This is a genomic window from Pseudoalteromonas sp. Of11M-6 (assembly GCF_022347905.1).
Taxonomy (GTDB): Bacteria; Pseudomonadota; Gammaproteobacteria; order Enterobacterales; family Alteromonadaceae; genus Pseudoalteromonas.
This window is the reverse complement of sequence record NZ_JAKRFW010000004.1, coordinates 57,672-115,342: the sequence shown is the minus strand read 5'-3', so window position 1 is coordinate 115,342 and position 57,671 is coordinate 57,672. Positions and strand designations below refer to the sequence as shown.

The 57,671-nt window shown below is 42.8% G+C and carries 60 protein-coding genes (2 of these 60 cut by a window edge); 3 read left to right on the top strand and 57 right to left on the bottom strand.

Annotated features, from left to right (window positions below; all coding sequences use genetic code 11):
• The 10 genes in view from MHN32_RS03740 to ccmA are tightly spaced (at most 2 nt apart) and all read right to left on the bottom strand, a layout consistent with a single transcriptional unit that may run on beyond the window.
• Window positions 1-223, bottom strand: partial view of a VacJ family lipoprotein gene (locus MHN32_RS03740; protein ID WP_239420915.1) — the 5' portion only. 509 nt of this gene lie to the left of the window's left edge; the window shows 223 of its 732 coding nt (coding positions 1-223); the start codon lies at window positions 221-223; the stop codon falls past the left edge of the window.
• Window positions 224-1,507, bottom strand: coding sequence for a c-type cytochrome biogenesis protein CcmI (ccmI, locus tag MHN32_RS03735; RefSeq protein ID WP_102056498.1), 1,284 nt, complete (start codon window positions 1,505-1,507; stop codon window positions 224-226). It lies immediately after the preceding gene.
• Window positions 1,504-1,968, bottom strand: a complete 465-nt coding sequence (locus MHN32_RS03730) for a cytochrome c-type biogenesis protein (protein WP_102056497.1) — start codon at window positions 1,966-1,968, stop codon at window positions 1,504-1,506. The genes ccmI and MHN32_RS03730 overlap by 4 nt, the downstream gene beginning before the upstream one ends.
• Entirely contained in the window at window positions 1,965-2,537 is a 573-nt protein-coding gene (locus MHN32_RS03725) for a redoxin family protein (protein ID WP_010606381.1), read from the bottom strand. Before MHN32_RS03725 ends, MHN32_RS03730 begins: the two co-directional genes overlap by 4 nt.
• A 1-nt stretch (window position 2,538) precedes the next feature.
• Window positions 2,539-4,497, bottom strand: coding sequence for a heme lyase CcmF/NrfE family subunit (locus MHN32_RS03720; protein ID WP_010606380.1), 1,959 nt, complete (start codon window positions 4,495-4,497; stop codon window positions 2,539-2,541).
• Between the two features lies 1 nt (window position 4,498).
• Window positions 4,499-4,978 carry a cytochrome c maturation protein CcmE gene (gene ccmE, locus MHN32_RS03715; protein WP_010606379.1) on the bottom strand — a complete coding sequence of 160 codons (480 nt, stop codon included), beginning with the start codon at window positions 4,976-4,978 and terminating at the stop codon, window positions 4,499-4,501.
• Window positions 4,975-5,178: a heme exporter protein CcmD gene (gene ccmD, locus MHN32_RS03710; protein ID WP_010606378.1), complete on the bottom strand. Its 204-nt coding sequence runs from the start codon at window positions 5,176-5,178 to the stop codon at window positions 4,975-4,977. The genes ccmE and ccmD overlap by 4 nt, the downstream gene beginning before the upstream one ends.
• Before the next feature lie 2 nt (window positions 5,179-5,180).
• Window positions 5,181-5,918, bottom strand: a complete 738-nt coding sequence (locus tag MHN32_RS03705) for a heme ABC transporter permease (RefSeq protein ID WP_010369087.1) — start codon at window positions 5,916-5,918, stop codon at window positions 5,181-5,183.
• A 1-nt stretch (window position 5,919) separates the two neighbouring features.
• Window positions 5,920-6,606 (bottom strand): heme exporter protein CcmB, encoded by a 687-nt coding sequence (ccmB, locus tag MHN32_RS03700; RefSeq protein WP_010606377.1) that lies wholly within the window; start codon window positions 6,604-6,606, stop codon window positions 5,920-5,922.
• Window positions 6,606-7,229 carry a cytochrome c biogenesis heme-transporting ATPase CcmA gene (gene ccmA / locus MHN32_RS03695; protein ID WP_081489968.1) on the bottom strand — a complete coding sequence of 208 codons (624 nt, stop codon included), beginning with the start codon at window positions 7,227-7,229 and terminating at the stop codon, window positions 6,606-6,608. The genes ccmB and ccmA overlap by 1 nt, the downstream gene beginning before the upstream one ends.
• Window positions 7,230-7,332: 103 nt before the next feature.
• Between ccmA and MHN32_RS03690 the strand changes: the two genes are divergently transcribed.
• The gene (locus tag MHN32_RS03690; RefSeq protein WP_239420913.1) at window positions 7,333-9,786 is read left to right on the top strand and encodes a flagellar hook-length control protein FliK; all 2,454 of its coding nucleotides are present in this window, start codon (window positions 7,333-7,335) and stop codon (window positions 9,784-9,786) included.
• 4 nt (window positions 9,787-9,790) lie between these two features.
• A complete protein-coding gene (locus MHN32_RS03685) occupies window positions 9,791-10,087 on the top strand; it encodes an EscU/YscU/HrcU family type III secretion system export apparatus switch protein (RefSeq protein WP_235368048.1) in 297 nt (98 codons plus the stop codon).
• Between the two features lie 290 nt (window positions 10,088-10,377).
• Here the strand turns inward: MHN32_RS03685 and MHN32_RS03680 are convergent, their stop codons facing one another.
• From MHN32_RS03680 to MHN32_RS03540, 29 genes are all read right to left on the bottom strand, one after another.
• Window positions 10,378-10,809 (bottom strand): DUF2802 domain-containing protein, encoded by a 432-nt coding sequence (locus MHN32_RS03680; RefSeq protein ID WP_102056493.1) that lies wholly within the window; start codon window positions 10,807-10,809, stop codon window positions 10,378-10,380.
• Window positions 10,810-11,307, bottom strand: coding sequence for a chemotaxis protein CheW (locus tag MHN32_RS03675; protein WP_102056492.1), 498 nt, complete (start codon window positions 11,305-11,307; stop codon window positions 10,810-10,812).
• Window positions 11,308-11,331: 24 nt separating this feature from the next.
• On the bottom strand, window positions 11,332-12,093 hold the full coding sequence (locus MHN32_RS03670) for a chemotaxis protein CheW (RefSeq protein ID WP_239420911.1): 762 nt from the start codon (window positions 12,091-12,093) through the stop codon (window positions 11,332-11,334).
• 8 nt (window positions 12,094-12,101) lie between these two features.
• Entirely contained in the window at window positions 12,102-12,872 is a 771-nt protein-coding gene (locus MHN32_RS03665; protein ID WP_010606373.1) for a ParA family protein, read from the bottom strand.
• Between the two features lie 130 nt (window positions 12,873-13,002).
• A complete protein-coding gene (locus MHN32_RS03660; protein WP_239420909.1) occupies window positions 13,003-14,145 on the bottom strand; it encodes a chemotaxis response regulator protein-glutamate methylesterase in 1,143 nt (380 codons plus the stop codon).
• A gap of 74 nt (window positions 14,146-14,219) precedes the next feature.
• The gene (locus MHN32_RS03655) at window positions 14,220-16,445 is read right to left on the bottom strand and encodes a chemotaxis protein CheA (protein WP_239420908.1); all 2,226 of its coding nucleotides are present in this window, start codon (window positions 16,443-16,445) and stop codon (window positions 14,220-14,222) included.
• A gap of 13 nt (window positions 16,446-16,458) precedes the next feature.
• Complete coding sequence (locus MHN32_RS03650) at window positions 16,459-17,235, bottom strand: protein phosphatase CheZ (protein ID WP_010606370.1); 777 nt, start codon at window positions 17,233-17,235, stop codon at window positions 16,459-16,461.
• A 20-nt stretch (window positions 17,236-17,255) separates the two neighbouring features.
• The gene (cheY, locus tag MHN32_RS03645; RefSeq protein ID WP_010369104.1) at window positions 17,256-17,639 is read right to left on the bottom strand and encodes a chemotaxis response regulator CheY; all 384 of its coding nucleotides are present in this window, start codon (window positions 17,637-17,639) and stop codon (window positions 17,256-17,258) included.
• Between the two features lie 42 nt (window positions 17,640-17,681).
• On the bottom strand, window positions 17,682-18,416 hold the full coding sequence (locus MHN32_RS03640; protein ID WP_010369105.1) for an RNA polymerase sigma factor FliA: 735 nt from the start codon (window positions 18,414-18,416) through the stop codon (window positions 17,682-17,684).
• Between the two features lie 2 nt (window positions 18,417-18,418).
• Window positions 18,419-19,279: a MinD/ParA family protein gene (locus MHN32_RS03635; RefSeq protein ID WP_010606369.1), complete on the bottom strand. Its 861-nt coding sequence runs from the start codon at window positions 19,277-19,279 to the stop codon at window positions 18,419-18,421.
• Entirely contained in the window at window positions 19,272-20,747 is a 1,476-nt protein-coding gene (flhF, locus tag MHN32_RS03630; RefSeq protein WP_235368049.1) for a flagellar biosynthesis protein FlhF, read from the bottom strand. The genes MHN32_RS03635 and flhF overlap by 8 nt, the downstream gene beginning before the upstream one ends.
• A gap of 19 nt (window positions 20,748-20,766) precedes the next feature.
• A complete protein-coding gene (gene flhA, locus MHN32_RS03625; RefSeq protein ID WP_039492505.1) occupies window positions 20,767-22,869 on the bottom strand; it encodes a flagellar biosynthesis protein FlhA in 2,103 nt (700 codons plus the stop codon).
• A gap of 83 nt (window positions 22,870-22,952) precedes the next feature.
• A complete protein-coding gene (gene flhB, locus MHN32_RS03620; protein WP_239420907.1) occupies window positions 22,953-24,083 on the bottom strand; it encodes a flagellar biosynthesis protein FlhB in 1,131 nt (376 codons plus the stop codon).
• A gap of 9 nt (window positions 24,084-24,092) precedes the next feature.
• Window positions 24,093-24,872, bottom strand: a complete 780-nt coding sequence (fliR, locus tag MHN32_RS03615; protein WP_239420903.1) for a flagellar biosynthetic protein FliR — start codon at window positions 24,870-24,872, stop codon at window positions 24,093-24,095.
• A gap of 2 nt (window positions 24,873-24,874) precedes the next feature.
• Entirely contained in the window at window positions 24,875-25,144 is a 270-nt protein-coding gene (fliQ, locus tag MHN32_RS03610) for a flagellar biosynthesis protein FliQ (protein WP_039492511.1), read from the bottom strand.
• A 1-nt stretch (window position 25,145) separates the two neighbouring features.
• Window positions 25,146-25,883 (bottom strand): flagellar type III secretion system pore protein FliP, encoded by a 738-nt coding sequence (gene fliP, locus MHN32_RS03605; protein WP_010606364.1) that lies wholly within the window; start codon window positions 25,881-25,883, stop codon window positions 25,146-25,148.
• Window positions 25,876-26,334: a flagellar biosynthetic protein FliO gene (gene fliO / locus MHN32_RS03600; RefSeq protein WP_239420902.1), complete on the bottom strand. Its 459-nt coding sequence runs from the start codon at window positions 26,332-26,334 to the stop codon at window positions 25,876-25,878. The genes fliP and fliO overlap by 8 nt, the downstream gene beginning before the upstream one ends.
• Entirely contained in the window at window positions 26,334-26,732 is a 399-nt protein-coding gene (gene fliN / locus MHN32_RS03595; protein WP_010369124.1) for a flagellar motor switch protein FliN, read from the bottom strand. The genes fliO and fliN overlap by 1 nt, the downstream gene beginning before the upstream one ends.
• 72 nt (window positions 26,733-26,804) lie before the next feature.
• A complete protein-coding gene (gene fliM / locus MHN32_RS03590) occupies window positions 26,805-27,899 on the bottom strand; it encodes a flagellar motor switch protein FliM (RefSeq protein WP_010606361.1) in 1,095 nt (364 codons plus the stop codon).
• Between the two features lie 10 nt (window positions 27,900-27,909).
• Window positions 27,910-28,434, bottom strand: a complete 525-nt coding sequence (gene fliL, locus MHN32_RS03585) for a flagellar basal body-associated protein FliL (RefSeq protein WP_010606360.1) — start codon at window positions 28,432-28,434, stop codon at window positions 27,910-27,912.
• Window positions 28,435-28,477: 43 nt separating this feature from the next.
• Window positions 28,478-30,565 carry a flagellar hook-length control protein FliK gene (locus tag MHN32_RS03580; protein ID WP_239420900.1) on the bottom strand — a complete coding sequence of 696 codons (2,088 nt, stop codon included), beginning with the start codon at window positions 30,563-30,565 and terminating at the stop codon, window positions 28,478-28,480.
• A gap of 142 nt (window positions 30,566-30,707) precedes the next feature.
• A complete protein-coding gene (fliJ, locus tag MHN32_RS03575; RefSeq protein WP_239420899.1) occupies window positions 30,708-31,154 on the bottom strand; it encodes a flagellar export protein FliJ in 447 nt (148 codons plus the stop codon).
• Entirely contained in the window at window positions 31,154-32,485 is a 1,332-nt protein-coding gene (fliI, locus tag MHN32_RS03570; protein WP_239420895.1) for a flagellar protein export ATPase FliI, read from the bottom strand. Before fliI ends, fliJ begins: the two co-directional genes overlap by 1 nt.
• 72 nt (window positions 32,486-32,557) lie before the next feature.
• Window positions 32,558-33,373, bottom strand: a complete 816-nt coding sequence (gene fliH, locus MHN32_RS03565) for a flagellar assembly protein FliH (protein ID WP_239420894.1) — start codon at window positions 33,371-33,373, stop codon at window positions 32,558-32,560.
• Between the two features lie 3 nt (window positions 33,374-33,376).
• On the bottom strand, window positions 33,377-34,417 hold the full coding sequence (gene fliG / locus MHN32_RS03560; RefSeq protein WP_095728224.1) for a flagellar motor switch protein FliG: 1,041 nt from the start codon (window positions 34,415-34,417) through the stop codon (window positions 33,377-33,379).
• Window positions 34,410-36,128 (bottom strand): flagellar basal-body MS-ring/collar protein FliF, encoded by a 1,719-nt coding sequence (gene fliF, locus MHN32_RS03555; RefSeq protein ID WP_086003757.1) that lies wholly within the window; start codon window positions 36,126-36,128, stop codon window positions 34,410-34,412. Before fliF ends, fliG begins: the two co-directional genes overlap by 8 nt.
• Window positions 36,129-36,148: 20 nt before the next feature.
• The gene (gene fliE, locus MHN32_RS03550; RefSeq protein ID WP_239420891.1) at window positions 36,149-36,481 is read right to left on the bottom strand and encodes a flagellar hook-basal body complex protein FliE; all 333 of its coding nucleotides are present in this window, start codon (window positions 36,479-36,481) and stop codon (window positions 36,149-36,151) included.
• 258 nt (window positions 36,482-36,739) lie between these two features.
• Window positions 36,740-38,119, bottom strand: coding sequence for a sigma-54 dependent transcriptional regulator (locus MHN32_RS03545; protein ID WP_010606354.1), 1,380 nt, complete (start codon window positions 38,117-38,119; stop codon window positions 36,740-36,742).
• A complete protein-coding gene (locus tag MHN32_RS03540) occupies window positions 38,116-39,216 on the bottom strand; it encodes an ATP-binding protein (protein ID WP_174168552.1) in 1,101 nt (366 codons plus the stop codon). The genes MHN32_RS03545 and MHN32_RS03540 overlap by 4 nt, the downstream gene beginning before the upstream one ends.
• A 235-nt stretch (window positions 39,217-39,451) precedes the next feature.
• Between MHN32_RS03540 and MHN32_RS03535 the strand changes: the two genes are divergently transcribed.
• On the top strand, window positions 39,452-40,051 hold the full coding sequence (locus MHN32_RS03535) for a DNA-3-methyladenine glycosylase I (RefSeq protein ID WP_239420882.1): 600 nt from the start codon (window positions 39,452-39,454) through the stop codon (window positions 40,049-40,051).
• Window positions 40,052-40,319: 268 nt separating this feature from the next.
• On the opposite strand, the gene MHN32_RS03530 is transcribed toward MHN32_RS03535, so the two are convergent.
• From MHN32_RS03530 to MHN32_RS03445, 18 genes are all read right to left on the bottom strand, one after another.
• Window positions 40,320-41,759: a sigma-54 dependent transcriptional regulator gene (locus MHN32_RS03530; RefSeq protein WP_069018753.1), complete on the bottom strand. Its 1,440-nt coding sequence runs from the start codon at window positions 41,757-41,759 to the stop codon at window positions 40,320-40,322.
• 148 nt (window positions 41,760-41,907) lie between these two features.
• Window positions 41,908-42,693 (bottom strand): flagellin, encoded by a 786-nt coding sequence (locus MHN32_RS03525; protein WP_239420881.1) that lies wholly within the window; start codon window positions 42,691-42,693, stop codon window positions 41,908-41,910.
• A 59-nt stretch (window positions 42,694-42,752) separates the two neighbouring features.
• Complete coding sequence (locus tag MHN32_RS03520; RefSeq protein WP_174168549.1) at window positions 42,753-43,562, bottom strand: SDR family oxidoreductase; 810 nt, start codon at window positions 43,560-43,562, stop codon at window positions 42,753-42,755.
• 16 nt (window positions 43,563-43,578) lie between these two features.
• Window positions 43,579-44,268 carry an acylneuraminate cytidylyltransferase family protein gene (locus tag MHN32_RS03515; protein ID WP_174168548.1) on the bottom strand — a complete coding sequence of 230 codons (690 nt, stop codon included), beginning with the start codon at window positions 44,266-44,268 and terminating at the stop codon, window positions 43,579-43,581.
• A complete protein-coding gene (locus MHN32_RS03510) occupies window positions 44,261-45,289 on the bottom strand; it encodes a Gfo/Idh/MocA family oxidoreductase (protein WP_174168547.1) in 1,029 nt (342 codons plus the stop codon). Before MHN32_RS03510 ends, MHN32_RS03515 begins: the two co-directional genes overlap by 8 nt.
• Window positions 45,290-45,291: 2 nt before the next feature.
• On the bottom strand, window positions 45,292-46,335 hold the full coding sequence (locus MHN32_RS03505) for a nucleotidyltransferase family protein (protein ID WP_174168546.1): 1,044 nt from the start codon (window positions 46,333-46,335) through the stop codon (window positions 45,292-45,294).
• Between the two features lie 14 nt (window positions 46,336-46,349).
• On the bottom strand, window positions 46,350-47,015 hold the full coding sequence (locus MHN32_RS03500; protein WP_174168545.1) for a class I SAM-dependent methyltransferase: 666 nt from the start codon (window positions 47,013-47,015) through the stop codon (window positions 46,350-46,352).
• A gap of 1 nt (window position 47,016) precedes the next feature.
• Window positions 47,017-47,685 (bottom strand): class I SAM-dependent methyltransferase, encoded by a 669-nt coding sequence (locus tag MHN32_RS03495; RefSeq protein ID WP_174168544.1) that lies wholly within the window; start codon window positions 47,683-47,685, stop codon window positions 47,017-47,019.
• A 37-nt stretch (window positions 47,686-47,722) separates the two neighbouring features.
• Window positions 47,723-48,724: a GNAT family N-acetyltransferase gene (locus tag MHN32_RS03490; RefSeq protein ID WP_174168543.1), complete on the bottom strand. Its 1,002-nt coding sequence runs from the start codon at window positions 48,722-48,724 to the stop codon at window positions 47,723-47,725.
• A complete protein-coding gene (gene neuB / locus MHN32_RS03485; RefSeq protein WP_174168542.1) occupies window positions 48,721-49,740 on the bottom strand; it encodes an N-acetylneuraminate synthase in 1,020 nt (339 codons plus the stop codon). The genes MHN32_RS03490 and neuB overlap by 4 nt, the downstream gene beginning before the upstream one ends.
• The gene (gene neuC / locus MHN32_RS03480; RefSeq protein ID WP_174168541.1) at window positions 49,727-50,881 is read right to left on the bottom strand and encodes a UDP-N-acetylglucosamine 2-epimerase; all 1,155 of its coding nucleotides are present in this window, start codon (window positions 50,879-50,881) and stop codon (window positions 49,727-49,729) included. The genes neuB and neuC overlap by 14 nt, the downstream gene beginning before the upstream one ends.
• Window positions 50,882-50,883: 2 nt before the next feature.
• Window positions 50,884-52,044, bottom strand: coding sequence for a LegC family aminotransferase (locus MHN32_RS03475; protein WP_174168540.1), 1,161 nt, complete (start codon window positions 52,042-52,044; stop codon window positions 50,884-50,886).
• Window positions 52,044-53,243, bottom strand: a complete 1,200-nt coding sequence (locus MHN32_RS03470) for a UDP-N-acetylglucosamine 4,6-dehydratase (protein WP_227387250.1) — start codon at window positions 53,241-53,243, stop codon at window positions 52,044-52,046. The genes MHN32_RS03475 and MHN32_RS03470 overlap by 1 nt, the downstream gene beginning before the upstream one ends.
• Complete coding sequence (locus MHN32_RS03465) at window positions 53,236-55,326, bottom strand: 6-hydroxymethylpterin diphosphokinase MptE-like protein (protein WP_239420879.1); 2,091 nt, start codon at window positions 55,324-55,326, stop codon at window positions 53,236-53,238. The genes MHN32_RS03470 and MHN32_RS03465 overlap by 8 nt, the downstream gene beginning before the upstream one ends.
• Window positions 55,327-55,422: 96 nt before the next feature.
• Window positions 55,423-55,701 (bottom strand): hypothetical protein, encoded by a 279-nt coding sequence (locus MHN32_RS03460; protein WP_174168537.1) that lies wholly within the window; start codon window positions 55,699-55,701, stop codon window positions 55,423-55,425.
• A 10-nt stretch (window positions 55,702-55,711) separates the two neighbouring features.
• Window positions 55,712-56,140: a flagellar export chaperone FliS gene (fliS, locus tag MHN32_RS03455; protein WP_206471562.1), complete on the bottom strand. Its 429-nt coding sequence runs from the start codon at window positions 56,138-56,140 to the stop codon at window positions 55,712-55,714.
• A 22-nt stretch (window positions 56,141-56,162) separates the two neighbouring features.
• Entirely contained in the window at window positions 56,163-57,590 is a 1,428-nt protein-coding gene (gene fliD / locus MHN32_RS03450; protein ID WP_174168535.1) for a flagellar filament capping protein FliD, read from the bottom strand.
• 31 nt (window positions 57,591-57,621) lie between these two features.
• Window positions 57,622-57,671: the 3' end of a flagellar protein FlaG gene (locus MHN32_RS03445; RefSeq protein ID WP_174168534.1), read on the bottom strand. The gene runs 364 nt beyond the window's last position; only the last 50 of its 414 coding nucleotides appear in the window; its start codon lies beyond the right edge, outside the window — the gene reads right to left on this strand; its stop codon occupies window positions 57,622-57,624.

The window sequence follows — 57,671 nt, the reverse complement described above, 5'->3', positions numbered from 1 at the left end:
TGGTGAAATTAACCACACTACTGCGCACAGGAGCGGGAGTCACCGCAACATATCCTTTAGCAACAGGCCGTAAGATATAGGCGTCCAACACATCCATATTGAAGTCATAAAGTGGACGGTTAAGTGATTGAAATGGATCTCGTGGATCCTTTTTCTCTTCGGGTACTTGCGCACAACCGACAACGGTCAGCACAAGTAAACCTGTGAGCACAGCTTTAAGCATTTATTTCCCTGTATTTGTTAAGACACGACTAATCTCGACAGTGAGCTGATTTTCGCCTTGTTGAAGTTCAATTACGCTTGAAGCACCCTCTAGTTCTCCATCTGAAGGCATTACTGAACCATCATTAGAAATACGTGCGGTGACCGTAACTTGAGAAAATTTCGACAAGGTTAATTCAGGCATCATTGCCATACTATCATCTAGGTTTACCGTCATTGGCAAGTTAAAGTTTGTAATTTTGGCGACCGCCAATGGCATGGCTGGGCCTTCAGCCGCTTTTGCAAAAACGAACAACGTGCTGTCCTTTGGAATCTTGTTCTGTAACTCAGCTGAAATGGTTACAGTAGCGACAATACCAGCTTTTACAGCTACTGGTTCATCTGTTTGTTGACCCAACTTTTGCTCGATTTCAGCAATCCGCCCTGCGATCATCTCATAACGCGGATCATCTTTGGTTAATTGTGACAACAAGACTTCAAAAGCGGCTTTTGACTCTTTCCAATCTTGACGTTCATAGGCAATTAACGCCAGCAAGCTAATCGCATCAATATTCGTTGGATCATTCTTGAGCACTTTTGACAACATTCTGGCCGCGCGATTCATACTTGGCTCTGAGCCCTCTATCAATAATGCTTGGCTATAATTCACCAAAACATTATTGTTATTAGGTTGCATCACGAGTGCTTTATCAAATGCCTGCATCGCCATCTCAAAGTCACTAAGTGACATTGCAACACGACCAAGTAACATCCATGCAACTGCATCGTCGCCAGCGGTTGCTAGTTTAGTTCTTAGTCCCAGCGCAAATGCTTGTAGCTCGTTGGCATTTAGCGGCTCTCCAGATTGCATTACTGCACGCTCACCATACTCAGGTAACTTTTCAACGGCTTCATGCCAGCTAGCTATTTGCCTGTGGCTACCCGTATAGTAATAAAAGACACCTGTCACCAGCACCATAAAAGCAATACCTGTCAGCGCTAATACACGGTTGTCACCACGACTCGTCAATGATTGTTCAGGCGATAACTCGTTCAATAAGCGACGCTTGAGTTCAACCACAGATTCATTATAACTGTCTTTTTCGATACGCTGATTAGCAAGCTCTTCTTTTAACTCTTCCAAACGCTGATGAAAAATATCGATACGCTCGGCGTTCGCATCGTGATCAACCGTGACGCGCTTTTCCTTTTTAATAAACGGAAAAACCACAAACAGACCGGCAAATATGCCTAGCAGAAGAAACAAAAACCACATTTGAGTTAAATCTGTCGAGAATTCGCTCACTGCTCACGCTCCTGACGTTGATATTGATTAATGAGCTCAGCTAGCTTTTGTTCGTCTGCGGCATTCCAATCTTGTTTTTTCGCAGCGCGTTTTTGACGAAATATAATAAAGCCGAAACCTAAAATAATGATTGCCACTGGCAGTACCCAAAGTACGATTGTTGCAGGCGTAACAGGTGGTTGATAATGAACGAAATAGCCATAGCGGTCGATCATATAATCAATGACCTCTTGCTTAGACTGACCTTCATTAACCAATGCGATGACTTTGTCACGCAGGTCTTTGGCAACGACGGCATCTGAATCTGCAATGTTTTGGTTCTGGCATTTAGGGCAACGTAGCTCATGAGTCAGCTCTCGGAAAGTTTGCTCACGTTCCGCCGTGGCAAAGTTATACTTATCTTCCGTTGCTTGCGCCGCTGCAGTAATCATCATTAAAAGCAAAACAATTACATATTTCATTGCGTTAACTCCTGATAGATTGCCGCAAACTTAGTGCGCCACACGCGTTCATTGATGTCGCCAGTATGATGCAACAAAATCTTACCTTGCTTATCTACCAAAAAAGTCTCTGGCGCGCCTGAAACTCCTAGATCCAGTGCTAGTGTACGCTCCAAATCAAGAATGTTAAATTGGTATGGGTTACCAGCACGACTCAGCATGTTATTGACATCTTGTCTTAGTGCATTGATATCAAACTGGTCGCCAAAATCAGGGTCATAAGCCTGCTCGTAATACAGGCCTATTATTTTCACGCCACGCTCTCTAAGCTCAGTTAAATAACCTAGCTCAGCGATACACGTTGGGCACCAAGTGCCCCATACGTTCATCAAGTAGACTTCACCCTTAAGCGAGTCGGCGGTCCAAGTTTTATCACTATCCATTAGATCGGGTAAAGAAAACTCAGGCATAGTGTGTCCTAAACGGCCTGTCTGAAGTTCTCTTGGATTACCAAATAGTCCTTGGTACAAAAACACACAAAGGAAAATAAATATCAAAAAAGGCACTAAACCTAATAACTTGCGGTTCATGTTAAGCCTCCACTTGGGATGATTTTTTAACGCGGTTGCGGTAGCGTTTATCCGCAAGCACAATGAAGCCGGCAAAAGAGATAAGTAGCCCACCTAGCCACATCCAGCGTACGTATGGTTTGTGATAGATCCTAAGCGACCACGCGCCTGCAGAAAGCGGCTCGCCGAGTGCTAAATATAAATCACGGAAGAAACCATCATCAATAGCGGCTTCGGTCATAAACTGCATCCCTACATCATAACGGCGTTTTTCTGCATGCAGCTCGGTGACTTTTTTACCATTTTTGAATACCGTCACTACGCCAGCATGACCACCGTAGTTCGGGCCTCGAATTTCTTTTACGCCATCAAAGCGATATTCGTACTCGTTTAGCATCGCCGTTTCACCGGGTTTCATGCTCACGGAGCGCTCAACTGAGTATGCTGAAGTTAACGTCACCGACGCGATAACAAAGGCAATACCAATGTGCCCGAGTACCATTGCCCAATAGCTCAATCCTAGCTTTTTAAAGCCGATCGCAACACTTGGGTGAACAGTCACTTTATTAAATAAGTCAGCAGCAGTAGCCACACTTATCCACACAGCCAGCGCTGTCGCAACAAACGTTAGTGGTGCCACCACTTCGTAGCTCGAGTACAACCACGTCGCGGTGAGCACTAAACTCACCGCAATCAATACAGCCCATTTTTTCACTAGTGGCGGCATTTTATTTTGTTTCCAGCGCAGCATAGGGGCTAAACCCAGCAAAATCGCGAACGGCACGATTAATATCGCAAACATTTGGTTAAAGAAAGGTACGCCAATAGAAATAGAGCCTAAGCCCAACTCTTTGTGGATCATAGGCAATAGCGTGCCCAATAATACAATCAAGGTCGCAACCACTAAGAAGATATTGTTGATCCACAGCGCCACTTCACGCGAAATGAATTGATAACGCCCTTCGCTATATACTTGAGCTACGCGCAGTGCGTAAAGCGCTAAGCTGCCACCCACAACCACAGCTAAGAATGACAGGATATATAAACCACGGTCAGGATCGGTTGCAAACGCATGCACCGATACGATAATGCCTGAGCGAACGATAAAGGTACCCAGTAAACATAAACTAAACGCGGTGATAGCAAGTAGTACTGTCCAAGACTTAAACACACCACGTTTTTCCGTTACTGCGAGTGAATGCAATAAAGCGGTTGCAACAAGCCAAGGCATCAGTGAAGCGTTTTCCACCGGATCCCAGAACCACCAACCGCCCCAGCCAAGCTCTGAGTACGCCCACCAACTACCAATTGTAATGCCTAGAGTAAGAAAGCCCCATGCGGCCATTGTCCAAGGACGAGACCATTTAGCCCAAGTATTATCAAGTTTACCGGTTAAAAGCGCAGCAATTGCAAAAGAGAAAGACACAGATAAGCCAACATAACCCATATAAAGGAGCGGCGGGTGAATGATCATACCTGGGTCTTGCAATAATGGATTCAAATCACGCCCTTCAACAGGGAAGTAAGGAAGCAAACGCTCAAACGGGCTCGACATCCACAGGGTATAGAGCATAAAACCCACCCCTAAAAAGCCAAGGACACCTAACACACGCGCTCGCAATACCCACGGTAGCGACTTTGACATCACAGCAACCAGCATGGTCCACATGGATTGCATTACCAACCACAGTAAAATTGCGCCTTCGTGTCCACCCCATGTTGAGGTGATTTTATAATACCAAGGTAAAGTACTGCTCGAATGATGCGCCACATACGCAACCGTAAAGTCATCCATTAACGTGATGTAGATCAGTACCATAAATGAGAAAACAACTAGAATACACTGACCAACGGCCAGTGAAGGAGCGGCTTTCATCAGCCTCAAATTACCCGTATAAGCACCCCACAATGGGAAAATACACAGTAATAAGCTCAATGCCATCGCCAGAACTAAGGCGAAGTAACCTATTTCTGGGACCATTTTAGTTCTCGCTGTTTAAATTATATTTTGGCTTTTCGTGTTTAATGCCTTTCACGGCTTCAGCCACTTCTGATGGCATATACTCTTCATCATGCTTGGCAAGTACTTCAAACGCTTCAACTACATTAGACTCAACTAACGTCCCTTGCGCTACAATACCTTGGCCTTCACGGAATAGGTCAGGAAGGATGCCTTTGTAACGAATAGTAACCATAGGACCGGTGTCGATAAGTTTAAATGACACATCTAAAGACGTTTCATCACGCACCACTGAACCTGGCACAACCATACCGCCAATACGCAGCTTCTGGCCAATTTGCGGGATTTCTTTTAACTCACCTTTACCTTCAACAAGCTCGCTCGGCGTGTAAAACAAATTAATATTTTCTTGTAGTGCATAAAGCGTAAGCCCAACCGCTGCGCCAATACCAAAGATTACGGCAGCAACGGTGAATAATCTCTTTTTGCGTCTAGGATTCATGCTTGCGACTCCTCTTTTGCTTTTTTAATCCGTGCTTCTCTTGCCATTTGCGCTTTAACTGCTTGCTTTAGCTTCTTACCATCCAAGATAGAGCCGACTAACATACCAGCCAGTATTAATGCACATGAGCCGAATGAGAGCCAAACATAAAAGCCATAGCCACCCATGGCTAAAAATTCACTGAAGGATTCAAACTGCATGATTAACCCCTATTCACTAATTCGCGGACCCAAGGACGGTGTTGTTCGCTTCGTAAAATTTCATTTTTCAAACGAATTAGCGTAACCACGCCAAGCACACCAGCAAACGCCACTATGTTGATCAACAAAGGCCACAACATGGAAGGATCAATCGCTGAAGTATCAAATTTGGTGATAGTTGATCCCTGATGCAGCGTATTCCACCATTCTACCGAGAAATGAATAATAGGCAGATTAACGACCCCGACAATGGCAAGAATACAGGCAGCTCGACCACCTGATTTTTTATCTTCAAAGGCATGATATAGAGACAAAACACCGAAGTACAAAAACAATAGGATAAGCTCTGACGTCAATCTTGCATCCCAGACCCACCAAGCGCCCCACATAGGTTTACCCCAAGCAGCACCAGTGATTAACGCAATCGCAGTCATTGCCGCACCAATAGGAGCAATGGCAATAACCGCCAGTTCAGCATTACGAATTTGCCATACCAAGGCAACAATAGCCGCAATAGCCATAGAAGAGTATGCACCCATCGACCAGATAGCCGACGGCACATGAATAAAGATAATACGATAGCTGTCTTTTTGTTGGTAGTCGGCTGGCGCATAGGCTAACCCCCAAACCCATCCAACAATTAAGCCCACTACCGCAATCACGGCAAAGTAAGGAAGCAAGGTGTTACACAGTTGGTAAGCACGCTCCGCTTTGGCATAAGGATGTAACCACTTCCACATTTTAACTTACACTCACTCTTAAAGCTGACGATATGGCAATTGGTGCGGCAACAATTGCGACGGCAAGCATCGCACCAAGGATTGCAAGCTGACCACCATACGCTAAAGACATGCTACTGGTATCTATGGCGGACGTTGCAAAAATCAATACGGGGATATAAAGCGGAAGGACGAGTAAACTCATTAAAATGCCACCCTTTTGCAATGCAACGGTGAGTCCTGCGCCAATAGCCCCAATAAAACTTAATAACGGTGTACCTATCAGTAAGGTCAATACAGTCGCATTGAGAGACTGCGACTCGAGATTCATTAACAGCGCGAACAAGGGCGCAAGCACCACCATTGGCAAACCACTAACTGTCCAATGTGCTGCTACTTTTGCTAATACTGATAGCGATAAAGGATAAGGTGAAGCAATCAATTGCTCTAATGAGCCGTCGTTGTAATCGTCCCTAAATAATTTATCTAGACCTAACATAGTCGATAAAAGTGCCGCTACCCAAATAATACCCGGAGCCATTCTGGTAAGCAGCGCAGGTTCAGGCCCAATTGCTAACGGAAATAAGGTGATCACGATAAGGAAAAACAACAAAGGATTGACTATCTCAGCGCGTTGTCTAAAGGCCAAGGTCACATCTTTGGCATAAACCGATTTAAAAGCTAACCAATAAGAATGTTGAGTCTGCATTACAAACGGTACTCCAACGCCAAGGTTTGTAACTGTGCAAAATGTGCGGTGAGATCTTGGTGGGTCGTCAATAAAATGGCGCCCCCCTTGTCGAGATGAGACTGGAACTGGGTTTGCAACATGGCGACCCCTTTTTTATCCAGCGCAGTAAATGGTTCATCTAGCACCCAAAGCTTGGCTTGATTAAGCCACAAACGTACTAATGCAACACGGCGCTGTTGACCCGCAGATAACGTTCGCACAGGTACATCTTCAAGTCCGATTAAGCCGAGCTTAGCAAGCAGTGTATAGACTTCTTCTTCATCTGCCTGAGCGCCGTGAACCATAAGCCAATGTTGAACATTTTCGTAGGCACTAAGTTGTTGATTGACACCTGTCTTATGACCAATAAATAATAAATCGGCAGCGAATGAATCATAATCATCGCGGATATCAGTGCTGTTGTAGCGGATCTGCCCTTCATCCGCTCTGGCGAACCCAGCAATGATCCTCAACAAAGAGGTTTTTCCGGCACCATTTGGGCCTTCAATTTGCATGATCTGCCCCGCATGGAGAGTGAAACTTAATGAGTCAAACAAGCATCTATCTTGTTTGGTACAAGTGACGGCGTCTATCTCTAGCAAACTTGGGCTTCTCTTTACCTAAAATTGGGCGTTAGTCTAACATAATGGTATGGTAATACGAATAATCCGATGCGACCGATTAGCGAAAATTTGATTTAAAATAATGAATAAGCTGCCAATTACAACAAATACGACGACAGCATCTGTGATAAGCACAGATAATAGCGAAGTATCGAGATTAGACTTAGCCAAAAACCAACCGTTTGCAGCGAAGAATATCCAAATTAGTAACGATAAACTAAAAATGGATGTGGCAATTGATGGCCGCTGGCAAACTATCCAACTAGCGCTTAAGCCTCCAACCCAGCCCAATCAGCTTCCAGAAGCACAGGTTAGTATTGATGAAACTGGCAAGGTGGTCACCTTTCAAACGCCCAAATTACAAGCGCAAGTAACGCTGACAAAACAGCTTTTTGATATTTTAACGACGCTAAAGACGCACACGCCAAGCCCAGTAGTACAGTCTTCAGCAACCACGTTGCCAGACGCCACATTGCACATCAAGGTGCTTGATTTAAAAATACCGCTTCCGCAAGCCGTGGCACAATTGCTCGCAAGTGAAAACAAACTTATTGCGCATCTTAGTGCCCAACAAAGTAATGTTTCCTTGCAGGTCGTCAATCAATTTAAAGACTTGCTGTTTAGTACGGCTTTACCTAAGTCAATGATTGCAAAACTTATCTCTAGTCAACTTAGCAGTGTTGAGGTGAAGCCTCAGCCAAGTGGAGTAACACTTAACATTCATGACCGTTCAATAACCTTATCGCCAATAAGCAGTAACTGGCCTGCAGCAACCACATGGCAAAAAGGCGAAGTAAAAACGGCTTTCAATGGAATTGATATCACAAAATCGACACAACAAGTAAAAGTAGAGACCATAAAGCCGCTTAGCGCTTTGCTGCAACAAGTCACTGCAGTGAATAAGGAAACCCCCTTACCGCTTGAGTCACGCTTAGCATCAGTACATACGCTGGCGTATGACAAACCGTTACTTGAAGTCAATCTGCAACAAATTAAGTCAACAGTAGTAAAAGCGTTGCAAGTACTGATCGGAAGACCTTTTGGGAAGCCACTCACAAATCAGGTTGATCAGCCCGCGAACTCCCCAGTCAAGAACGGCCAAAGTCATGTTTTGAGTCGTTCGACCTCAGTGCTGTATATGCAAAGTGAGAAAGTAAGTGCTCACAATGAGAATAAACCAAGCACACCACTACAACAACTCACAAACCAAATAAAACTTAATCTTACAGAGCTGATGGCAAAGCAACCATTACCGTTGCAAAAAAGTCACTTCCCCTTGCAAAGCGAAAAGTTAGCCAGCTCCATTGCTCGTTACTTACAACACCAGCTCGCAGAAACACCAAAATATCAAGCGCCACCGGTTGATTTTGAGGTGAAACAAAAAGCCCTGTCCTTATTATTGGACACTCTCACGGGTAAACTGTCGCTTAGCAATAAGCAAGTTGAACAGCTGACACAAGTCTTAGAGCGGCCGCTTTATCGTAAAGCGAGTTCTGCGCCTGTAGATTCTGCTAAAACGTTCCAGTTGCAATCTACAACACATTCACAAGGCACAAAAGTAACCGCTACGCCTTCTCAAGTACCGCAGCCTACCAGCAATCAAACTAAAGGGGTAATTGAAGCTCTGCTTACTCTGCCCATGACTAAGACCGAACAAAAAGAAAATACACCAAACATGTTACGCCAAGCTTCTGCAACCATCGAAAAGCTCGTCAAAGCAGATACATTCAAACAAACGCCTGAATTGCAGAAGTTAGTCAATCAAGCATTTTCGCGCTTGCTTGATGACCGTTCAGTCAACGCGCTCACCGTTAAAAACCAGTTAGAAAGCCAACTGGGCATGGCAACCTTTGCTAACACGCCAACAAGTTTAGCTCAATCGAGCTTTACACAAATGTTGGACCGTTTAATTGTGTCGCTATTAGGTAGTCAGGTGGCAAACCAAACTCAGAGCAATGAGCAAGCAACGCAAAAAATACAAGCTTTACTGGATGCGCTGCTACCACAACTGAAGTTGACCTCACCCAAGCAAACAACTGAAGCGCTACAACAACCACAAGCAAAAGAGCTGTTAAACGAATTAGGACAATTACATAACCAACTACAACCGCAACAATCACAAACTATAACCACCAACTCTGCGAAACAAGACAGCGAAGCACAGTTAATTATTAACCTACTCTTTCCCACCAAAGTAGGACAAGAGCAACAGCAAACACAATTACAAATAGGTGAATATAAAAAGTCGCCGAAACCTGGTATGCCGGAGAAGTCTGTGTGGTTTATTCGTCTTTGTTTTGATTTTGCAGAAAAAGGTCAGATCCATGCCCAAGCCGAGCTGATGGATAAAGCCCTGGAATGTGCATTAGTAGCCACCTCCAATCAGGTCAAGCAGCTCGCAGAGCCACATTTGGCAACGCTCAGACATAAGTTAGCATCTCATGGGCTACAAGTCGCAGAGATAGGCCTTAGGGAAGAAGCCAGCTTTCAAGATAAGTTCTTTAATGAACACGCAATTATCAACATTAAGGTGTAAAGAAATGACACAAAAATCTGCAATCGGGCTGTTATATGAAGCTGGTAGCGCACCTCAGGTCACCTTTAAAGGATATGGCGAACTAGCAGAGGAAATTATTGCGCTGGCAAAAGAGAAAAACATCATGATCCATGAGGATGAATCATTAGCACAAACACTCAGTGCACTTGAGTTACACCAAGAGATCCCAAGGGAACTCTACTATGTGATTGCTGAACTCATCGCTTTTTCTTACATTATGCGTGGTAAGTTTCCAGCTGGTTGGGAAGGTTTTCGTGGCAAGCTAGATATTAAGGCATAGCCAAAATTTCCTACTTTCTAGGGCCTGTTGACCTTTGCTGTTTGATTTTTGTTCTCCTGAGTGTGTTTTGATCGCGACGCTCGACTTGCCGCCTAGTAATCTAGGCAAAAGTTGAGCAACAAAGAACAAAGCGCACTCAGGGGAACCCAAAGGGCAGCGCTTGATTGGAATTTCTTCTGTGTTATCGCCTAACTTACATAGAATAACTATGCTACGCAGGCTCTGCCTTGTATAAATACCAATCAAACTGCTGCAAAAACAAACTTGAAAGGTCAACAGGCCCTAGACAATCATTTTGATTTGTTATGTAAAGACATGAGCAGCTCTGCCTCAGCTCTTGGCAACTCACACTCGTGCATCACCTCTTCAATATCAGCACCAAGCTCCACCATTTTCACGGCGCGAGAATACATTTTAGCGTCAGGGTCATCATATTTCTGTGCTGCTTGCTGATTCGCAACGTCATTTAACTCTTGCTCGGTTGCGACCACCCGCTTACCAATACTCATGATACTGGCACGTAACTCCGCAACTTCGCTGCGTAATATTGCTATTTGTTGCTCAGACCCCTGCAGTGAGCTCGAAAGTTGCGCTGTTTGCCCCTGCGCATTCTGTAGTTTTTTACTCAGCACAAAAACAAACCTCAAGCATACTAACGCAAGTATGCTTGAGGTTATTGATATAACGAGTAAAACGGTTTGTGCGTTTACTACTTCAGACATCTAGATATGACTCAGCTCATCCCATTCATCATCGTTTAATAGCTTATTAAGATCGACTAAGATCAACAGCTCGCCTTCTCGATTTGATACGCCTTGGATAAACTTAGCGCTCTCTTCGGTACCTATGTTTGGCGCGCTGTCAATTTCCGAGCTACGTAAGTAAACCACCTCAGCAACGCTATCTACTAAGATACCAATAACTTGCTTTTCGGCTTCGATAATCACAATTCTTGAATTATCCGTTACTTCAGCACTTTGTAGACCAAACCTAGCTCGCGTGTCTATAACCGTTACAACGTTACCACGCAGATTAATGATCCCGAGTACGTAGCTTGGTGCACCTGGGACTGGTGCAATTTCGGTGTAACGCAGCACTTCTTGTACTTGCATTACATTGATACCGTAAGTTTCCTCTTCAAGCTTGTAAGTAACCCATTGCAATACTTCATCATTACTATCAGCATTTTTGTCTGCAGAAAGTAGTCTATCTTGGCTCATGGTTTCACTCCATCAATATACTAGTTACTGCTCTCGACTATCGAGGCCTTGTTCTAGCAAACGGTTTAAATTCTCTACATCAATCAGCGCGCACATTTTCTCTTTAATCACTCCAGCCAACCAAGGCCGTTTACCATCTGCTGTGCGCCACTTTATGTCTTCAGGCTTGAGGGTTAAGTTGTTGACTAGTTTTTCTGCTAACAGTCCCCAGTTACTATCCCCAAGTGTAATCAAATACTGGTAATCCAGCGTATCTTCTAATTCTGGCGTTAACTTTTCAGGCATCACCCATCGTGCAGTATCAACAACATTGAGTTTTTCTTCACGATTTAGCATCACACCCTTAAACCATTTAGGTTTACCAAAGAGTTGATTGACTTCGCCCAGTTGGTGTATTCCCCCAAGTGATTTCAGCGGAACCGCCAGTGTTAAGCCTGCCACTTCAAAAAACAATGCCTGAAATTCACCTTCTTGATAGGCTTCCCTTGCAGAAACAGACTCTATCGTTGCCTGTTCTTTGATAATAGATGTATTTTCAGTGACTTCAAGATCATGAGCCAATTTACTCGGCTGTTCTTGAACAACTTCACTCACTGACTCCAGAGGTTCTGTTGCAACTACGACTGAGGATTCTATTTCCTCAAGTTCTGATTTAGGTTCTTTTACTTGTTCAAGTAGCTTTGCAACTGGTGATAATTCGCATTGTTCAATCTCTGGCTCCTCTTGCAACAGGGCACCAAGATACTGCTTCATCACCTTCTCATTTGCAAATAAATGCTTACTCATTATGCTCTCTAGCTTAACTGCTTCAAATAGTCCAATAGTGCACGATAAGCGAACACGCCTCGTGATTTAGGACAAAATTGTACAGGGACTTGTTGTGCAAGGCTTGCATCCCTAAACTTGGTATCTACAGGAACCACGCCTGGCCAAACGGCATCTTTGTATGTTTCCAGCAACGTTTTATACGCCTCCAACGACGCTTTAGTCCGTTTATCATACATAGTTGGAATAATAGTATATTGGTACTGTTTCTGCTGTGAAGACTGCATTAGCTCCATCGTGCGCATCATTCTATCTAGTCCCTTCAACGCCAAAAATTCAGTTTGAACCGGTACCAAAATTCGCTCACTCGCTGCTAATGCATTTACCATCAATACCCCGAGCACTGGTGGACAGTCTAAAATAGCATAGTCATATTGATCCGCTATCTTTTCGAGCGATTTCTTTAAGATAAGTCCCATGCCCGTTTTATTACCCATGCTACGGTCAAGCGTAGCAATGGCCATAGTAGCAGGCAGAATATCCAAATTTTCAATAGTCGAAGGGCAAAGAGACTGTAAAATTTCTTCACTCGTCATGCTGCTGCCGCGTGCAAAAATATCATACACACTGACTTCCAACTCTTCAGAATCAATACCAAAGTAATATGTAAGTGAAGCATGTGGATCGGTATCAATAAGCAAAACCCGATGACCTTGTTCAGCAAGAATGCCTCCTAAGCTCACCGTTGTCGTGGTTTTACCCACGCCACCTTTTTGATTTGCTACTGTCCAAATTTTCACTCTATATTCCTTTGCTTATCACTATTGATTGCGTTCAATAGATACTATACCAACTCAATGTTATTCATTCTTTTTAGACGTTTGATATTTACAAGCTTCAAGCAAAATAACCAAATCGTGGCTTAGCCTATTAGTTACCAGCTTCTTTATTAATTCTTGCAGCAAAGTCTTGTAGCGCGATACTATCAGACGAAAGTCCAGCGCCAGCGACTGCTTGAGGCATCCCATAAACGACACAAGTCGCTTCATCTTGCGCCCAAATGGTGGCACCAACCTGTTTTAGCATACGAGCGCCATCTCGACCATCAGCGCCCATCCCCGTTAATACAATCGCCAACGTGTCGCCACCATAGGCTTTTGCAACACTTGCAAATGTCACATCAACGCTGGGTTTATAGGTGATCCTTGGACTATCATCTTCAAACACTTTTAGTGTCTTACTACCACCGCGATTTTCAACCAGCATTTGCTTGCCGCCAGGCGCTAGATAGGCCATGCCTGGCATTAATCTATCACCCTGTTCTGCTTCTTTAACCTTAATCTGGCATAAACTATTTAATCTTGCTGCAAACGCAGGTGTAAATGCCGCAGGCATATGCTGGATAAGTAAAATTGGATGAGGAAAGTTTGCTGGCAACTGCGTCAATATTGTCTGCAGTGCAACAGGTCCACCTGTTGACGTGCCGATTGCAACCAGCCCATATTTTTTACCCGATGCTCTAACACTCCCGGCACTGGACGTGCCACCAGGTACAGGTCTCTGAAAACTCCTATCCGGTTGAGGGATCGTTGCTCTTCCAGTGTCAGCGCGAGTTGCTCTAGACTCGACGCGCTTTGGTGGAGTCGCGATACTAGGGCGAGTAAAGCGGCTAACTCGGCGGCGGCCAATTTCCTTTACCTTGTTTTGTAACGATTTAATTGCGTCTTCGCTATTACGAGCGATGTCTTCAAACTTTTTCGGTAAGAAATCAACTGCGCCCGCATCCAATGCATCTAAAGTTGCACTAGCGCCTTCACGAGTTAGCGAAGAAAACATTAAGATGGGGGTCGGTGTGGCCTGCATGATCTGCTTCACCGCACTGATCCCATCAAGCACAGGCATTTCCACGTCCATCGTAATTACGTCTGGACGCAATGAAGCGGCCTTTTCAACCGCCTCCTTTCCATTAACTGCAAAATCTATAACTTTGATTTCACTGTCTTTTTCTAAAATTTCACTGACTCGACGACGAAAAAAACTGGAGTCGTCTACGACTAACACTTTAACTGCCATTGGCAACGCTCTTTAATTTGCTCTACAGCAGAGCAGCACATGCTGCTCTAGAATTCGAACTACGCCTAATAAAATTAGGCGTAGTGTTTTAATAAGTTGGGGACATCAAGGATTAGCGCAATACCACCATCAGATGTGATGGTCGCACCGGCCATACCTGGTGTACCTTGTAACAAAGCATCTAATGGTTTGATTACGACTTCCTCTTGGCCTATCAGAGAATCAACCACAAAACCGACTTGCTTGGTACCGATTTGAGCAATAACAACATGGCCTTCAGCCTTTCTCATGCCCCTATTAGCACCTTTTACCAACCAATGCTCAAGATAAAATAACGGGATCGCCTTTTCTCTCACTATAATAGTCAATTGACCATCAACTACATTCGTTTTAGTCAAATCTAAATGGAAGATCTCGTTCACACCGGCAAGTGGTAACGCAAACGTTTGTTCTCCGACTACCACCATCAAGGTAGGCAAAATAGCCAATGTAAGCGGCACTTTTATCTCTAATACGGTACCAACACCCAATTCTGATTGGATGTTTACCGAGCCATTCAATTGAGTGATTTTCGTTTTAACAACGTCCATCCCTACACCGCGACCAGAAATATCTGAAATTTGTTCTTTTGTTGAAAATCCAGGTGCAAAGATCAAGTTATAGGCTTCAGTATCAGACAATCGGCTTGCTTGATCGGAGTCAATAACGCCTTTATTTATAGCAATTTTCTTGAGTTTTTCAGGATCCATACCGGCGCCATCATCTCGGATGGTGAGAAGAATATGATCCCCCTCTTGAGATGCTGACAACGTGACAGTCCCCATTCTTGGCTTACCCGATGCTTCGCGCACATCAGGCATTTCAATACCGTGATCCACTGAGTTTCTCACTAAGTGAACCAATGGATCTGCGAGCGCCTCAACAAGGTTTTTATCTAAGTCTGTCTCTTCACCTTGTAAAACCAGGTTGATTTCTTTTTTCAAGCTACGCGCAAGGTCCCTCACCACTCGAGGGAAACGACCAAATACCTTTTTGATCGGCTGCATCCGCGTTTTCATCACAGCGCCCTGCAAGTCTGCGGTCACTACATCAAGGTTCGAAATAGCTTTACCCATGCTTTCGCTGTTGGTGTTATTCGCTAAACTAACCAAGCGGTTACGCACCAATACTAATTCGCCAACCATATTCATGATTTCATCAAGACGTTTGGTATCAACTCGCACTGTAGTCTCAGCTTGCGCAGCAGGTTTCTTTGCAGCTGCTGGCGCAGAAGCTTTTGCAGGCTCTGGCTCTTTTTGCGGGGCTGGAGTCGCAGGTTTAGCTTCAACTTTAGGCGCAGGCTTTGGAGCATGTTTCGGAGGTGGCGCAGCTTTAGCAGGCTCAGGTTGAGCTGGCTCAGCTTCTGAGATATCTGTCGGCGATTCATCTACCGCTTTAGGAGCACTGCCTTTACCATGAAGTTCGTCAAGCAAAGCCTCAAACTCATCATCGGTAATTTCTTCATCTCCAGAGGGCACACTCGCAGCGCCTGATGACGTTGCTTTAGCCGCAGGCTCACTGGCTTGAGAAGTAGCCGCATCTTCTGCATTTGGTGCTCCACCAAATTTCCCAACCCCATGGAGTTCATCTAAGAGATTATCGAACTCGTCATCGGTGATATCGCCGTCATCTGCAGTTGACACCGTTTCAGGTTTAGCCGCCGGTGCGACAACAGGCGCATTACCAGAGCCGTGTAACTCATCTAATAGATTTTCAAATTCTTCTTCTGTTATCTCATCAATGCTAGAGCCGCTATCATCGCCTGAATCTGCGTCCGCATCGAATAGAATATCATCCGCACTTAAATCTGGTACAACAGATTCTGGCTCTGAAACAGGTTCCTCAATCACTTCACTGACTTCGTCTTCAGATGCAGGTTGGCTGAGTTTATGGAGGGTTTCAAGCAACACAGGATCGGCAGCTTCGGGTTCCTCTCGGTTTTGAATACAAGCGAACATTTCGTTGATCGTATCCAAAGATTGCAAAATAACATCCATTAATTCTGACGTTACTTTTCGCTGCCCTTGTCTTAGTACATCAAACACGTTCTCTGCACCGTGACAGGCATCAACCAGTTCGGTCATACCGAGGAAGCCTGCTCCACCTTTAACAGTATGGAAGCCACGGAAAATCGCATTGAGAAGTTCTTTATCTTCGGGATTATTTTCTAGTTCAACAAGCTGTTCAGATAACAGTTCTAATATTTCGCCTGCTTCAACAAGAAAGTCCTGCAAGATATCTTCATCGACTTCAAAGCTCATACACACTCTCCAACTAGAAGCCTAAACTAGATAGCAAGTCATCGACTTCGTCTTGACCAGAAACCACGTCATCTCGCGATTCAGCGTCAATAATTGGACCTTCAGGTCCAGACAATTCATCACTGATAGTCTCAGTTGTTTTTATTTCGTTTTCATTCGCATTTTCTGCAACTGCAGGCGCTTCATCCGAAGTACCAAACACAGTTAGAAGGTGAATGAGACTATCTTCTACTTCTCTCACAAGCTCAATGACTCGACGGATGACCTGCCCAGTCAAATCCTGATAGTCTTGCGCCATCAGCACATTAGTCATTAAGCCTTGTAATTCGTCTGTACGTGTCTTTGAAGTCTGCATAAAGCTGTCGAGATCATGACACAGAGATTTAAACTCACCGAGTTGAATATCTCTGCTCATCAACCGATCCCAAGTAGGCTTTATTTGTGCTAACTCATCCGCAAGATTCTGCGCAAGAGGTAAGCTTTCTTCGACCGCGTCCATCGTTTTATTAGCAGCGCTTTCTGTCATTTCCATAACATAATTAAGACGCTGCTTGGCGTCAGGTATAGCCTCTGTCGTGAGATCTGAGAGTCGAGTATCCAGCTCAAAGTTCTTCAAGGACTCGTGTAATTGGCGAGTTAGCTTTCCAACTTCTGCAAATAACTCCGATTGCTCTTTGTTAGCAGCTTCTAAAATCAGCTGGTCAGCTTTTTCTTGTTCACCTTGCTCTAGTAGCTCAACAAGTTGCTTGGCTTGTTCAAGTGTAATTTGCGGCGCAGCATTTACAGACATAGGCCATATCCCCTTGCTGTTTAGCCTAGTCGCTCAAATACTTTTTCAAGCTTAGTCTTGAGCGTACCTGCAGTAAACGGTTTAACAATATATCCGTTCACCCCAGCTTGCGCTGCTGCAACAATTTGTTCTTTTTTCGCCTCTGCGGTAACCATCAACACTGGAATGTGCTTAAGCTTTTCATCTGCGCGTATTGCACGAAGCAGATCAATACCTTGCATGCCCGGCATGTTCCAATCAGTTACTACAAAGTCAAACTCCTGATTTTGTAGCATCGGAAGTGCTGTACTACCATCATCAGCTTCTTGAACATTGGTAAAGCCTAAATCTCTTAATAGGTTTTTGATTATTCTTCTCATAGTAGAGAAATCATCAACCACGAGAATCTTCATGTTCTTATCCAAAACTTCCTCCAGTGAGGTTCGAACCCAACTATTTTATGTACTCTAATTTATCCAGTCATTGATTTTAGCTTTGAGCTTTATCATTGCCTGACCGTGAATTTGGCTTACTCGAGATTCACTGACATCAAGGATGGCACCAATCTCTTTTAAATTCATTTCGTCGTTATAGTAAAGTGACAACACCAGAGCATCCCTTTCGGGTAGTGCTTTGATAGCATTTACTAAAGACTCGTTAAAACGTTCATTTTTAACGTTATTAAACGGTTTGTCTAGCGCAAAATCGCTGTTTGCTGGGGTTATCACATCTTCATCAACCCCTAGATCCTCAATGCCGATGACTTTACTTGCATTTACATCATGTAAAATATGATGGTACTCATCTAAAGATATATCAAGTTTTTCAGCGATTTCAGTGTCTTTTGGTTCGCGGCCAAGGAGAGATTCGAGCTCAGATATAGCTTCGGCTACCATTCTGCTGTTTTTATGTACGGACCGAGGGGCCCAATCTCCGCGACGGATTTCATCTAGCATTGCACCTCGGATGCGTATCCCCGCAAAGGTCTCGAAACTAGCACCTTTAGTAGCATCGAAATTTTTAGATGCTTCAATCAATCCAATCATACCTGATTGAATTAGATCGTCGAGCTGCACACTTGCCGGAAGCCGAGCGATCAGGTGACATGCCACTTTTTTGACAAGTGGAGCATGCCTCTCGACCACTTTATGGATATGGTCAGAAGTTTGATATCCCGCAGCTCTGTTGACCGGAGAAGCCATAATCACCCGTTTACAAGTTGTTCAATGAAAAATTCTAGATGACCGGAAGGTTGATGAGGAATTGGCCATTTAACTGCCTTGGCAGCAAGTCCTTTAATTGCAACTGCTGCTGGAGAGCTCGGAAATAAATCCACGATTGCTCTTTGTCTACGAGAGGACTTACGCATGTTTTCGTCAAATGGTACTGTAGCCACTAATTCCAATGCTACATCAAGAAAACGGTCTGTAACTTTTGAAAGTTTAGCAAATAATTCTTGCCCTTCACGCATACTGCGGACCATATTGGCAACTATTTTAAAACGATAAACGCCATGCTCTCTGCTTAAAACTTTGATCAACGCATAAGCATCCGTAATAGAAGTCGGTTCATCACACACAACAACCATCACATCTTGTGCAGCTCGAGAGAAGCTCAGAACCATATCTGAGATACCAGCTGCGGTATCAACAATTAAAACATCAAATTGAGTGTTAAGCTCGCTAAATGCGCGAATAAGTCCAGCATGCTCTGCGGGAGTCAACTCCACCATGCTTTGAGAACCCGAAGTAGCTGGCACAATTTTGATACCAGCGGGACCTTCTACGAGAATCTCATCTAGTTCACATTCACCCGACAACACATGTGAAAGGTTCTTTTCTACTCGGAGCCCTAACATCACATCACAGTTTGCCAAGCCCAAGTCCGCATCTAAAACGAGAACTCGCTGTCCTTGTTGGCCCATAGCGATGGCAGTATTGAGCGAGACATTGGTTTTACCCACCCCACCTTTACCACCGGTCACGGCTATTACTTTTACACCCTGGTTGCTATTTTGACTCATTCTACGCAGGCCACTTGCTTGATCTAAAACTGTGTTAATCATACATTCCTACTGACTCTGACGCTACAGGTACACGTCGAGAGTGCTGTGCTTTTATTCTTTTTAAATACAATTGCTCAGCCTTTTTTACTAGCTTTTGAGCATTTGCTACGCGAATGTCTTCTGGCACTCGCTGACCGTTGGTAAGATACCCTATTGGCAAGCGATTTTGAATCGCTATGCTAATTATCTCACCTAAACTTAGACTTTCATCAAGTTTTGTGAAAATACAGCCACTTAAATTTACTTTTTTGAAGTGTCTTACTGTTTCTTGTAACACATTCATCTGTGCTGTCGCACTCAACACTAAATAGCTACGAATATCTACTCTCGCGCTACGCATAAGTGTATTTAACTGTTCAGTTAAGCGCAAATCTCTTTGACTCATTCCCGCCGTATCTATTAATACTAGACGCTTATTGCGTAAATGATAAAGCACTTCTGCAAGTTCATTTGCATCTTTAACTTGTTTAACCGGACAACCGATGATTCTACCATAGGTAGCTAGTTGCTCGTAAGCGCCAATTCTATAGGTATCGGTGGTTATTAGCGCCACTTTATCTGCACCGTATTTTTGTGCGCCTAATGCCGCTAATTTTGCAACCGTTGTGGTTTTGCCAACACCAGTTGGACCAACCATTGCAAATACGCCACCTTGACGAAGAATATCATTGTTGGTGGTGTGCATTTGGTTAATTACCATATTCAACAGCGCGTCCCAAGCTTCTTTACGAGACACATCATCAGGGATAAAACATGCCATTTGCTCAGCGACATCTTTATCTATACCCATTCCTTCAAGGCGGTCGACTAGACAAGCGCGGGTTGGATCGCGACGTGCCATTTCTTGCTTCATAAGTCCAGACACTTGATGTTCAAGTAATTGACGAATAGCGTTCATCTCTTCACGCATCGCACTCATTTCGTCAGGCTTGGCATTTAACTCAGGTAAATCATCACCAAAACCGTTGTCTAATTCATCAGACTCGATCCACTGCTGTGGTTGCTCAAATCCATCATCATCAAAGTCAAAAGATTGGCGACGAGCTTGCTGTGGCTTCGCTTGGTGCGCCGGCGCAGCAGTTTGTGTTTTACGTTGGCTGCTTAACATTTGCTCTGTATCAATCCCCGACTGGGAGAACATAGAAGCAAGTTCTGGTGAGCGAGGACGCGGCGCTTGACGCTCTAGCAATGCCGCTAAGCTATCGGCAACTTGCGCTTGTTTTGCTGGCTGTGCTTGGCGAGGCTCTGGACGGACAAAGCGGGTCGGAGCCTCGTTTGAGGCAGTCGCACGGGCAGCTGGAGCTTGCTTAACAGGTGCAGCAGCACGGTCATTATCAACTGCTGCGACGATTTCAACACCATCTGCTAACTTTTTGTTAGACATGATGACAGCATCTGCACCAAGCTCTTCTTTTACTTCATTTAAAGCCGTACGCATATCTTTTGCGAAGAAACGTTTAATTTTCATGTTACAGCCCCTTTATCCTCTATTGTCCAACCGAGCTCACTATCTTAATTTGTCTTTCTTCCGGCACTTCTTGATATGACATCACTCGAAGACCTGGAATTGTATGTTTAACAAATCGAGACAGTACACTTCTTAACATACCTGAGGTTAATAAGATGGACGGCTCCCCTAGCATTTCTTGGTTGTGATGTGCTTCTCTTAATGATTCTTGAAGCCTCTCAGCCAAGCCAGGTTCAATACCTGCCCCCTCATCACCTGCGTTCTGAAGTGACTGATGCAACATCTGTTCCAACTCAGGCGCCAATGTTATGACAGGAATCTCTTCTTCGCTTCCAACGGCATCTTGAACAATCAATCTGCGTAATGAAATTCTTACCGCAGCCGTTAATACATCAGGGTCTTGGCTACGTGGTCCGTACTCAACTAAGGTTTGTACAATCGAGCGCATATCTCGAATTGCAACGCCTTCATTAAGCAGATTTTGTAGTACTTTTACTACGGTAGTGAGTGGTAAAATATCAGGCACTAAGCCTTCAACTAATCTAGGGTGACTTTTCGCAAGCATGTCTAATAGATTCTGAACTTCTTCATGACCAAGCAATAGTGACGCATTATTCGTCAATAATTGACTAATGTGTGTTGCCACCACAGTTGCAGCATCTACTACTGTATAGCCAAGTGAATGCGCTTCATCTTTTTGATCTGGTTTAATCCATACTGCATCTAAGCCAAATGCAGGATCTTTAGTCTCTATGCCTTTAATCGGCCCAAACACCTGCCCTGGGTTAATTGCGAGCTCATCGCCATGCTTCAACTCACCGGTTCCTGAGCCAACTCCCATTAAAGTAATATTGTATGCATTTGGATCTAATTCTAGGTTATCGCGAATATGTACCGGCGGTACTAAAAAGCCCAGTTCCTGAGATAGCTTTTTACGCACCCCTTTAATACGACTGAGAAGCTCCCCGCCTTGGGCTTGGTCAACTAGAGGGATTAGGCGATAACCTACCTCTAAACCAATCACATCAACAGGTTGTACATCATCCCAACCAAGCTCTTTTTGATCTTGTTGATGGCCTCCTTTGGCAGCAGGTCCTTTGGCAGCTTGTTCCGCCTTTTCGATCTCCGCCTTTTTCTTTTGCTGACTTGTGTAATAGGCTATATAGCCAAGTAATACACCTAACCCTAAGAAGGCAACATGTGGCATGCCAGGAACGAGTCCCATGGTGATCAAAATACCTGAAGCAATAGCCAGCGATTTTTCATTACCCAGTTGGTTTTTAAACTGATCGCCCATGTTGTGCGATTCATTTTGACGCGTTACGACAATTGCAGTACCAATTGAGAGTAAAAGAGAAGGAATTTGCGCGACCAGACCGTCACCAATCGTCAGCATGGTATAAACTTCCATCGCGTGACCAAAGCTTAAATCATGCTGGATCATCCCAACGAAAAGGCCACCTATTATATTAATAGCAAGGATCACGATACCTGCGATAGCATCACCTTTAACGAATTTACTTGCACCGTCCATTGAACCGTAAAAATCGGCTTCTCGAGTCACTTCTTCACGGCGAGCCCGGGCGTCATCTGCAGAGATAAAACCGGCATTTAAATCCGCATCAATGGCCATTTGCTTACCCGGCATAGCATCGAGGGTGAAACGCGCAGACACCTCAGAAATACGACCTGCACCTTTGGTAATTACAACAAAGTTAATAATAATAAGGATAAGGAATACAACTAAACCGACGGCGTAGTTACCACCAATAACAACGCTACCAAAGGCTTCGATCACCTTACCTGCCGCATCACCACCATTATGACCTTCAAGTAATACGACTCGAGTACTCGCTACGTTTAATGCCAATCGCATGATAGTCGCGATCAGTAGTACCGCCGGAAACATACCAAATTCGAGTGGCTTCAAGGTATAAACAGTCACCAATAGCACCACAAGTGCCAACGCAATGTTGAAGGAAAATAGAATATCAAGCAAAAAAGGAGGTAGCGGCAGAATAACCATGCCAAGTGCTGCAAGCACCAACAATGGAGTACCCACACCTTTAGCATATTCTTTTTTATCTCGATTGAGTTGTTGTAAAACCGCTTTAAATTCCATAACTTAACACAAGCAAAAAATTGACACATAGCAACAAATGCAATATGCGTTCCAATTAATAGCTTATTTTTATAAGAGCAATTTTAGTGCTTCAAGTCGTCTGGGATTGGTAAATCTCGAGTAAGTGCAACGGGTCTTTTCCCTTTGCCCTTTTGAAAACGATTTAGCTGAAATACATAGGCAAGTACCTGTGCAACCGCGGTAAACAATTGTTCAGGGATTTGATCACCGACTTCGGTCGTGTGATAAAGTGAACGAGTCAATACGGGTGACTCCACAATCGGCACTTCATTTCCTTTGGCTATTTTTCTAATTTGCATTGCAAGTTCATCAACCCCTTTTGCGATAACAACAGGCGCCCCTGCTCGTTCAGTGTCGTATTTAAGCGCAACCGAATAGTGAGTAGGGTTGGTCACAACAACATCTGCATCTGGTACATCTTGCATCATACGTCGTTGCGACATTTCTCTTTGTGTTCGACGGATCCGCGCTTTTATCTGAGGGTCACCTTCTGAGTTTTTGTATTCATCCTTGACTTCTTGCAACGTCATTTTTAGCTGCTTATGGTGATTATAACTTTGATAAGGGGCATCAATCGCTGAAATAATGATCATAGTGCAACTAAGTGCTAAGAACATCCACGAAATGATTTCTAACGCATGCTCTATACTCGATGGGATTTGCTCAATACTCAAGTGTAATATTTCGTTAAAATACATATTGATAAGCAAGATTGCAAAGCCGGCTACTAATACAAACTTAAGAACTGACTTTAATAACTCTATGGCCGCTTGCGGGCCTAACATTCGCTTCAATCCCTTCATTGGGGACATTTTACTTGCTTTTGGAGCGGCTGCCTGCCAAGAAAAGTTAAAGCCCCCGAGTAACGTATTCCCCACTATTCCAGCAATTGCGATAATAAAAACAAACATGGCCATTGGAAATAGCAGTTCAGCAGCAATATCTCCCCACACAGCAAACATTTTGGTTGTATCGTAGGTTTCATTGCGATTGAGCGACAACATTCGCCCCATAACATTGTAGAGCGCCTTCCCAATTCCAGGCCCATACAAAAGTAGCGCTATTGCAGAAAACAATAACACAAACGTCGTGCCGAGTTCTTTTGAACGGGCTATTTGGCCCTTCTTCCTAGCATCGTCTATTTTCTTGGAGGTGGGTTCTTCGGTGCGTTCTTGACCGGAATCTTCTGCCATTTCAAACTCCTATACCGTGCAACCAATTAGATCGCACATCAGCTCTGTCATTTTGAGCCATTGAAATTCAAATTGTGCTAAAAAATTACCCAATGTCGCCCAAATAATGGTAAGCCCTGCAACTAAGGTAAAAGCAAACCCCACAGAGAAAATATTCATCTGAGGTGCAGCTCTGGTCATGATCCCAAACGAGATATTGATAACCAACATTGCCGTTAACGGAGCTAACGCAAGAGCCAGTGCCGTAGAAAACATCCAGCCCCCCCAATTAACGATTCTCCAGAAATTATCTACCGCCCACCAATTACCTGCAATGGGAAAGCTTTCAAAACTATACACAACCATTTGGATCATCATCAGATGGCCGTTATAAACAAAAAACAGTAATGTCGCTAATATTAAATAGAACTGACCGACAGCAGGTACACTCAACCCATTGGCCGGATCTACAACAGATGCGAAACCAAGACCGGTTTGCATAGCAAGGATTTGACCCGCAATGATAAAAGTATTCAGAAGTAGCAATGAACCAAACCCAATAGCTACCCCAGTGACCATTTCTTGAATAACAACTAAAATCATCGAAAAGGAGAACAAATCGATAAATTCTGATTTGGGCAAAACGGGGACCACGGCAAAAGTGACGACCACGGCGAGTGCAAACTTAATTCGGGCAGGTACACTCTGTGCTCCAAGCCCCGCCATTACCATCATCATTGAACTTATCCGCACCAGTGGAAGTAAAAAATCACTTAGCCACTGCATGATTACCGCAAAGGTGAACTCCATGATTAGCCTGCAATTTCAGGGATGCGCATCACCAAAGAGGTAAAATAGTCCATTAGTTCTTGAGTGAGCCAATGGCCGCCAATGATCAGCGCAAGGATAGTAATAATGAGACGAGGTAAAAAGCTTAATGTTTGTTCATTAATCGATGTTGCTGCTTGAAACACAGCAACAACTAAACCAACTAGAAGCCCAGGTACCACAATCGCCGCCACCAGCTTGATGACTAAAAACAATGCATCACTTAAGATATCAACAAAGACTTCTGGTTCCACATTACACCCCCAATCCGAAGCTTCTGGCCAGTGTACCCATGACCAAACTCCAACCATCGACGAGCACAAAAAGCATAATCTTAAACGGCAAGGAAACTATCATTGGAGATAACATCATCATACCCATGGCCATCAAGACACTGGCTACGACTAAGTCGACTATCAAAAATGGAATAAAGAACATAAAGCCGATAATAAAAGCCGTTTGCAGTTCAGATGTAACGAAGGCCGGAATAATAACGATAAACGGCGTATCCTCAGGGCTATCAAGCTTGTCATAGCCCGCTATTTTAGCAAAGGTTTCGAGGTCTTTAATTCGGGTTTGTGACAACATGAAAGCTTTCATGGGTTCTTTGGCACGTTCAAGTGCTTGGATTGATGTGATTTCTTCTTTTATATATGGCTGCACCGCTTCATCATTTATCTGCGAAAATATAGGTGCCATTATAAATAGCGTCAAAAACAACGATAAACCGAGTAAAATTTGATTCGATGGCGATTGCTGTAGACCAATCGCTTGTCTCAAAATCGCAAGTACAACAATTATTCGAGTAAACGAAGTCATCATGATAACAGCGGCTGGAATAAAACTCAGCGCCGTCATAATGGCGAGCACTTGAAGTGTCACTGAGTACTCTTGAGAGCCATCAGGGTTTGTTGTAACGTTTATTGCTTCTATCCCTTCTGCAGAAGCTACCCCAGAAAACAGTAATAAACAGAGTATCAGCAATCTAGTCATGGCTTTTCTTATTTTGGTTATTGGCTACTTGCCCTTTTCCCGTTAAAAACTTTTGTAGCTCGTTTGCAAATGGCGTTCGGCTAACATCATCCAGTGGTGTTTCTAGCTGATATAAATAATTGATATTATTTGGTGTTACCCCGAGCAAGTGCTGTTTATCATCCAACTCTACAACCAGCAAACGCTCTTTCGTACCGAGCGATATACTGCGGATCACCTTAAAGTCCTTTTGGTTTATAATGTTGGGATTTAAACGCTTCAGCACAAATGCTAACCCCAAAATAAGTAAGATCACCAACACCAAGGACAATCCCATGGAGAGTAGTTCCGAGCTTAACCCCGCAGTACCTGCCCCTACAGAAGACTTAGGTACTACTCCTGACGTCGTTGCAACGGCAGCACTCGCGTAACAAGCAGTACTAAACAAAGCTACACACCAACCCCAGCGCATTAACGTAGCTTTTTAATACGCTCAACCTGACTAATAACGTCCGTTAAGCGAATACCAAACTTGTCGTTTACTACAACTACTTCACCGTGTGCAATCAACGTACCGTTAACAAGTACATCTAGCGGTTCACCAGCTACTCGATCCAACTCAACAACAGAGCCCTGATTTAGCTGTAATAAGTTACGAATATTAATTTTAGAGCGGCCAACTTCCATCGAAATGGTAACTGGAATGTCTAAAATGGTATCGAGTTTACGTTTTTCATCTGACGATAATGCAGGCGCTGAATCTTTGAGTTCATCTAACTCTGCAACTTCTGGCTCACTGCCACCTTCGGCACCTTCGGCTTCAGCTAGTGCTGCCGCCCATTCGTCCATAGTATCTTGATCATCGCTCATTGGATTACTACCTGATTAAGTTAATTTGTTGTCCATAATTAGTCTCATGACGTTGCTTGTACAACCTCACGACTACCAATCTAAATCCACACCTTCGGAAAGATGCAGATCTTCTTCTAATTCTGCCAGCTCAGCATCTGAATCGAGTTTTTTACCACCTTTGGTAAACACATGAAGCTCAGACTTCACTGATTCTGGCCGTTTAATTTTTTCACTGATCTGTAAAGCAACATTGTCACGAGAACGACCCATTTTAGCTCTGAAGGTTGGCAGCTCTTCTACAAATACGGTGACATGCTCTGGCATTTCCACAGGAATAACATCGCCAGCTTGAAGCTTCATTATTTGTTCAAGCGATAGGTCCACTTCCAGCAACTGGGAGGAAATCTCAACTTCAACATCCATAATTTCATCGCGAAGCGCCTTACTCCAACGCAGATCGGTGTCTTCCGTATCTGATTGCACACCAGCATCGAGTAACTCTCGAATAGGTTCCAACATAGAGTAAGGCAATGAAATATGGAAATCGCCCCCTCCACCATCTAATTCAATATGAAAAGAGCTAATCACCACCACTTCAGTTGGCGATACAATATTCGCCATCGCGGGGTTAACCTCGGAGTCAAGATATTCAAACGACACATCCATAACCGGTGCCCAGGCTTCTTTATAATCTTCAAAGATGATCTTAAGTAGCATCTGTACGATACGACGTTCTGTTGGTGTAAACTCACGCCCCTCGATCTTGGCATGATAACGACCATCTCCACCAAAAAAGTTGTCTACAAGGATAAAAACCAACCGGGCTTCCATGGTTATCAGGCCGGTACCTTTTAGTGGCCTAAAGCGCACCATATTCAAGCTGGTAGGAACGAAAAGAGTATGAATATACTCGCCAAACTTAAGCATTTGCACACCATTGATAGACACTTCAGCGGTGCGGCGCATCATGTTGAAAAGGCTTATCCGCATATGGCGGGCAAATCGTTCATTAACGATTTCAAGCGTCGGCATCCGCCCACGCACAATCCTATCTTGAGACGAAAAGTCATACTGTAAGGCACCAGCGCCTTCGCCGTCACCACTATCACCGATTTCGTCTTCTTCGACTTCATCTACACCATGGAGTAGCGCATCAATTTCGTCTTGGGATAATAAATCGCTCACAAATACTACCTTATTGCATTACAAAGCCAGTAAACAACACACGCTCGATTACTTTGCTACCTTCAACCCCTTCCATCGCAGCTTGGACTTTATCTAGCGCCGTTAAGCGCAAAGTTTCTTTACCTGCACTTGTGCTTAACTCATCAGCGGTAGTCGTTGAAAACACGCTAAGTAAAGTACCTTCAATCAAGGGAATATGCTTCTTTGCTACTTCTTCATTAACATCACCGCGAACCAGCAGCTGAACTTTAATTTGCACAATTCTATCGCGACTTGCACCAGGTACATTGAAAACAAAGGGACGGGGCATGGCAACGTACAGTGCACTCCCCATTTGCGCAGCGCTACCTTGCTCCGCTTTAACTTCGCTTGCTGTCGTTTCTTCTGCTAAGGATTCTTCTGGCGCATCTGAGCCTGAAAATAAGAAAAATCCTGCGACACCGCCGAGCACCAATACCGCAGCGACAATAATGATAATCAGCTTTTTCTTGGAACCACCCGTTTCTTCTATTTCTAAGTCGGTTTCTTCAGCCATAGCAAGCCCTTATGATCTTTATTAATTACAATAATAGCAGGTGTTAGGCATAGTAATCTATTGCAGAATCAGTATTTCTCTTTTGTGATGGTTGTGGATTGTCAGAAACCCCCGATTCATCACCTAGAGTTTGCTGTCCACTCGTATTGCCACCAGCAGTTTGCGACTCTGATTCAGTATTTCCACCTTGCTGATGTGATATTTGGCTGTCACCCAGTTCAATACCCTGCTCAGCTAACATTTCTCTTAGTCTTGGCAGTGATTGCTCTAGTAATTCTTTAGCTTGCTGATTTTGCACCACAATATTCACTTGAGCCTGCTCTGCATCGCTTTTTATTCGAATTTGCATCGCCCCAAGCTCTGGCGGGTCTAAGCGAATCTCAGCTTCCTTATTGTTAAGGTTAAGCATCAACCCTACCCGTTGATGCAGCTCTTTAGCGGCATCTTGACGTGCTATGTTAATCGCCTGTTGAAGATTAGCATCTGTCGCTTGCTTTGTCTGTGTTGTGCTTTGGTTTGTTGGCTGAGACTGTTGAATTTGCTGAACTTCTTTCAGTGTTTGGTTTAGTGAGCTAGTGTCTTGCGATACACTTACAGGACTTGCTTCAGGCTTAACTTGATTTGGTATCGCTGCTGCAGTATTAGCCGATTGACGCTCATTTTTAACCGCCTCTTTCGCGATGCTTGCTTCCGCTTGCATCAGCTTACTATTTTCTTTATCAACTACCTTTTCACTTATTTGTTTTTCTAAGCTCTGTTTTTCTGAATTTTGCTTTTCTGCTGCTAACTTTTCATCGCTAGCCAATTTATTTACAGCTATATTTTTTTCAGCACGTTCACCCTCTTTAACTACCACGGCCTGCTGCTCACTATTGTTAGACTTTTCTTGCGCGCTATTTACATTAAAAGACGCTTGGGTAGTATCTTTAACATCCGTAGCAGCTTCTTGCGGGGTGTTTGTTGAAGTTTGTGTTACGACAGAGGATGGCACAAATGCTTTAAATTGCTGTACATTTTCGATATCAACACCTTTACCAATTAATTGAGCTACGGCTTTTTGTACACTTGGTGACGCATCATAAATATCCAGCTTACCAGCCATCACGGCTTTTAATTCTTGTTGTTGCTGTACGGTCAACTTTTCTACCATGGTTTGCGCATCTGTAGTGCTTTTTGTACTTACTGCGTTTTTGTCTTTCGCGGTTTGTGTACTCGCCTCAGAAATGATTTGCTTTGTTTCTGATTGCTTAGCTTCAGATGAGGAAACAGATTGAGCAAGCTCTGATTTCTTAGCGGCTAAGAGTTCTTTCTGTTGCGCGGTTTCAGACTCACTTTCAACTTGAGACTCGACTGGCTTATTAGCGCTTGGATCCCGTTTTTCTATGTTTGTATTGGTAACCAAGGCTTGAGTGCTAGTATCCTTTTGCAACTTAGGCTGTAATGTTTGTTCTTTAGCTTCTGAACTGTCATTCAATAACGAAGGTTTAGCAACCTCACCTTCTGAGTCTTGGCTGTCCAAAGAAGTTGCCTGCTGTAATAACGAGGTTGTCTTAGTGCCGGCGTTTTCAGTTTGGCCTTTCCCCCCTCGAATGAGTGGACTGGCTTCGTCTTGTAGCTGCTCCTGAGATAATGCACTATCGCTAGCTACAACCTCTTCATCAGTCAAAGAAGCATTGCCCAATGCTTCTTTGACTGATTGCGCAATTGCTGTTGGGGTTTGGCTCAATGAAGTGCTCTGCTGTTTTGCAGCGTTGATCTGAGCATATAAGTCATTATCTGGGGGATCAGGAAGCGGTTTGTCCGCAACTACCAGGCCTCTGTCAGTGTAGCTAACAGTAGAAGTTGGTACTTCCCCTTGCAGCTTAGAGGAAGAGGCTTGTGCTTTACTATCTGACTGCGGAGCATCATCTGATGCTACTTCGCTATCTATTGGCGCATCCAGCTCTGAGGTTACAGGATCTGCAGACTCTTTTACCTGCTTGTTTGCACTCTCTTGCTCGGCTAACTCAGCCATTAAAGCACTAAACCCAGAGCTGTCCTCAGAACCCTCAGCATCTGTCTCTTGGGATTTTTCTTTAATATCAACCTCGTTACTGCCTCGTTGCAGCATGGATGCAAGCATTAGATTCATCTTAAAGCTACCTCATAAAGTGGCAATGTCCTGCCGTTGTAATACACCGTTAAAAGCCAACACTATGAATATTCGTGACTTTTACGAGTGAACTACCTAAATAATAAAACGCTAATTATTACGAAGCATATTTCGAGCCAACTTACCAAGCACGCGCTCTTCGTACAAACTGATTCGTTGCAAACTCATCAAGCATCTTTTGCTCTGCTTTGGCAAGACGAGTTTGCTTCGCGAGGGCTTGCTTCTCGATAAGCTTTTCAATTGCCTTCGTTTTAGCCTGCTGTGCTAGCCATAGCTTGCGGCGTTGTTCAACCACCTGCTTGGCTGTGTTGACCGTTTTTGCTTGCTGATCAATAGCCTGCTCAATCTTATTAATAAAGTTATGGTGTTGATTGAAACCACCACTAGACAGACCAACTTGTGCTTTACTATGAAGCTGCATGCTGTATTCCAGACGGAAATCGTTTAGTCCCGATAACCGTTGTTGGTTTGTTGCTAAGTGCTGCTGCGCTTGAACAAAATTCGCTCGAAGGTTATCTTCTTTGTCTTTTTCTAGCTTAAGCAATAAAGTCAGTTTGTTATTTGCCATTATGCTTGTCCTAGTAGCTTAGCGAGGCCTTGTAAACACTCGTCATAATTGATCACGTCTTTCATGCCTTGCTGAAGGAAGTTATTCACAGCAGGCATCAAGTTTATCGCCTGATCTAACATCTGGTCACTTCCGCGTTGATAAGCACCTAAGGTGATCATGTCTTTATTTTGCTGGTACATTGAATAGACTTGCTTGAGCACTCTGGCTTGCTGCATGTGTGCCTCTGACACCACTTGCGGCATGACTCGACTAATGGACTTTTCAATATCTATCGCTGGGTAATGACCACTATCAGCAAGCTCTCGTGATAACACAATATGACCATCCAAAATAGCTCGCGCGGCATCGGCAATAGGGTCTTGCATATCATCACCTTCACTCAATACCGTAAAGAATGCGGTAATTGAGCCTTGTCCCTCACCACCATTACCTGCGCGCTCAACCAACGCTGGGAGCTTTGCAAACACGGAAGGCGGATACCCTTTTGTGGCTGGCGGCTCGCCTACAGCAAGCGCTATCTCACGTTGTGCCATGGCATAGCGCGTCACCGAATCCAGTAACAACAGTACATTTAACCCTTGATCGCGAAAATACTCCGCAATAGTCACAGCACTCTCACAGCCTTTTAAGCGCATCAGCGGTGAGGCATCGGCGGGAGCGGCAACCACTACGGAGCGGCGTCTACCCTCGACGCCCAAAATCTCATCGATAAATTCTTTCACCTCACGACCACGTTCACCGACCAAGCCAACGACGATAACATCCGCCTCACTGCCTCGCGTCATCATGCCAAGCAATACCGATTTACCCACACCACTCCCTGCAAACAGCCCCATACGTTGGCCTTGACCCACTGTCACGATCGAATTTATCGCGCGCACACCTACATCCATTGGTGAGTCGATTGGACGCCTTGCAAGTGGGTTAATGGGCGCTGCGGCAAATTTTAGATGCTTCTCAGCGTCAATGGCACCAAGACCATCTAGTGGCCTACCAAGTCCGTCAACCACGCGGCCAAGTAGACCCATTCCGACAGGTAATCCAGCATCCTTAACTTTTGGGATCACTCGCGCTCCAGGAAGGACGCCTGTAATATGGTCGTTTGGCATAAGGTAAAGCGTTTCTTGATTGAAACCGATGACTTCTGCATCAATAAAACCGCCCAGCGTCTCGATTTTACATTGACTGCCGACGGGAGCACTTAGCCCCCTAGCTTCAAGGGTGAGGCCAACCACGCGGGTGAGGCTGCCTGCAACCGCAACCCCGTATGGTTTGACAAATTTCTGATACTTACTGATGCGCTCGCTCATAGCAGCAGATGTCGACATGTTCGCAATTACCTTAGGAAGGCATCGTTATCCTGATTTGATTGCTTCGCTTATCTAGATAACAGTGCAGTATTATTGGTTTATACCGCTATCTTGCAAAAATGATTCCAACACTTCGCTAATACGGTTTTTAAGCGTCATATCAATGGATGACTGTGGCGTTTTCACCTCACAGCCACCTCTGTCCAACGTCGGCTCTGGAAGTAACTGCCAATGCTGTGATTGTATATGTTCCTCGCCGTACATGGCTTGCACTAAAGCTAAATCTTCGGGGTGCAAATGGATGCGTACTGATTGATCTTTGACAGGCAGCGCGTCCATCGCTTTTTTCAACGCGTTTAAAATGAGCTCAGGCGTGGTCTTGAGCTCTTTAAAAATAACCTGCTCTGCCAATAAATTGACGAGTACAACCAGCTGCTTTTCACACTCATCATCAACCTTTTTCAGTGGCGTTTGCATGCCATCTAAAATAGTGGATAGCGCTTTCATCCTTTCTTCAATAAGCGGTTGTGCTTCCTCAAGTCCCTTTTCTTTACCTATTTCTACGCCTTCTTTATAACCGGCTTCTTTACCTTCAGAAACTCCTTTGTCAAATCCTTCAATATAGCCTTGTTCGTGGCCTTGCTTTATTCCTTCGTCGTAGGCATCCTGACGGATCTGCTCTAATTCTTCAATGGTCAAAGTAGGGAATTCAGGCTCTTGCGGCTCAGGTTCTGCGCTCACCTCTCTCTTAGTATACAACTCTTCCAACGGCGTACCGAAGGCCGTAGAACGACCACGGTATTTTTCGGGCTTATCCGTAACATCTGGAATGGGCCAGTTTTCTAATAACTCATCCAGTGCTTCGGTGCTGACTGGGCGGCCTTTATAAAACTTTTTATCGACCATGGTTTATAGGAACTCCTCACCACCACCGCCACCAAGCATAATTTCGCCTGAGTCAGCCAAACGTCTAGCCGTTGCCAAAATTTCTTTTTGTGCAGCTTCCACTTCACTGATCCGCACTGGAGGCATAGCCTCAAGGTCATCTTGCATCATCTCAGCAGCACGCTTAGACATATTCTTCATAATCTTTTCTTTTAAAGATTCGTCCGCGCCTTTAATTGCTTTCATCAGTACGTCTTGCTGCACTTCACGCAGTATGGCTTGGATACCTCTGTCTTCTACATCCATCAAGTTTTCAAACACAAACATGAGGTCTTGAATTTGTTGCGACATTTCTTCGTCATGTTCTCGGATTGAATCCATCAACTGGCCTTCGACATTGGTGTCTAGGTAGTTCATGATATCCGCAGCGGCTTTTAAGCCACCCATCTTCGCCGCTTGTGCACCAGCTTGACCTGCGAACTGTTTCTCCATGATCTCGTTGAGTTCTTGTAGTGCCGCCGGTTGTACTTCTTCTAAGTTTGCAATACGCATTGTTAAATCTAAGCGTACTTTCTCAGGAAACTGAGACAAAATTTCGGCGGATTGCTCAGGCTCGAGATAAGACAATACGATCGTTTGGATCTGCGGGTGCTCGTTGCGGATAATATTGGCAACTTGCTTCGAGTCCATCCACTTCAACGAATCCAACCCTTTTGCACCAGAGCCCATAACGATTTGGTCAATAAGGCTTGCCGCTTTGTCTTCACCAAGTGCTGCGGTTAGCGCCTTCTTAATAAAATCTTCCGATTGGAAACCAATTGTACTAAAACTTTGAATTTGTTCGATAAACAAATTGTGCACAGCTGCAATTTTAGCCTGAGATAGGTCATCCATGGAGGCCATCGCCATACCGACCTTTTGCACTTGCTTCGGCTCTAAGTGTTTCAAAATCTGAGCCGCATCTTCTTCAGTCAAACTAAGCAGTAAGATGGCAGCCTTGTCGACGCCATCTAGCTTGTCAACGTCAAAGGCTGCGGGCAATTGTTTTTGTTCTTGATCAGTCATCTTCTGTCAACCACGCTTTCACAACTTGTGATGAGAGTTCTGGTTCGTTAGCAACTAAGGCACGTACTGCTTTGAGTAAGTCCTCGTCGCCATGTAAGTCTGGCAATTGTAATCTACCGTCAGAAGAGAAGCCAACCGCAGACTCATCGAATTCGTTATTTAGCATATCGAGTGTACTGTCACCTAAATCTACACCACTGGTCAACGCATCTTCATCAAAATCTTCAAGCGTATCATCTGGGTAAATTAGACGCTTAAGCATAGGTCTTACTACCGCTAAGATTAGCACAATGATCACTAAGGTACCTGCTGCAAGACGGATTGTCTTTTGGAACCAATCTTGCTCCCAAAGTGGTATCTCTTGCATTTCAGTGAGGTCTTCACGCACGAATGGCACAGTCACTACCTCTAGTGCATCACCTCGCTGCATATCAAAGCCCACACCACCTTGTAGCAAACGACGGATGTTATTTAGCTCTTCTTGCGTACGCGGCGCCATAGCCATGTTACCTTCAGCATCAGGTTTTGCGAGGTAGTCAACGGCCACACTCACACTGATCCGGCGAATAACACCTGTTTGCTGACGTTTATGGCTAATAGTGGTGTCTAATTCATAGTTACGGGTTGCTTCTTTTTGATTACTGCTTGGTGTTGCACTTTGACCATTGCCGCCTTGCCCAGCAACCTCTGGGATATTTGAGTTCACTGGAGGCTGATTAGTCAGCGCACCCGGAATACCGACAGCTAAACCACCAATATTATTTTCTTCATACGTTGTTTCGCTGCGAACCGCAGGTAAATCTGGGTTATAACGTTTTTGCGTTTCTTCAACTGCGCTGAAATCCATCGTTAAGTCAACCTGCGCGGTAAAGTTACCAAGACCTACAGTTGGGATCAGGATACTATCAATTTTTTCTAGATATTCTTGTTCACGCTTACGTTCGATTTCATACTCTTTTCTCGAGCGCGCAGCTAAAGAGTCTTGAGAACCAGAGTTGAGTAGACGACCGTTTTGATCGGTGACAGTCACGCGTGAAGGCTCTAGGCCTTGTACCGCTGATGCCACAATGTCTACGATTGAATCAACTTCTTCGCCGCCAAGCGTTTTGCCACGTTTAAGGGTAATAACTACGGTTGCAGAGGGCTTTTTCTCGCGACGTGCAAAGACGTTTTCTTTTGGAATTGCAAGTAACACTTTTGCACGATTTACGTCTTGTAACTCTTCAATTGTTCTCGCAAGTTGTTGCTCACGGCTATGTTTTAAGCGCTCTCTTTCAAGACGTTGGCTAACACCAAAACCCATATCTTGCATCAGAATATCAGTGCCAGAACTCGGAGACTGGGTAAAACCGTCACGCGCCATGCGTAGTTTTATGTCTTGATAGTCCGACTCAGCGACTAAAATGATATTACCATCTAATTGGTATTCAATTTTCTGTTGGTCTAAAAAGTCTAACGTTTCGACGAGTTCTTCTGTTGGGTATTTACCAAGTGGGCGCATATCTGGTTGGCGCGCCCAAATGATAATAAAGATTGCGATTGCTAAACAAATAGCAAGGGCAATAACCAGAGTAACCTGGCGCAACATATCAACACCGCTTAGCGCACTGAAGTAGCCTGATTTTTGCTCTTGTTGCTCATCCGATCCGCTGTCATTATTCAGCGCTGCATCGGAAAGCGTAAGATCTGTTGATTGATTAGTAGCCACGATTACTCTCCACAGTCACTCAATTAAACTGGCATGCTCATGATTTCTTTATAGGCCTCAACAAGTTTATTACGAACTTGCACTGTTGCCTCAAAAGCGACCGACGATTTTTGTTTCGCTATCATAGCTTCTGCAAGAGAAACGCTTCTGTCACCCATTTCAACAGCGGTGACTTTTTGTTTCGCTTCTTGTTGTAAGCCATGAACCGTATTAAGTGCGTCTGAGAGTAAATCGCCAAACTGAGCCGACGAAGATGCCGCCGTCTTAACCGACTGCACTGATGGCTGTGTGTTTCTCGTCGCTTCTGCAGCCATTGCCTGCATTTCTTGAAATAGCGCTGATGATTGTACTTTCATGATGCTTTACTCAAAATAACTCTTAGTTACCTGTAATAAAGCAGAAAACGTGCCAACTTAAAATCGTTAATTTTCAGTATGTTGAAATATTTTTAGCATGTCGAAAAATTGGCAGTGCATAGAAGTGAAAACTATGCGCCTAAGATCTGCTGATCTTTAATAGGCGCCTGAGTAAATTTGAATTAGCAGATAAAGCTTAACCTGAGGTTTGGAAAAGCAATGAGCTAACTCATTGTTTATAAACTCAGGTAACTTAGGTTAAGCGGGTAGTGCAATCCCTAAATCTCGCATTTTTGCCAGCTTATAGCGAAGTGTGCGAGGACTCATACCTAACACCTCCGCCACCTCTTTACGTTTACCATTAAACTTTGCTAGCGTATCTAAAATAATTTGGTGTTCTTTATCCTGTAACTCATCTTTATAGCTAATGATTTCATCCTCACCTTGAGAGCGCTCCATTAAAGCTGATGCTTCATGATTTACAAGTGGTGCAGACTCAATCAAAGCCATCGGTGAGAAATTTTCGATAAAAATATCATCTTCTTGAATTTCATTACCTTGGAACAAAATCAGGGCACGTTGAATAACGTTGTCTAGCTCTCTTACGTTTCCAGGCCAACTGTGTGAACTGAGCTTGCGCTTTGCACCGCTGCTTAATATAGGTGTTGGCTTGCCTGCTTTTTGCGTATGTCTTACCAACAAATGCTCGGCTAACACTGCGATATCACCCGCTCTGTCCTTCAGTGGCAACCACTCTAGTGGGAAAACATTGAGGCGATAATATAAATCTTCTCTAAATACCCCATCCTCCACCGCTTCTTTTAAATCGCGGTTACTGGTTGCCAACACTCTGACGTCCAGTGAAATGGTTTTTCTGCTACCTAAACGCTCTACCTCGCGCTCTTGTAACACGCGAAGTAATTTTGCTTGTAATCCCAAATCCATCTCTGTGATCTCATCAAGCAAAATCGTTCCCTTTTGTGCTTGCTCAAATTTTCCAGGACACGCCTGAATGGCACCTGTAAATGCCCCCTTTTCGTAACCAAACAGGGTCGCTTCAAGCATATTTTCTGGGATTGCAGCGCAGTTAATTGCGATAAAGGGCTCATCTGCTCTGTCGGATTTATCGTGAATATAGCGAGCCAACACTTCTTTACCTGAACCGCTCGGTCCAAGTACCATAACGCTGGCATCCGACTTAGCTACTTTTGCAGCCAGTTCAAGTAGTTTAATACTCTTTGGATCGGCAACAATGGGGCCGTCTGTCTCTTTTTCCTTCTCAGGTAGATAACGTCCAACCATATTGAGCAATACTTCAGGCGCAAATGGCTTAGCCATATAGTCGATGGCACCCAATCTCATCGCTTCAACCGCATCATCAATGGTCGCGTATGCCGTCATCATCAATACCGGTAATTCGGGATAGTTGAGTTTAATGGTCTTTAACAAGTCAAGCCCACTCATGGCACCCATTTGCACGTCACTCACCACCAAAGAAAAGGTTTCTTGCTTTAGCAATAAAACGGCTTGTTCCGCACAACTTGCTTCTACGCACTCGATATTTGAAAGCTGCAATGTATCAATGAGTGCTTCTCTTAAACCAGCATCATCTTCAACAACTAAAACTCTGTTACTCATAGTTCCTCCGCCTCAATTAGTGGTAGTACCAAGCTAAAACGCGCACCCTTACCTTCAATATTGTCTGCCTGTGCAAACCCTTTGTGTGCGTTAGCGACTGAATTAACCACCGCAAGTCCTAACCCAGTCCCCTGCGACTTAGTTGTAAAAAATGGTTCAAACAACTTGTCGACTAAGGTTTCATCAATACCAGGACCATTATCAACAACTGAGATACGTACATACTCGCCACACGGCTCGCGCTCTGCATTAAGTTCAATATGTGCCGCACTGCCAATTATTTGAATACTGTTGTGGATCAGGTTTTGGATCGCACTTGCAAGCGCCGTACGATTACCTAATATTTCGATATCTGGCTCGGGTAAAAATGCTTCCAACTTTGCTTGGTTAAGCTCAACCATAGCGTCAGCACCCGCTTTGACTTCACTCAATAACTGTTGCATTGACACTCGCTCAACCACTTGTTGTTCACCGCTTTTAGCGAACAACAGCATGTCATTAACTTGGCTTTCTAAGTCTTTTAACCGAGACATCAACTTATCGTGAAACTTTTCTCGAGAAGCCGAAGGAAGATTAGCTGCACCAAGATTTGCACCATATAACATCGCAGCCGATAACGGCGTACGCACTTGATGCGCCAATGAGGCAACCATTTTTCCTAACGCACTTAATCTTTGCATATGCGCAACACGACTTTGGAGCCGGCGCGTCTCGGTGAGATCTGTCATCAAAATGAGTTGCCCAGGTTCCGGTGTTAGCGCGGTAATATCTAACTTAATTCTTCTGCCATCTTTAAGAGAGACTTCATGACCATCGTCCTGCTGTGGTCGAAATGAACGCTGAATAACGCTAAACCACTTTTCACCTTCGAGTGGTTCACCCAACATATCCATCGCAATTTGATTCGCCTTGGCAATCATACCTTGACCATCAAGTACCACGACACCCGCAGGCATAGTATCAACAAGATGACTTAACCAACTCGCCTGCTGCCTAAGGTCGCTTAGCTCACCGACGTAGGCTTCTTGCAGCAAACAGGGATTGTAGCGATTCGTCGTTGGTACAAATTGTGGATTAATAACATGTGCTAATGCCATTTTTCCGCTCTCTTAAAAATAAACTCAATGGATAAAAGCAAAAAACGATCCAACTTTATATTCCTTTAAAACATAGAGTTATATAACACTTAACAATATCAATTTATTGACACTGTTTTTATATACAGCATTGTGCTAGAGTTTTTGAAAGCCAAATGTGATGCCGCAATGAGTAGTTGGCGTAATAAATCATTTAGCTTATTCATATTCACAATTTGATAGAAGAGAGCCAACAATGACAATACGATGCGGCTGGGTGGACGAGAGCAAACCCGATTATGTTGAGTACCATGATAAGGAATGGGGAAGACCTGTACTGGATGACCAGAGCTTGTTTGAGTTTATCACATTGGAATCTGCACAAGCTGGCTTAAGCTGGTATACCATTTTAAAAAAACGTGAAGGCTATAGAAAAGCATTCCACGATTTTGATGTACACAAAGTGAGCCAGATGACAGAGCAAGATATCGAGCGGCTATTAGCATTTGACGGAATTATTAGAAACCGCGCAAAAATCGCAGCAACGATAAACAACGCTAAGCGATTTATTGAAATTCAGCAAGAGTTTGGCAGCTTTGCAAAATACCAGTGGCAATTTGTTAATTACAAGCCTGTTATCAATCCCATGCGTGACAAACACGATGCCGTTGCCACCAGTGAACTCAGCGACAAATTTGCTAAGGACTTAAAAAAACGTGGATTTAAGTTTTTAGGCTCAACCACCGTGTATGCACATATGCAAGCTTGCGGCATGGTTAACGACCATGCCGATAACTGTTTTTGCAAACAAACCATTATTGCCAGTTATCAAGAATTGGATTTTACTCAACTTTAAACAATAAAGTACAAGGCCGCGTATTAAGCGGCCTTGCTGAGTTGAGCCGGTAACCTGAACTTGGAATAACAACTTGTTCTCTAGCAGCTGTTATCCCTTACTACTGCGTTAAATTTGCTTGCAATAGGCCAGCTATTGACGCACAAATTTGCCTTGTATTAAGAAATAACTTCTGGCTAGAGTGATACTTCGCTTTTGAATTTAGTGATTTTAGTGGATTAACTTACTTCTTATCCCGAGTTCAGGTTAGGTAGTAATTGATGAACTATCAGTCACGATTGAGATTATACTTTTTCATCTTCTCAACTAATGTTGTACGGCGAACGCCCAAGATTTCAGCCGCTCGAGCAACCACATAATCGTAGCGCTCTAAAGCTTGAGTGATCAAATCAATTTCAAGCTCTGCTAAATATTCTTTTAACTCTATCCCCTCGTCCGGCAGTAAGCCAACATTCGGTGCTTGCGGCGCAAAATCTTCCGCGACCATGTCCTCTTCGTCGTCACTAAAACCATCGCTAAATAGCTCATTGAACGCATCTTTTTCTAATAGTTCTTCTGGATATTCAGGCTCAAACGCTTCGACTTCTATATAGCGGTACTTTTGTGGTAAATCCGTCACATCGACAACCTTGTCTGGGAACATAATCACCATTCGTTCCACAAGGTTTGCAAGCTCTCGAATATTTCCAGGCCAAGCGTGCGACTTTAAGCTGTCTACGGCTCTATCGGTAAACTTAACCGAATTGCCCGTTTGCTCATTTACTCTACGTGTTAGTTCTTTTAGCAGTAGCGCAATATCTTCCGCACGCTCGTTTAAAGAGGGGTTTTCAATGGGGAATACATTGAGTCTATAAAATAAGTCTTCGCGAAACTTGCCATCTTCAATCATGGTTTCAAGATTCCGGTGCGTCGCGGCAATCACACGAACATCTGCCTGAATAGGCTTTGTGCCCCCGACTCGTTCATAGGTGCGTTCTTGCAAAACTCGTAACAATTTCACCTGCATTTGCAGTGGCATATCACCGATTTCATCGAGAAAAAGTGTACCTCCTTGCGCCAGTTCAAAACGTCCTTTTCTGGCTGAAATCGCGCCAGTAAACGCACCTTTTTCATGACCAAAAAGCTCGCTTTCTAAAAGCTCCCCAGGGATAGCACCACAGTTAACTGGCACAAATGGTCCCTGCGCACGTTTAGACAATAAGTGTACGTTACGTGCAACCACTTCCTTACCGGTTCCCGATTCACCCAAAATAAGGACATTGGCGTCGGTTTTAGCCACTTGAGAAATCAAGAAACGAACGTTTTTAACCGCTTCGGTTTCCCCAACTAAACCATCAAAGCTCTTATTTAGTAGCTTGTTCTCTTTATTTGGAAGCATGCGTAAATATTGCTGACAGTCATGTAGCAATTGCATCGTGACTTCTTGCCCAAAGGGTTCGGTGATGAGCCCTATTACATTCGGTAATGCAAGTAGCGGCCTGAGCGTTTCACCTATTAATAAAAACGGGACGGCGGGATGAGATTTTATCAACGCTTCGTGTGTTAAGCTTTGCAAAGCGCCTAGCACAAAAATTGGTTCTTGGTTGTTATCAAGGATCTTGGGCTCATAACGCTCTTCGGCCAGCACTTCATTTGCTTGACCGACAAAACTAAGTGCCGCACCTAATCCGATCGCTCTTTTGTTGTTGTTATCTAAGATCAAGACCATTGCTTGAGAACCAATCTACTTAAAATTTTTTCAATAGTTAGATTGTAAGAGAGATTAAGGGGGATGCAATACCTAAGTGGCAACTTTTTGACATTAACGCCAAAAAATCGCCACTAGAGCTGTTCTATATCAATACTTTGGTATTAATTTATAATAAACCTAGTACCGATGATGAAGACTGATTAGCTTGACCACGCAAAGCAATAGAAGCTTGCGATAAAATATCGTTGGCAACTTGATCGCTCACCGCTTGCGCGTAATCGGTGTCTTGAATTCGACTTTGGCTCGCCGCAATGTTCTCACGTTGGTTACTTGCAGAGCGAATTGTACTAGATACCGCATTTTCAAATGCGCCAAGCTCCGCGCGTTGGCTGTTTAAATCCTCAGAGACTGTATCTGCCGCATCAATGGCAGCTTGTGCGCCCGCCTGCGTCGAAATGTCCACACTCAATATTGCACTGGCAAAACCACCATCAGTCTGCTGTAGCGACTGAGTGGTATTAGCGTCAGGACCTACCTGAAAACTACGAGACTCACCGTCAAAAATTTGTGCGCCACCAAATGTAGTATTTTCAAACGTTTCGCTGATTTGCGTTTGCAACTGCGATACTTCCTCTTGCAATGCTTGACGGTCACTATCTGTCAGCGCCCCATTACCGGCTTGAATCGATAATTCTCTAATCCGGGAAACTGCATCATTCACACCAGATAATGCCGAGTCAGCGGTTTGCGAATACGAGATACCATCATATGCGTTACGAATGGATTGACTGTAGCCGTCCTGTTGAGACGTCAAACGGTTAATGATCTGCAAAGCCGCAGCATCGTCAGCGGCAGAATTAACTTTCTTACCAGTTGATAGTTGCTCGGACAATGTCTTGTTCTTTTCTGATATCTGATTAAATAAAGACAAATGTGGATTTTCGATTTTCATAATGATGCACCATTAAGTACCCTACTCAATAAGTGTAGCACCTTCTCAAAGTTTATACGTCAGATTGCTGTCCAACCACCATCTAAAACTATTGACTGCCCCGTCATATAATTCGATAACCCACTACACAGAAAGATAACTGCGCCTTTTATATCTTCTTCTGTTGCCATTCTCCTCAATGGAACTCGTTGGATATACTTCTCTACAAATGCTTCATCTTGATTACGATAAATACCACCTAAAACGATATTATTAGCCCTTATATTTGGTGCACCAACACTGCTAAGCCAAGTTGTGAACTGCATTAATCCAGCTTTACTAGTCGCATAGGCTGCGGGGTTACCTAAATTTGTTCCCTCATACATAGCCATTTGCGGTCCAACCACTCCATAGATAGAAGAAATATTTACAACACTTCGACAACCTGTTGAAGTTATCTCAAACAGGGGCATACACAACTTTGTCAATAAAAACGGTGCTGCTAAATTCACGTCAATGCATTTTGAAAAAGTATCATAACTTTGCTGTTCAAAAGGTACCGCCCACCCAGTTAAATTATCGGTGCCAACAAAAGCCGCATTATTAATCAAAAAGTTTAATCTACCCGATGATATTTCCCGATACTGTTCAACTCCCTTTACAATATCTTCTTCTATAGCCAAGTCACAGCAGATTGTATATAATTGGTTCTTGTACTCAGCTAAATTGGCAGAGGCTATATCTAGAGCGGCTTTGCTTCTATCCCAAAGCACAACATTTGCACCAAGCTCCATTAATGCCGCCGCCGCGGCTTGCCCTACATGCCCCCCACCACCTGTGATAATACCCCAAAAATCAGCTAAGCTCTGTAATTCAGAAATACTTCTCATAATTTCACTCTCCGGCTTATCGATTTAATAAAAATTCTGCATACTCAAAATCGATCTCAGTATCAATATCAATAGCTCTTAATTTCGGCATTTTTACTCCCAGAATTCTACCGTCCATAACACCGTTTTCTCGTAAAATATATTCAGCAGTAGTCACATATACCATGGTTGTGATGTTCCATGATACTGGGACTTCTTGCCTACGTGTGAAAGTTTCATCACCACAAATTGTTTCTATTACTCCTTCAGAGTCCATTTTAACCATATTAAAATAAGGGCTATGATCAGCTTCAGTTATGCCTAAAGCCAAATCACAGGTATTGGTCAAAAATGCTTCTATTGCAGAAGAGATATCAGCTGAAGTTCTTAGTGGAGAGGTACAAGGTACACTAACGAAAATATCACTCTTCGACATTTCTCCCCGCGCAACAAGATATTGAACAGCATGTTGCCATGCAAGCCACTCACTAGCAGAATCCGATGCTAGCGACTCTGGCCGATGGATGATTTCGCACCCTAAACTTTTAGCTATGTCCTTTATAGCGTCTCCATCAGTTGACACATAATGTTTATCGATTAATTGGCACGCATGAGCTGACTCTATGGCGTATTGAAGTAAAGGCTTTCCATGTAAAAGCCTAATATTTTTATTAGGTACACCCTTTGAACCCGCACGTGCAAAAGTAAACGCAATAACTTTATCCATTAAATTCCCTCAAACTAAACGATACTTGACATTTATTGCTTGCAGCTTCTTCTATAGAATCAATCCAACTCATAACCTGAACAGACCTGAGCAGGGCTTGCTTACTAGTGACAGAATTAGCACTTTGCGATATCAGAGTTTGTATTAGTTTCACATATGGTTGATTGCTATCCTCTCGAACATCAATTTCTTTCAACTCTTCTCCACATGAGTTATAAGTAACCTTTTGCCTTATTAAATCCCATGTCAATGACCCTTTTGCGCCTTCAATATACAGATACCTACTTGGAAAGCGTTTTAGCATATCAAGATGAATTGAAAAGCTAACCTTCTCAGCTTGGCTTCGCAATGATAAGCCGCCAAAAATATTAGCCTCATTTTCACAGTCCATTGCCAAGATAGAATGTCTAACTAACTGGGCTGAAAATTCAATATTTGATACGTTAAATAATGCCAGTAAGTAATCTAGCTCATGGCTTAACTCTCTTAAAGCTCCGCCACCTAACGCCTTAACTGCCGATACCGTAGTTTTATAATTTTTACTCGGCCGCCAGTCCGGTAAAAATTGACCAACTGAGATATTAATGTGCCAAATTTTTCCCAAACATTCAGAATGTAATATGCGACTTACCTCAGTAAACCCTTTGGTATAAATCAAATCGTAGCCAATTATACAGTTCATATTCTTTAACCTAGTAAACTGATATAACTCTTGAGCTTGATGACCATTCAAAGTGATCGGTTTTTCAACCAAACAGCCAATCTTTAAGTTGCTTAGTTGATGTAGCTGGTCTGAATGTGCGCTGGCTGGAGAAGCAATGATTGCTATATCAAAATGTCTTTCATTAATTGCCTGTTTAAAATCAGTATAAATAGCGACAGGGAACTTATAATTAGGTTGGTCTTCGAGCATAACTTTTTTTACTATTGTAAGAGATTTAATTATTCCCAAGTTATTTAGGTTATTAATGTGGCGTTGTGCTATTGCACCGTACCCTGAGACGAGAATGTCATATTTCATATTTAAAAAAAGTTAATAATATCTGATTGCGCACGTTCAAAGTCAGACATACGCCCAATATCTAACCAGTATTCATGTATCGGAAACATAGAAATTTTTTCATTACTTTGTAAGCAAGAGTTAATCAAATCTGGCATATCTAGACGCTCTCCGTAATTAAGGCGATTGATGACACTCGGAGAGACAACATATACTCCTGCATTTACAAAGTACTTTTCTGTTGGCTTTTCAACTATTCGAACAACTTCATTATTTTCAGATTTAATCACACCATAGGGAATTTGATATTCGTGCTCTCTAACACACATGGTTATCGCCGCTCCCTCCTCTTGGTGATAGGCCAATAGCTCAGAGAAGTCAACTTTTGTCAAAAGATCTCCATTCATCATCACAACAGGGACGACCTGCTCAGGTAGTAAGCTCAGTGCGCCTGCAGTTCCTAACGGCTCTTTTTCCTCCACATAATCAATATCGACACCATACTTAATACCATTAGAAAAGTGATCTTTTATCATGTCAGCCTTATAATGAACGGAAATAAAAAAATTCTTGAAACCATGCAGGCAAAAGCTATCTAGAATGGTCTCCAATATCGGCTTTTTCCCAACTCTCAATAAAGGCTTAGGACAACTTTGGGTCAATGGCTTTAAACGAGTACCAAACCCACCCGCCATTAAAAACACAGTGTTTGGGATTTCGCATTTTTTTAACAAACCATCCTTTGTAATGATGTTTTTAAGTTCCCTATTTTTATCTACAATAGGTATCTGTTGGAGCTTATTTTTTTCTAATAATGACATCACAAATGCTTTGCTATCAAACTCATTTGCAGTTATCGGCTCACGACACATGATTTCTGTCAATGGTGTTTCTAGGGATTTGAAATCCAATATAGCCCTTCGAATGTCACCATCAGTTATCACTCCAAGCAGCCGTCCCTTCTCAACCACAGTAACCAGCTTAATTGGTGAATTATTTAAGATTTTTATCGCATCCTTCATAAACGCAGAAGCGCTTAATTGAGTTGCTTTCCAAATATCGCCCATATAATTACTCCAAACTATGCCTCTTTCTGTGCAATAATCATCCACTCCTTAATGACCTCAACACCGCGCCCCCACTGAAGCAAATCGACATTTCTCAACTTCATATCAGTTGGCAACAGTTTTACTATATCTTCTTCATCGGTAAATCTAGTCAAACCTTTAGCCGCCATAGGTCCTTCTTGTGGTATATAAGTGTTATGTGCCAACTGCTCACCAGTTTTGTCTCCCCAAGTTCCCGTAGCAAACGTTCTTATATATAGGAGCCCATTAGGCTTCAACACTCTTGCAGCTTCTTGATAAATTTTTTGTGTATTTTCAAACGAGTTTGTTGAGCTTGCCTCAATATCCAGCACACAATCAAATTGTTTGTCACTATAAGGTAGTTTAATCATATCCCCAATATCAAGGTGGCCTTGCCAATCAGGAACCTCATGATCAAGTCGGGCTTTAGCTTGAGCTATAGCTGTTTTGGAACCATCAATACCAGTGACATTAAAGCCCTCTCGTGCCATAAACCATATATTTGCACCCGGACCACAACCAATTTCAAGTAATTTTACTGCACAGCGATCCTCGCACTTGTAATAATTTCTAGCGATAAACCGGACAATATCTTCCCCAGGATATTTCCCCCAAGCCTGTGATTTAAATATGTCTTCCCAAGTTTTATCCCAAGACATTTTAACTTCCTAATTTTTTGGCAGTTATCATCCATTGTTTAACTGGCTTATCTTCCATTCCATAGCTCATTACTTCAATAGATATTAATTCTAAGTCAATAGGCAATAAAGACTGTATTTCTGACTTATCAGTAAAGCGGATTGCCCCTTGGTTAACCATTGGCCCTTCAGAAACCAAATAGGTGTTTTTTGCAACTTCTTCACCTGTATTATCTCCCCAGCAGCCTTTAGCCAAACATCGGCTGTATAAGAGACCACCAACCTTTAATACTCGGCTGGCTTCACTAAATATTTTTTGGGCAACTTCAAAGCTCGTTGTAGGTGTGACCCCAATATCTAAAACCGCGTCAAAATATTCATCTCCGTAAGCTAAGCTTATAACATCACCTTCAACAACCTCTCCTTGCCAACTAGGAACCTCAGCATCAAGCCTTTCATTTGCAATACGAACAGCTGTTTTTGAACCTTCAACGCCTGTCACATGAAACCCTTCACGCGCCATAAAACACAACTGAGCACCTGGGCCACACCCCATCTCTAGGAGCTTTACTTCCCCTCTATTCTCTACATTATAAAAATTACGAGCAACGAAGCGAACTACGTCTGTATCCGGGTATTTTCCCCAGCTTCTCTCACTATATATTTTTTCCCAAATTGGATCCCAGCTCATAGCCCTTTCCTATATAAGCAGTTAGCGTCAATACATATTAGCGATAAAAAATCACTCGGTTTGTTTTAGCAAGATTAATACCAGGCTTTATGCATATTTTTTTAAGTGATTGATAACGTTCTGTATCGAGTACTTTATGGCCAACCACATACTTTTCTTGATTCTTGCTGAAAAGCATTTTGAAACGTAAAAGTGGATCATCATTTGAAGTGGTGTATCCACCTCCCAAATGCAAATACTTGGCTCCGTATTCTTTACCTTTTAGCATCGCTTGTTCAATAATCAATTTAGTTGCATTTAATTTTTGCCCATATTGATTATTTGCAGAAAGGTGGTACTCCATATAATCACCATCAATAAAAAAACTTGCTCCAGCAATTACTTGTCCGTTAAAAGTAGCTATCGCGAGCTCACAAAATGGTAAACTTACAAGCTCTCGAAGTACGCTTTTAGGAAAAAAGTAGTCGGAGTTGGCCCGCAAACGTGTCATCGTTTCGTAATATTGTTCGATAAACGCCTCAACATACTCTCTATCTTTTGACCAAATAACTCTGATACCTTCGCGCTTCGCTTTTCTAATAGCACTTCTCGTTCTCGCTTGAATTTGCGAGGTTATTACTTCTAGAGTTAAATCAACTACAACTACATCTCTATTCTCATTGAGTTGACCATCATAGAGCTTGCTATTTTTCAAGCAACAATTATAGCGAATAAATTCAACTAGGAAGTTATTCTTAATACAGTACTCTCTATAAGCATTAACACTACGCTCAATAAAACCTATATCAGAAGAGGAGCTTATAGCTCCACCAAATCCATAAGCAGACTCAATATCTTTGATAACTCTCCCTTCTACCTCGCTTTTAAATACTAAAAATGGGTGGTAAAAGAAACTATCCTCCTCCCTATGGAGGAAAAAGCATGCTTGTGCGTTATCATATTGATTTGCCATCACCTCAACATACTCAAATCTTAACATCGGGTGTCGAAGGTTACTGGGTAGAGAAGAAAATAATTGATTCAGCTCTTTATGCGTCATTCTTCTCTCTCTATTGACTGGTCATAATAGTAATTTTTTGTTGCAACTTTGCCGATAAGCTCATCCCAAAATTGGGCATCTACTCCTGAGCTTGTGCGCTTGGTTGTCAAGTTAGACATGGAAAATACATCCCCACGCTTGATCTCACACTTAGCAACGATGCGCTTTCTAACAACTCTTTTGTTTTCCAACTCCACGCTCGATAAAGTTTTTACCTTACTTCCTAGGGCCGTTTCGATATTTCTGATGGCTTTAACCATAGCAATAAATTCTTTTGGCTCCATTGAAGCCTCATGATCTGGACCTGCCATTTTTTTATCTAACGTTATGTGTTTTTCTATTACTGAAGCTCCTAGAGCAACGGCAGCAATAGCTACCTCAGCACCTTGGGTATGATCTGAGTACCCGTACTCTGTACCAAAGTTATCACCAAGCTCTGACATAGCTAAGAGGTTAACACTCTCCATAGAGGCCGGGTACTCTGAAGTGCAATGCAGAATAGTTATGTTTTCTTTTTCTGTACCAGACTTAACCAAAGTATTGAAAGCAAACTCAACTTCGCGTAAGTCAGCCATGCCTGTTGACAGTATTACATTTGCATTTCGGTGGCCTATTTTTCTTAAATAAGGAGTATTTGTTATCTCACCTGACGGAATTTTAAAAGTTGTCATTCCTAACTCAATTAGTAAGTCGATGCTCACCAAATCAAAAGCGGAAGACATAAAAGTAATATTCTTGCATTGGCAGTAGCTCAAAAGCTCTTCATGATCTTGCCTTGACAGCTCTAGTCGTTTAATCATGTCAAATTGTGACTCGTCCCCATCCGTCGTTTTTTTTTGATATCCCGCTTTAGGAGTATCAACAACAAGCTCTTCCTCTGTAACAAAACTTTGAAATTTAGCCACGTCAGCTCCAGCTTCTACGGCAACATCGATTAGCTTCTTTGCAAGTGATATATCCCCATTATGATTTACACCTATTTCTGCAATAACTGTAACTCTATTAGGCTTTATCATAAAACACCTTTTTAACTGTGCTAATTGGTTTAAACCGTTTGAGCACTCTCATTATTTTGGTTAGAGATTCAGGATCTCCATACGGATTTTCCGCCGAAGCACATATTGTCAAAAACTCTTCACTTAATGCTTCTTCAATAGCTTCCACAACCGATTCCTCGCTACAATGTAAGACACTCGCTGCACAGAGCCTTCCATCTTGTCTAGTTCCTATGTTTATAGATGGCTTTTTCAGAGAAGGAGCTTCGATCAAGGCACTTGAGGAGTTCCCTAATACTAATGCACAGTGATAAAGCGCGGTATGATAAAGCTCAAACCCTAAAGAAGGAACCAATACAACTCGCTCTGGCTTGTTTTCAGCATAACTAATCAGCGTCTTTAGAATTACATCGTATCCATAGTCCGCATTTGGATAAGTAATAAGCACTTGAAACTCTGAAAACTTATCTATTGCCTTGAGGATCAACTCAATAGCATGTTCATTTTCAGATAACCCTTGAGTAGTAACTGGATGATATGTAAATAAAAAAAACTGATTTTTTTGGAATGTGCTACTTAAACTCTTATTTAGCTCTACAAGCGAAAATTTAGGTCTTTGATATAGCTTAGTTAAGCCTGGTTCACCAACATTAAACACACGTGTAGGGCACTCACCCATTCTAATTACGCGCTGTTCATGCTCATAATTTGATGTAAAGTGTAGATAGGACATTTTTGTTAGAGCGTGTCTAATGCTATCGTCTATAGCACCTGTTGTAACCTCTCCCCCAGAAAAGTGTGCAATTGGGATATGATGTATCAGTGCCGCATTAGCAAAACCAAGTAGTTCAAACCTGTCACCCATGATTATAAGCAAGTGAGGTCTGAGCTCTTCCAAAATATCTGAAAAACCACTAGCAGCTTTTGCAATAGTGTTTACATTGTCACGCTGACTACTCCCAGCCAAGATTGGTAGCTGTGCAGATATGGATAAACCCAAATCGATAATTTCATTTATCGTAGTTCCATGCTCATCAGCTAAATGACTTCCTGAAACAACTAACTGTAGAGATAAAGATTGGCATTCCTCAATTTTGCAGATAACGTCATAAAGTAGACCAAACTCTGCTCTAGAGGTTGTTAACACTGCAATTTTTTTCATACTTATTTGATCACTAAATTAGGTGTGCTTGGTATGTTAATGATTCTTTTTTGAAAGTACTCTGCTCTGGCAAGGTCCCCTTTCAAACAATTTGAGAACATTGGCAACGTATTCATTAACCTCCATACAGGACGGGTCATAATCCCCTTATCACTCAGTGCATTGATGTAAACATCCCTCGCCTCTGGACTAGGGGCAATTACTGCATTAAGCCAATAATTTGACGTGGCATAATCAGGTTCACTGACGAAGGATAATTCACTACTTTTGAAAAACTCCTGATACAACCGAGCAAGATTTCGTTTTTCTAAAATAATTTTGTCCAAGTATTCTAATTGACCACAGCCTAGAGCAGCGTTTATGTTCGGCATACGAAAGTTAAACCCCAACTCATCATGATAATATTCATAATCATGAGGGACTTTTGCGGTTGACGTTAAATGCTTAACTTTCTCTCCAAGCAACTCTGAAGAAGCGATTACAGCACCTCCTCCACCTGTCGTTATAGTTTTATTACCATTAAAGCTAAGCGCTGACAAAAAACCAAAAGTACCTGTATGTTGCCCTTTATACAAAGAACCTAAACTCTCCGCTGCATCCTCAATTAAAAGTAAATGCCACTTTTCACACACAGTTATAAGTTCTTTCAATTTCACCGGATGGCCAAACGTATGCATTGGTAACACTGCTTTAATTACTCTATTAGTAGACTTGTCTCTGCATACTCCTGCATCATCTAAATATGCTGAATCAGATAAATAAGCCTCTAATGCAAGGGGTGATAACCCAAGACTTTCATCATCAATGTCTACAAATATAGGCGATGCACCCAATTGCGAAATAGCATTGCAGGTTGCTACAAAGGTCATAGGTTGAGTGATCACAAGATCACTTTGTCTAACTCCTGCCATATAAAGTGAGATATATAAAGCAGAACTGCCGTTTACCGTTGCTGAAACAGCTGGCGCTTTCGTAAACATTTTCAGCTCATCTTCGAATCTAGTAACAAACATCCCAACACTAGATACAAACGTAGACTCAAGTGTCTCACATACATAGTGTTTTTCGTTGCCAATAAACTTCGGAGCATGGAGAGGAATAAACTCGTTCGTTTTGTGATATTCACGAATGAACCCAACAATGTCTCTGACAAAGTCAGTCATTACATCTTTCCATCTAAATATAGGCCGGTTTCTTTATGTTGGAACTGGGGTAGTAATTTAACAACAGCATTAACAATATCTGACTTTTTCCATATACCTCGAGCTTGTAAACCTTTTATCGTTTGTTTAAAAGCAACTAACTCATGAGAAGTCACTGATAAATTTGATTTAACGACTCCGATGTCATTAAACAATGTCATATCTAAAATCTCACCTACTGTGTAAAACTCTTCGATAGCTTTTTCACCGGTCGTAGTACTTCCGCTAAATAAACATGGCCAAAAACCTTTCGCAGGTAATACTCTCGCAAGCTCTCTAGCTTCGTCTTCAGTTTCACATAGGTAGGGTGTATACCCCTGAGAGAGTAGAAACTTCTCAGCTATATCTGAAAACTTTGCTAAGTGACTTTCAGCGTTCAATTTAGGAAAGAAGATATCGCCTGTCTGGCCGAATATACACGACATTAAACACAGGGTTGCAGACTCTTCTGGCGTGACAAAGTAGCGTTGAATATCATTAGGTGCGACAATAGGTTGGGATTTAAAGAGGCGTTGTTTGAAACTATGCAAAAGAGAGCCGTCAGAAAAAGCGACATTCGCAAATCTAGCCGTCGAAATAGGTAGTTCCTTGTGAAAGTCGGTTAAGAACATCTCCATAACCCGCTTCGACGCCCCCATTAAGTTGACAGGGTTTGCAGCTTTATCTGTTGATACACAGAAATACTTTTTAGCACCAAACGCTATTGACTGCTCGAGGGATTTTATAGTATTGAAAATATTCACATCAAGCATACGCATTAGAGTAAAAGCGTCCTCTTCACTACGTACATGCTTTAATGCTGATAAGTTTAAAACATAGTCATAGCCATTGCCCGAGTTAATAAAAGCATCATATTCTAATGAACCAATATCTAAAGCAAAGGTTTTAAAGTCACTTACGATGTAACCAAAACTACTTCGTAAATCTCTAACTAGCTCAACTAGGTTATTCTCACTAATATCTACTACGTGTAATACTTTAGAACCACGCTTAAACAGCTCCTTTACAACGGCTTGACCTATGGAACCCGCGCCTCCCAATATCAAGAAACGTGAATTACTAACTATTCTTGACAACTCATCATCATGGGTTTTTAGATCTTCATAAAAGAGCGGTAATGTTCTGCCAATCAAGCCTAAAGAACCTTCATTATTATTCATCTTGGTAGAACTCACTCCAAGTACATTTAGTATTCCAATTCGCTTCAAAATCTACTTTCGCTGCTTTGATGAACTCCTGCCAAACCTTTAGAGTCTTATCAAACCACTCCAATGACTTATCTTCCTGCTCATAGTAATAGAGCATGGTCATCATCGGGCAGTGGAAGTATAGCATTGTACCTTTAATTAGATGGAAGAAGTGTGCATATTGGTTATCTTTATATGCGAGCAAAACGTTTTGTTGAGCACGTAGCAACTTATGAGCTTCATCACGGTTTTCATAAGGTCTATTCCCAATTTCTATTAAATAATCACAAAGCTCTGCAAAGCATTGCCAACCAAGCGTTTCCTCACTTGGAACAACAGTAATCTCTTGAAAAAAGCTTGCTTTTATTGCTTCAACTAGTTCACCTTTATTTTCTGTTTTATTTAACAAGAACAGTTCGTCAGTCAAAAGTGTATGTGCTCCTGCGACTTTTGCCCCACTACCAACGTTATAAAAATCAATCCCAGGAAACAGAGCTATCAACTTTTCCTGCATGATATGAGATATGACCATTAGGTTGGTTGCCATAACTATTTCTCCTGTGTTACCAGGTAGCTCAATAGTTGCCCCTACGGGTGCTTTATAACCTAACTTAATCAGGCGTTTGTCATTATAAACACTTAACGAAGAATGTGTTTTGTTATTTGTATGGTAACCATTATCAATACCAAACATGTATATCTCACCAAAACCAAATGCTGCTGCATAAGCTAAAGCGGTATTGGCGACTAGAGGAGCACAAAATGGTAGCTCTGTAGATGCATAACCAAACTCTTTTAATGACTGCACAGCCAAAAATACGCTAGCGGCTTCAGGGCCTTTTCTCCCCAGCCCCGCCCATTTATACATTTTCAATACGTCTGGATACATAACGTCAACCGCCAACAGGTTAAGATTGGAGTAATCCTCTCCTTCATTTAGAAAATCAACTTGTGCATCATATGTTCCTTTGGTGCGCTCAACTAACACATGAAAATCAGGTACTATTCCAGCGTTTTGAAGGCTATATAGTGCCGTACCCGCAGCAATAATAATGGCATCATCTTTGTTTTGCTTTATGAATTCTATAGACTCGTCTAGCGAAGGGCCGTTAGCCACAACAAACACAGACTTATCCTTTAGCACTTGCCGCTTTTCTGGTGACGCAAACAAATAAGGGAACTTATTTTGCGAATTAATAATTCCATGCGCAAGGCCGGTAATTGCATCATTATAAAAGCCAAACCCTTGATGAAGCTGATAGTAGTTTTTAAAAAAACCTTTAATGCTCAAGTTCAGTTCTTTAGAAGGGTAATGCTGATAACAAAAGCTATTGATGATAGAGTTGGCACCAACCTTTTCAGCAATTAATCGAATATCTTCAAAAAACTCCGTATAAGTACTGCCTACATTGAGAAATAGACACCCACCCTGTTGATCAATTTTCTCAATCACAGCACTCCAGTCGATACAGAAAAGGCTTGCAAAAAAGAGCTCAATATCTGGCTCGCATACATACATATAATCAAATTGACATTTATCAAGTAGCGATTCGATGTGGTAGCCCAAGCCTACTCCAAACATCATACAAGTAGGGTATGTTTTTGGCAGAGATGTGAGGATTTCCAAACGGTCAGCTTGCACTTGGCATAGTATGTCAGCGAGCTTTTTAACATATTTTATATGTAGTCGCTTATCTTCTTTAAGAGTATTTGGAGCAGAAAAATAATCTGTTCGGCTGAAGTTGGGTGAAGCAATATTTCTATTGACTTGCTCATTTGCTTGTAAAACCGGATCATCACTATAGAGCGGGACTTCAGTTCCTTTAGGATAGAAATTAGCAGCACCAGTAGAAGTTACATGTAAACAAAAATTTTCTCGAGGGGTAAACTCTACCAAAATATCAAAAATATCAGGGAAGTACTTCTGGAAAGCTAGAATATTTTTTCCAAATCGTAGATTAGCCTCTACAGCAAACTCACCTTCTCTTTCACTTTGCGCTTTAAGACTTGCTAATGCACTTTCGGCTTGGCCCAAGAGATTTTCGATATTATCCATATTTACAACTACTCAACTTTTACACTTCGATATATTATTGCAACTTTATACTTCATTGCTCAAATATCCTATTTAATCGCTGCGAAAACGCAGGTATTAGGGCATGCACCCTTTTACTTTACTGTATTTATCAACCTTAGATTTTTTACCTTGCAGACCAATAATCTCAGCTTTTGCTTCATTTTTTTGTTCATTAACAAATTGCATACACTCTATCAACCGACTCTGAAGGTCGACTAACTGATGCTGACAACTTTCCAGTTCTTCGCTTGTTAACGCTTTTAGAAGCGCATCAATCTTATCAAAAATAGACTGCGCGAGCCCAATATTTTTGCTAGACAACGCACTCTCAAAATTTTGGAGCAACTCTAACAAAGCCTGACTCTTATCCAGCATTGTTAGTACTCGAGTCGCTATATAAAGTTTGTTCTCTCACCTCAATAGGGATAGCATCCCACCCAGATTTAATCTCTTTTAATAGATTACTTACCTCATCGACAATGTCAGGGTCGTTATTAACGCTAGCATCTAATAATCGATTTAACATGTAACTATATAATGAGTATAAATTCTCGGAGACTTCTCCACCAGCATTAAAGTCTAAACACCCCCTAAGGGCCTCAATGATTGAACTAGCTTTTGATATATGTTCCGCCTTCGCCTCGAAATTTTTGTTTTCAATCGAGACTTTCGCGCGAACTAGTTTTTCAATCGCGCCAGCAAAAAGCATCTGAATGACCTCGTACCGGTCCGCGCCCGCCAATCGAGTTTTCAGTGCTTCTTTTTGATAATTTTTTACCTTTGCGTTGTACATAATTCACCTAGTTAAGTTACTCTTAAGAACCTGATTTTACAAAACCCGGAAGGCTTGCTAGTTGAGCCCCCAAATAGGATTGAGTAGACTTCATTTGAGCGAGCAAAACATCTAATCCAGCATACTGCTGACGTAGACCATCCTCATAATCTTTCATCCGTGCTTTATGATCGATAACATCATCTTCCAAATCATCAAGCTGCGTAGTTAATGATGTTTCTCTCACTTTCAATATGCCACCTGTATCGATATAATTTCCAAGCAGCGCTTCAAGTTTTTTGGCTACACCATTTTCTCCTGCAAATGCCGCGCCAATATCATCAAAATTTTCATCCATTGCCTCGTTCAAACTTCTGACAAGTGACGACTTTTCTAAGTACGAGTCTTTTTTAACGCCGATTCCTATATCAAAAATAGATTCAAACGGCCCAGCGTCAGTTAACTCAGTGCCAAGTGTTGATATTAGCTGGTCGCTTAATGCACGCATGGACGCATCACCGTTTAACGGTTTGTTCGCTCGAGTTTGAAGTCCAATCATTCCAACTAGATTGTTATAGCTGGCAATAAATTCGTCGATTAGCGCAGTCACTGATTCCCGATCATAGTCTATATTAAGTTTTGCGGACAGCTTTGTTCCGGATGAGTCTTCAGGGCTTACTTCTAGTGCCTTGATAGTCATATCTTGAACAGCATCTTTGAAGGTATTTGTGTCACTATTTACGCTAAGCCCGTCCACTGTAATTATTGCATCTTGTGCTTTATCGTTATCAGCTATAACCATACCACCACTTGGGTTTAGTGTTTCATCGTAAGTCTCAATTGCATCTAATTCTGCAGTATCACTCGTGATGACGAGGTCGTTATCAGCACCTGTTACGTTCGACGTTAGAACAAGTTTAGAACCGACCTGGGGGTCTCCAGTGTTTATTATATTTGCAGTTACACCAAAATTATCCTTTGAAGAATTTATTGCATCACGCAACTCCGATAGCGTCATTCCAGCTGTTACACCTAGATCGAACGTTTTATCTGGCCCTGCCGCAAAAGACAAAGTTCCACCACTTGCACTAACAACCGCATCAGCAGACGAAAAAGCACCATCCGCAGAAACAGCTCTGCTTCCTTGAGCCAGCTGTTGCACCGTAATGTTAAAGTTACCTGTAGAGATATCTGAAGTGGGCGTAACACTAATTATGTCAGCTCCATTCGGCTGACGGATATTAGCCACCCGTTTACCAAAATTATCTTTGTCCGCAAGCTTTTCAATAATATCGTTCAGTTTTGATACAGCTGATTTCACCTCGCCAATTGATGATAACTCAACTTTTAACGATTCCTGCTTTTCCGCAAACCTAAGCATTTTAGGTCTGTTTTCCGCATCAATTGAAGCTTGTATAATTGACTCTAGATTTAGACCTGAGCCTACACCAGCAGATGTGATCGATGGCATGATTAACTCCTCAATACCTTAAAACTTTCTGTCACGCTGTTTTGTTGAACAAAAAGCCTTTACTAGACAACTTATCGGCAA

What these genes read in the sequence shown, in the direction of transcription:
- neuC (WP_174168541.1), bottom strand. Translation starts at nt 50,881, where the DNA reads ATGAAAAAAATTGCAGTGTTAACAACCTCTAGAGCAGAGTTTGGTCTA.
- MHN32_RS03490 (WP_174168543.1), bottom strand. Translation starts at nt 48,724, where the DNA reads ATGACGCATAAAGAGCTGAATCAATTATTTTCTTCTCTACCCAGTAAC.
- MHN32_RS03670 (WP_239420911.1), bottom strand. Translation starts at nt 12,093, where the DNA reads ATGAGTAAGCATTTATTTGCAAATGAGAAGGTGATGAAGCAGTATCTT.
- MHN32_RS03505 (WP_174168546.1), bottom strand. Translation starts at nt 46,335, where the DNA reads ATGGGCGATATTTGGAAAGCAACTCAATTAAGCGCTTCTGCGTTTATG.
- fliE (WP_239420891.1), bottom strand. Translation starts at nt 36,481, where the DNA reads ATGAAAGTACAATCATCAGCGCTATTTCAAGAAATGCAGGCAATGGCT.
- MHN32_RS03675 (WP_102056492.1), bottom strand. Translation starts at nt 11,307, where the DNA reads ATGAGCCAAGATAGACTACTTTCTGCAGACAAAAATGCTGATAGTAAT.
- MHN32_RS03510 (WP_174168547.1), bottom strand. Translation starts at nt 45,289, where the DNA reads ATGAAATATGACATTCTCGTCTCAGGGTACGGTGCAATAGCACAACGC.
- MHN32_RS03730 (WP_102056497.1), bottom strand. Translation starts at nt 1,968, where the DNA reads ATGAAATATGTAATTGTTTTGCTTTTAATGATGATTACTGCAGCGGCG.
- MHN32_RS03635 (WP_010606369.1), bottom strand. Translation starts at nt 19,279, where the DNA reads ATGATTAACACAGTTTTAGATCAAGCAAGTGGCCTGCGTAGAATGAGT.
- fliP (WP_010606364.1), bottom strand. Translation starts at nt 25,883, where the DNA reads ATGACTAGATTGCTGATACTCTGTTTATTACTGTTTTCTGGGGTAGCT.
- fliS (WP_206471562.1), bottom strand. Translation starts at nt 56,140, where the DNA reads ATGTACAACGCAAAGGTAAAAAATTATCAAAAAGAAGCACTGAAAACT.
- MHN32_RS03530 (WP_069018753.1), bottom strand. Translation starts at nt 41,759, where the DNA reads ATGGTCTTGATCTTAGATAACAACAACAAAAGAGCGATCGGATTAGGT.
- MHN32_RS03545 (WP_010606354.1), bottom strand. Translation starts at nt 38,119, where the DNA reads ATGAGTAACAGAGTTTTAGTTGTTGAAGATGATGCTGGTTTAAGAGAA.
- MHN32_RS03650 (WP_010606370.1), bottom strand. Translation starts at nt 17,235, where the DNA reads ATGTCTGTAAATGCTGCGCCGCAAATTACACTTGAACAAGCCAAGCAA.
- MHN32_RS03690 (WP_239420913.1), top strand. Translation starts at nt 7,333, where the DNA reads ATGAATAAGCTGCCAATTACAACAAATACGACGACAGCATCTGTGATA.
- neuB (WP_174168542.1), bottom strand. Translation starts at nt 49,740, where the DNA reads ATGATAAAGCCTAATAGAGTTACAGTTATTGCAGAAATAGGTGTAAAT.
- MHN32_RS03495 (WP_174168544.1), bottom strand. Translation starts at nt 47,685, where the DNA reads ATGAGCTGGGATCCAATTTGGGAAAAAATATATAGTGAGAGAAGCTGG.
- MHN32_RS03640 (WP_010369105.1), bottom strand. Translation starts at nt 18,416, where the DNA reads ATGGCTTCTCCGGTCAACAGAGCTGCGGGATATCAAACTTCTGACCAT.
- MHN32_RS03580 (WP_239420900.1), bottom strand. Translation starts at nt 30,565, where the DNA reads ATGAATCTAATGCTTGCATCCATGCTGCAACGAGGCAGTAACGAGGTT.
- MHN32_RS03515 (WP_174168548.1), bottom strand. Translation starts at nt 44,268, where the DNA reads ATGGATAAAGTTATTGCGTTTACTTTTGCACGTGCGGGTTCAAAGGGT.
- MHN32_RS03465 (WP_239420879.1), bottom strand. Translation starts at nt 55,326, where the DNA reads ATGGATAATATCGAAAATCTCTTGGGCCAAGCCGAAAGTGCATTAGCA.
- ccmB (WP_010606377.1), bottom strand. Translation starts at nt 6,606, where the DNA reads ATGCAGACTCAACATTCTTATTGGTTAGCTTTTAAATCGGTTTATGCC.
- MHN32_RS03685 (WP_235368048.1), top strand. Translation starts at nt 9,791, where the DNA reads ATGACACAAAAATCTGCAATCGGGCTGTTATATGAAGCTGGTAGCGCA.
- fliN (WP_010369124.1), bottom strand. Translation starts at nt 26,732, where the DNA reads ATGAGCGATGATCAAGATACTATGGACGAATGGGCGGCAGCACTAGCT.
- MHN32_RS03470 (WP_227387250.1), bottom strand. Translation starts at nt 53,243, where the DNA reads ATGAATAATAATGAAGGTTCTTTAGGCTTGATTGGCAGAACATTACCG.
- fliH (WP_239420894.1), bottom strand. Translation starts at nt 33,373, where the DNA reads ATGGTCGATAAAAAGTTTTATAAAGGCCGCCCAGTCAGCACCGAAGCA.
- MHN32_RS03720 (WP_010606380.1), bottom strand. Translation starts at nt 4,497, where the DNA reads ATGGTCCCAGAAATAGGTTACTTCGCCTTAGTTCTGGCGATGGCATTG.
- MHN32_RS03680 (WP_102056493.1), bottom strand. Translation starts at nt 10,809, where the DNA reads ATGTCTGAAGTAGTAAACGCACAAACCGTTTTACTCGTTATATCAATA.
- MHN32_RS03655 (WP_239420908.1), bottom strand. Translation starts at nt 16,445, where the DNA reads ATGAGCTTTGAAGTCGATGAAGATATCTTGCAGGACTTTCTTGTTGAA.
- flhB (WP_239420907.1), bottom strand. Translation starts at nt 24,083, where the DNA reads ATGGCAGAAGATTCCGGTCAAGAACGCACCGAAGAACCCACCTCCAAG.
- MHN32_RS03660 (WP_239420909.1), bottom strand. Translation starts at nt 14,145, where the DNA reads ATGGCAGTTAAAGTGTTAGTCGTAGACGACTCCAGTTTTTTTCGTCGT.
- MHN32_RS03725 (WP_010606381.1), bottom strand. Translation starts at nt 2,537, where the DNA reads ATGAACCGCAAGTTATTAGGTTTAGTGCCTTTTTTGATATTTATTTTC.
- fliO (WP_239420902.1), bottom strand. Translation starts at nt 26,334, where the DNA reads ATGCGCTGGGGTTGGTGTGTAGCTTTGTTTAGTACTGCTTGTTACGCG.
- fliD (WP_174168535.1), bottom strand. Translation starts at nt 57,590, where the DNA reads ATGCCATCGATCACATCTGCTGGTGTAGGCTCAGGTCTAAATCTAGAG.
- MHN32_RS03520 (WP_174168549.1), bottom strand. Translation starts at nt 43,562, where the DNA reads ATGAGAAGTATTTCTGAATTACAGAGCTTAGCTGATTTTTGGGGTATT.
- flhA (WP_039492505.1), bottom strand. Translation starts at nt 22,869, where the DNA reads ATGGAATTTAAAGCGGTTTTACAACAACTCAATCGAGATAAAAAAGAA.
- ccmD (WP_010606378.1), bottom strand. Translation starts at nt 5,178, where the DNA reads ATGCAGTTTGAATCCTTCAGTGAATTTTTAGCCATGGGTGGCTATGGC.
- ccmE (WP_010606379.1), bottom strand. Translation starts at nt 4,978, where the DNA reads ATGAATCCTAGACGCAAAAAGAGATTATTCACCGTTGCTGCCGTAATC.
- fliR (WP_239420903.1), bottom strand. Translation starts at nt 24,872, where the DNA reads ATGGAGTTCACCTTTGCGGTAATCATGCAGTGGCTAAGTGATTTTTTA.
- MHN32_RS03525 (WP_239420881.1), bottom strand. Translation starts at nt 42,693, where the DNA reads ATGAAAATCGAAAATCCACATTTGTCTTTATTTAATCAGATATCAGAA.
- fliL (WP_010606360.1), bottom strand. Translation starts at nt 28,434, where the DNA reads ATGGCTGAAGAAACCGACTTAGAAATAGAAGAAACGGGTGGTTCCAAG.
- flhF (WP_235368049.1), bottom strand. Translation starts at nt 20,747, where the DNA reads ATGAAAATTAAACGTTTCTTCGCAAAAGATATGCGTACGGCTTTAAAT.
- fliJ (WP_239420899.1), bottom strand. Translation starts at nt 31,154, where the DNA reads ATGGCAAATAACAAACTGACTTTATTGCTTAAGCTAGAAAAAGACAAA.
- MHN32_RS03500 (WP_174168545.1), bottom strand. Translation starts at nt 47,015, where the DNA reads ATGTCTTGGGATAAAACTTGGGAAGACATATTTAAATCACAGGCTTGG.
- fliG (WP_095728224.1), bottom strand. Translation starts at nt 34,417, where the DNA reads ATGACTGATCAAGAACAAAAACAATTGCCCGCAGCCTTTGACGTTGAC.
- MHN32_RS03540 (WP_174168552.1), bottom strand. Translation starts at nt 39,216, where the DNA reads ATGGCATTAGCACATGTTATTAATCCACAATTTGTACCAACGACGAAT.
- MHN32_RS03475 (WP_174168540.1), bottom strand. Translation starts at nt 52,044, where the DNA reads ATGACTGACTTTGTCAGAGACATTGTTGGGTTCATTCGTGAATATCAC.
- MHN32_RS03705 (WP_010369087.1), bottom strand. Translation starts at nt 5,918, where the DNA reads ATGTGGAAGTGGTTACATCCTTATGCCAAAGCGGAGCGTGCTTACCAA.
- fliI (WP_239420895.1), bottom strand. Translation starts at nt 32,485, where the DNA reads ATGTCGACATCTGCTGCTATGAGCGAGCGCATCAGTAAGTATCAGAAA.
- MHN32_RS03535 (WP_239420882.1), top strand. Translation starts at nt 39,452, where the DNA reads ATGACAATACGATGCGGCTGGGTGGACGAGAGCAAACCCGATTATGTT.